52 protein-coding genes, 1 tRNA gene and 1 pseudogene are annotated in these 56,274 nt (G+C 65.8%); 19 read left to right on the top strand and 35 right to left on the bottom strand.

Translation table 11 applies throughout. The features are described from left to right. Window positions 1-41: 41 nt before the first annotated feature. Entirely contained in the window at window positions 42-728 is a 687-nt protein-coding gene (locus tag HH800_RS06185) for a hypothetical protein (protein WP_169860519.1), read from the top strand. A 91-nt stretch (window positions 729-819) separates the two neighbouring features. Here the strand turns inward: HH800_RS06185 and HH800_RS29460 are convergent, their stop codons facing one another. The 3 genes from HH800_RS29460 to HH800_RS06170 all read right to left on the bottom strand — a co-directional run bounded on the left by HH800_RS29460 (window position 820) and on the right by HH800_RS06170 (window position 3,482). After that, a complete protein-coding gene (locus tag HH800_RS29460) occupies window positions 820-1,437 on the bottom strand; it encodes a methyl-accepting chemotaxis protein (protein ID WP_169860518.1) in 618 nt (205 codons plus the stop codon). 156 nt (window positions 1,438-1,593) lie between these two features. Next, window positions 1,594-2,301, bottom strand: coding sequence for a response regulator transcription factor CtrA (gene ctrA / locus HH800_RS06175; RefSeq protein WP_004212203.1), 708 nt, complete (start codon window positions 2,299-2,301; stop codon window positions 1,594-1,596). 287 nt (window positions 2,302-2,588) lie between these two features. Further along, window positions 2,589-3,482, bottom strand: coding sequence for a LysR family transcriptional regulator (locus HH800_RS06170; protein ID WP_169860517.1), 894 nt, complete (start codon window positions 3,480-3,482; stop codon window positions 2,589-2,591). Between the two features lie 108 nt (window positions 3,483-3,590). Between HH800_RS06170 and HH800_RS06165 the strand changes: the two genes are divergently transcribed. Continuing rightward, the gene (locus HH800_RS06165; RefSeq protein ID WP_037507968.1) at window positions 3,591-4,310 is read left to right on the top strand and encodes a pirin family protein; all 720 of its coding nucleotides are present in this window, start codon (window positions 3,591-3,593) and stop codon (window positions 4,308-4,310) included. 138 nt (window positions 4,311-4,448) lie between these two features. Next, entirely contained in the window at window positions 4,449-5,048 is a 600-nt protein-coding gene (gene wrbA, locus HH800_RS06160) for an NAD(P)H:quinone oxidoreductase (RefSeq protein WP_004212197.1), read from the top strand. A gap of 119 nt (window positions 5,049-5,167) precedes the next feature. Here wrbA and HH800_RS06155 read toward each other — a convergent pair whose 3' ends face one another. Then, a complete protein-coding gene (locus HH800_RS06155; RefSeq protein WP_004212193.1) occupies window positions 5,168-5,353 on the bottom strand; it encodes a hypothetical protein in 186 nt (61 codons plus the stop codon). A gap of 171 nt (window positions 5,354-5,524) precedes the next feature. Between HH800_RS06155 and HH800_RS06150 the strand changes: the two are divergent. The 3 genes and pseudogenes from HH800_RS06150 (at window position 5,525) to HH800_RS06140 (ending at window position 7,483) form a co-directional block, all read left to right on the top strand. Then, window positions 5,525-5,979 (top strand): annotated as a pseudogene (locus tag HH800_RS06150) (carboxymuconolactone decarboxylase family protein). Continuing rightward, a complete protein-coding gene (locus tag HH800_RS06145; protein WP_037520882.1) occupies window positions 5,979-6,839 on the top strand; it encodes a sigma-70 family RNA polymerase sigma factor in 861 nt (286 codons plus the stop codon). Before HH800_RS06150 ends, HH800_RS06145 begins: the two are co-directional and overlap by 1 nt. A gap of 89 nt (window positions 6,840-6,928) precedes the next feature. Further along, window positions 6,929-7,483 carry a hypothetical protein gene (locus HH800_RS06140; protein WP_169860516.1) on the top strand — a complete coding sequence of 185 codons (555 nt, stop codon included), beginning with the start codon at window positions 6,929-6,931 and terminating at the stop codon, window positions 7,481-7,483. Between the two features lie 12 nt (window positions 7,484-7,495). Here HH800_RS06140 and HH800_RS06135 read toward each other — a convergent pair whose 3' ends face one another. Then, window positions 7,496-8,242, bottom strand: coding sequence for an SDR family NAD(P)-dependent oxidoreductase (locus HH800_RS06135; protein ID WP_125987192.1), 747 nt, complete (start codon window positions 8,240-8,242; stop codon window positions 7,496-7,498). Window positions 8,243-8,361: 119 nt separating this feature from the next. On the opposite strand from HH800_RS06135, the gene HH800_RS06130 reads away from it, so the two are divergent. Next, complete coding sequence (locus HH800_RS06130; protein ID WP_169860515.1) at window positions 8,362-9,048, top strand: TetR/AcrR family transcriptional regulator; 687 nt, start codon at window positions 8,362-8,364, stop codon at window positions 9,046-9,048. Here HH800_RS06130 and HH800_RS06125 read toward each other — a convergent pair. Continuing rightward, entirely contained in the window at window positions 9,045-10,004 is a 960-nt protein-coding gene (locus HH800_RS06125) for an acyltransferase family protein (RefSeq protein ID WP_169860514.1), read from the bottom strand. The genes HH800_RS06130 and HH800_RS06125 overlap by 4 nt on opposite strands. Before the next feature lie 86 nt (window positions 10,005-10,090). On the opposite strand from HH800_RS06125, the gene HH800_RS06120 reads away from it, so the two are divergent. The 6 genes from HH800_RS06120 to HH800_RS06095 all read left to right on the top strand — a co-directional run bounded on the left by HH800_RS06120 (window position 10,091) and on the right by HH800_RS06095 (window position 14,485). Next, window positions 10,091-10,771, top strand: coding sequence for an RluA family pseudouridine synthase (locus HH800_RS06120; protein WP_010339964.1), 681 nt, complete (start codon window positions 10,091-10,093; stop codon window positions 10,769-10,771). 16 nt (window positions 10,772-10,787) lie between these two features. After that, window positions 10,788-11,213 (top strand): alternative ribosome rescue aminoacyl-tRNA hydrolase ArfB, encoded by a 426-nt coding sequence (gene arfB, locus HH800_RS06115; protein ID WP_169860513.1) that lies wholly within the window; start codon window positions 10,788-10,790, stop codon window positions 11,211-11,213. Between the two features lie 87 nt (window positions 11,214-11,300). Beyond that, window positions 11,301-12,518, top strand: a complete 1,218-nt coding sequence (locus HH800_RS06110; protein ID WP_169860512.1) for a glycosyltransferase family 87 protein — start codon at window positions 11,301-11,303, stop codon at window positions 12,516-12,518. Window positions 12,519-12,558: 40 nt separating this feature from the next. After that, complete coding sequence (locus HH800_RS06105; RefSeq protein ID WP_125987183.1) at window positions 12,559-13,044, top strand: GAF domain-containing protein; 486 nt, start codon at window positions 12,559-12,561, stop codon at window positions 13,042-13,044. A gap of 130 nt (window positions 13,045-13,174) precedes the next feature. After that, window positions 13,175-14,041, top strand: a complete 867-nt coding sequence (locus tag HH800_RS06100) for an RcnB family protein (RefSeq protein ID WP_169860511.1) — start codon at window positions 13,175-13,177, stop codon at window positions 14,039-14,041. Window positions 14,042-14,107: 66 nt separating this feature from the next. Then, window positions 14,108-14,485 carry a VOC family protein gene (locus HH800_RS06095; protein ID WP_169860510.1) on the top strand — a complete coding sequence of 126 codons (378 nt, stop codon included), beginning with the start codon at window positions 14,108-14,110 and terminating at the stop codon, window positions 14,483-14,485. Here the strand turns inward: HH800_RS06095 and HH800_RS06090 are convergent. From HH800_RS06090 to HH800_RS06080, 3 genes are all read right to left on the bottom strand, one after another. Further along, a complete protein-coding gene (locus HH800_RS06090) occupies window positions 14,466-17,012 on the bottom strand; it encodes an EAL and GGDEF domain-containing protein (RefSeq protein ID WP_169860509.1) in 2,547 nt (848 codons plus the stop codon). The two genes, HH800_RS06095 and HH800_RS06090, sit on opposite strands and share 20 nt — an antisense overlap. 121 nt (window positions 17,013-17,133) lie before the next feature. After that, the gene (locus tag HH800_RS06085) at window positions 17,134-17,952 is read right to left on the bottom strand and encodes an arginyltransferase (RefSeq protein ID WP_004212177.1); all 819 of its coding nucleotides are present in this window, start codon (window positions 17,950-17,952) and stop codon (window positions 17,134-17,136) included. 123 nt (window positions 17,953-18,075) lie between these two features. Next, the gene (locus tag HH800_RS06080) at window positions 18,076-19,323 is read right to left on the bottom strand and encodes a threonine ammonia-lyase (protein ID WP_169860508.1); all 1,248 of its coding nucleotides are present in this window, start codon (window positions 19,321-19,323) and stop codon (window positions 18,076-18,078) included. Window positions 19,324-19,420: 97 nt separating this feature from the next. On the opposite strand from HH800_RS06080, the gene HH800_RS06075 reads away from it, so the two are divergent. Further along, window positions 19,421-20,290, top strand: coding sequence for an NAD(P)-dependent oxidoreductase (locus HH800_RS06075; protein WP_010339958.1), 870 nt, complete (start codon window positions 19,421-19,423; stop codon window positions 20,288-20,290). A gap of 8 nt (window positions 20,291-20,298) precedes the next feature. Then, the gene (locus HH800_RS06070) at window positions 20,299-21,987 is read left to right on the top strand and encodes an amidohydrolase (protein WP_169863256.1); all 1,689 of its coding nucleotides are present in this window, start codon (window positions 20,299-20,301) and stop codon (window positions 21,985-21,987) included. A gap of 19 nt (window positions 21,988-22,006) precedes the next feature. On the opposite strand, the gene HH800_RS06065 is transcribed toward HH800_RS06070, so the two are convergent. The 20 genes from HH800_RS06065 to HH800_RS05970 all read right to left on the bottom strand — a co-directional run bounded on the left by HH800_RS06065 (window position 22,007) and on the right by HH800_RS05970 (window position 47,254). Further along, on the bottom strand, window positions 22,007-23,749 hold the full coding sequence (locus tag HH800_RS06065) for a hypothetical protein (RefSeq protein WP_029548053.1): 1,743 nt from the start codon (window positions 23,747-23,749) through the stop codon (window positions 22,007-22,009). Continuing rightward, window positions 23,749-24,495 carry an FkbM family methyltransferase gene (locus HH800_RS06060; protein ID WP_169860507.1) on the bottom strand — a complete coding sequence of 249 codons (747 nt, stop codon included), beginning with the start codon at window positions 24,493-24,495 and terminating at the stop codon, window positions 23,749-23,751. Before HH800_RS06060 ends, HH800_RS06065 begins: the two co-directional genes overlap by 1 nt. Beyond that, a complete protein-coding gene (locus HH800_RS06055) occupies window positions 24,492-25,631 on the bottom strand; it encodes a glycosyltransferase family 4 protein (protein ID WP_169860506.1) in 1,140 nt (379 codons plus the stop codon). The genes HH800_RS06060 and HH800_RS06055 overlap by 4 nt, the downstream gene beginning before the upstream one ends. Next, complete coding sequence (locus HH800_RS06050; RefSeq protein WP_169863255.1) at window positions 25,628-26,911, bottom strand: hypothetical protein; 1,284 nt, start codon at window positions 26,909-26,911, stop codon at window positions 25,628-25,630. The genes HH800_RS06055 and HH800_RS06050 overlap by 4 nt, the downstream gene beginning before the upstream one ends. A gap of 14 nt (window positions 26,912-26,925) precedes the next feature. Beyond that, a complete protein-coding gene (locus HH800_RS06045; protein WP_069337216.1) occupies window positions 26,926-27,678 on the bottom strand; it encodes a class I SAM-dependent methyltransferase in 753 nt (250 codons plus the stop codon). A 77-nt stretch (window positions 27,679-27,755) separates the two neighbouring features. After that, window positions 27,756-28,883: a glycosyltransferase gene (locus tag HH800_RS06040; RefSeq protein ID WP_069337237.1), complete on the bottom strand. Its 1,128-nt coding sequence runs from the start codon at window positions 28,881-28,883 to the stop codon at window positions 27,756-27,758. Between the two features lie 2 nt (window positions 28,884-28,885). Next, entirely contained in the window at window positions 28,886-30,256 is a 1,371-nt protein-coding gene (locus HH800_RS06035; protein ID WP_069337215.1) for a sugar transferase, read from the bottom strand. A 344-nt stretch (window positions 30,257-30,600) separates the two neighbouring features. Next, a complete protein-coding gene (locus tag HH800_RS06030; RefSeq protein WP_169860505.1) occupies window positions 30,601-32,496 on the bottom strand; it encodes an XrtA/PEP-CTERM system amidotransferase in 1,896 nt (631 codons plus the stop codon). A 10-nt stretch (window positions 32,497-32,506) separates the two neighbouring features. Beyond that, on the bottom strand, window positions 32,507-34,042 hold the full coding sequence (gene xrtA, locus HH800_RS06025; protein ID WP_169860504.1) for an exosortase A: 1,536 nt from the start codon (window positions 34,040-34,042) through the stop codon (window positions 32,507-32,509). Continuing rightward, window positions 34,039-35,268, bottom strand: coding sequence for a TIGR03087 family PEP-CTERM/XrtA system glycosyltransferase (locus HH800_RS06020; protein WP_169860503.1), 1,230 nt, complete (start codon window positions 35,266-35,268; stop codon window positions 34,039-34,041). The genes xrtA and HH800_RS06020 overlap by 4 nt, the downstream gene beginning before the upstream one ends. Further along, window positions 35,265-36,338 (bottom strand): FemAB family XrtA/PEP-CTERM system-associated protein, encoded by a 1,074-nt coding sequence (locus tag HH800_RS06015; protein ID WP_169860502.1) that lies wholly within the window; start codon window positions 36,336-36,338, stop codon window positions 35,265-35,267. Before HH800_RS06015 ends, HH800_RS06020 begins: the two co-directional genes overlap by 4 nt. A 60-nt stretch (window positions 36,339-36,398) precedes the next feature. Then, a complete protein-coding gene (locus HH800_RS06010; RefSeq protein ID WP_169860501.1) occupies window positions 36,399-37,469 on the bottom strand; it encodes a FemAB family XrtA/PEP-CTERM system-associated protein in 1,071 nt (356 codons plus the stop codon). Next, entirely contained in the window at window positions 37,466-38,314 is an 849-nt protein-coding gene (locus tag HH800_RS06005) for an XrtA system polysaccharide deacetylase (protein ID WP_169860500.1), read from the bottom strand. The genes HH800_RS06010 and HH800_RS06005 overlap by 4 nt, the downstream gene beginning before the upstream one ends. A gap of 32 nt (window positions 38,315-38,346) precedes the next feature. Further along, window positions 38,347-39,567: an XrtA/PEP-CTERM system-associated ATPase gene (locus tag HH800_RS06000; protein ID WP_069337209.1), complete on the bottom strand. Its 1,221-nt coding sequence runs from the start codon at window positions 39,565-39,567 to the stop codon at window positions 38,347-38,349. Window positions 39,568-39,625: 58 nt separating this feature from the next. Next, complete coding sequence (locus HH800_RS05995) at window positions 39,626-41,230, bottom strand: hypothetical protein (RefSeq protein WP_169860499.1); 1,605 nt, start codon at window positions 41,228-41,230, stop codon at window positions 39,626-39,628. After that, window positions 41,227-42,165 (bottom strand): AAA family ATPase, encoded by a 939-nt coding sequence (locus HH800_RS05990; RefSeq protein ID WP_169860498.1) that lies wholly within the window; start codon window positions 42,163-42,165, stop codon window positions 41,227-41,229. Before HH800_RS05990 ends, HH800_RS05995 begins: the two co-directional genes overlap by 4 nt. A gap of 14 nt (window positions 42,166-42,179) precedes the next feature. Beyond that, window positions 42,180-43,700: an XrtA system polysaccharide chain length determinant gene (locus tag HH800_RS05985; RefSeq protein ID WP_169860497.1), complete on the bottom strand. Its 1,521-nt coding sequence runs from the start codon at window positions 43,698-43,700 to the stop codon at window positions 42,180-42,182. Window positions 43,701-43,702: 2 nt separating this feature from the next. Continuing rightward, the gene (locus HH800_RS05980; protein WP_010339939.1) at window positions 43,703-44,347 is read right to left on the bottom strand and encodes an XrtA/PEP-CTERM system exopolysaccharide export protein; all 645 of its coding nucleotides are present in this window, start codon (window positions 44,345-44,347) and stop codon (window positions 43,703-43,705) included. A gap of 130 nt (window positions 44,348-44,477) precedes the next feature. Next, on the bottom strand, window positions 44,478-45,710 hold the full coding sequence (locus HH800_RS05975) for a pyridoxal-dependent decarboxylase, exosortase A system-associated (protein ID WP_169860496.1): 1,233 nt from the start codon (window positions 45,708-45,710) through the stop codon (window positions 44,478-44,480). Beyond that, window positions 45,707-47,254: an acyl-CoA ligase (AMP-forming), exosortase A system-associated gene (locus HH800_RS05970; protein ID WP_169860495.1), complete on the bottom strand. Its 1,548-nt coding sequence runs from the start codon at window positions 47,252-47,254 to the stop codon at window positions 45,707-45,709. Before HH800_RS05970 ends, HH800_RS05975 begins: the two co-directional genes overlap by 4 nt. 48 nt (window positions 47,255-47,302) lie before the next feature. On the opposite strand from HH800_RS05970, the gene HH800_RS05965 reads away from it, so the two are divergent. Both HH800_RS05965 and HH800_RS05960 read left to right on the top strand, forming a co-directional pair. Further along, window positions 47,303-48,307, top strand: coding sequence for a GNAT family N-acetyltransferase (locus tag HH800_RS05965; RefSeq protein ID WP_169860494.1), 1,005 nt, complete (start codon window positions 47,303-47,305; stop codon window positions 48,305-48,307). 27 nt (window positions 48,308-48,334) lie between these two features. Further along, window positions 48,335-48,622, top strand: coding sequence for an acyl carrier protein (locus HH800_RS05960; RefSeq protein ID WP_169860493.1), 288 nt, complete (start codon window positions 48,335-48,337; stop codon window positions 48,620-48,622). Between the two features lie 190 nt (window positions 48,623-48,812). Here HH800_RS05960 and trxB read toward each other — a convergent pair whose 3' ends face one another. Further along, complete coding sequence (gene trxB, locus HH800_RS05955) at window positions 48,813-49,775, bottom strand: thioredoxin-disulfide reductase (RefSeq protein ID WP_004212146.1); 963 nt, start codon at window positions 49,773-49,775, stop codon at window positions 48,813-48,815. 201 nt (window positions 49,776-49,976) lie between these two features. On the opposite strand from trxB, the gene HH800_RS05950 reads away from it, so the two are divergent. Continuing rightward, entirely contained in the window at window positions 49,977-50,693 is a 717-nt protein-coding gene (locus tag HH800_RS05950) for an alpha/beta hydrolase (RefSeq protein ID WP_169860492.1), read from the top strand. Between the two features lie 12 nt (window positions 50,694-50,705). On the opposite strand, the gene HH800_RS05945 is transcribed toward HH800_RS05950, so the two are convergent. The 4 genes from HH800_RS05945 to HH800_RS05930 form a co-directional block, all read right to left on the bottom strand. Further along, the gene (locus HH800_RS05945) at window positions 50,706-51,443 is read right to left on the bottom strand and encodes a hypothetical protein (RefSeq protein WP_004212142.1); all 738 of its coding nucleotides are present in this window, start codon (window positions 51,441-51,443) and stop codon (window positions 50,706-50,708) included. 27 nt (window positions 51,444-51,470) lie between these two features. Then, on the bottom strand, window positions 51,471-52,337 hold the full coding sequence (locus HH800_RS05940) for a transglutaminase family protein (RefSeq protein WP_169860491.1): 867 nt from the start codon (window positions 52,335-52,337) through the stop codon (window positions 51,471-51,473). Between the two features lie 20 nt (window positions 52,338-52,357). Next, complete coding sequence (locus HH800_RS05935) at window positions 52,358-53,290, bottom strand: alpha-E domain-containing protein (protein WP_004212140.1); 933 nt, start codon at window positions 53,288-53,290, stop codon at window positions 52,358-52,360. A 91-nt stretch (window positions 53,291-53,381) separates the two neighbouring features. Further along, window positions 53,382-54,791: a circularly permuted type 2 ATP-grasp protein gene (locus HH800_RS05930; RefSeq protein ID WP_169860490.1), complete on the bottom strand. Its 1,410-nt coding sequence runs from the start codon at window positions 54,789-54,791 to the stop codon at window positions 53,382-53,384. Window positions 54,792-55,087: 296 nt separating this feature from the next. On the opposite strand from HH800_RS05930, the gene HH800_RS05925 reads away from it, so the two are divergent. Next, window positions 55,088-55,164, top strand: a tRNA-Met gene (locus HH800_RS05925). A gap of 334 nt (window positions 55,165-55,498) precedes the next feature. On the opposite strand, the gene HH800_RS05920 is transcribed toward HH800_RS05925, so the two are convergent. Next, complete coding sequence (locus HH800_RS05920; RefSeq protein ID WP_169860489.1) at window positions 55,499-56,194, bottom strand: tyrosine-type recombinase/integrase; 696 nt, start codon at window positions 56,192-56,194, stop codon at window positions 55,499-55,501. Between the last annotated feature and the right edge of the window lie 80 nt (window positions 56,195-56,274).

Raw genomic sequence — 56,274 nt, 5'->3', positions numbered from 1 at the left:
GTTGTCCTGTCATCGGATCAAGATGACCAAGGAGACGGTCCATGAAGACGCAGATTATCATCGCAACCGCCTGCCTCGCGGCGCTCACCACGGCTCCCGCATCGGCCCAGTTGCTGGGCGGTGGCGGCGCCTTGGGTGGCGGCGGACTGGGCGGCATGACCGGCGGCCTGGGCGGCACGCTGGGCGGTTCGTTCGGCGGATCGGGCAGCCTCGATCGCAGCATCGACCTCGACAATGGCCGGGTCGGCGCCAGCGGCAACGGCAGTGGCCGCGCCGAAGGATCGGCAAGCCGTCGTGGCAAGAGCCGCTCGGCCAGCGGATCGGGATCGGCCAGCGGCAATCTGGCGGTCGATACGCTGGGCACCAGCGATGTGACCGGCGCGGCCGATACGGCGCGCAGCCGGGCGAGCGACACGGTCGGCGCCGCAAGGGATCGGGCGCAAAGCGGCGTCGCGACGGCGCGCGATCGGGCCAGCAGCACCGTGGCATCGACCCGTGACCGGGCAGGCAGCACGGTTGCCTCCGCACGGGATCGGGCCGGTTCGACGGCCAGCGGCGCACGGTCGACGGCGGGCAATGTCGCGGGCAGCGCGACCCATGCCGTCGGCAGCGCCGCCTCGATCGACGCGAGCGGGCAGGTTTCGGGCAGCGGCGAGACCCATGGCAGCACCAGCCAGCCGCAGAGCGAGGCCGCTACCCCTTCCTCTTCCGATCAGGCCACGGACTGACCCCATAACCCCGTAACCGTCGCCTGACGGAAGCGGCCGGCGATCCCCATCGGATCGCCGGCCGCATCATGTCCGCAGTCGGGTGGCGATGTCAGCTGGACGCAACCACCATGGCGCGGGCGCGATCGGTCGCCGCACGCGTGTCCCCCGCCAGTTTCTTCACTTCGGCCGCGACCACCGCGAAGCCGCGCCCCGCCTCGCCCGCCCGTGCTGCCTCGATCGTGGCATTGAGGGCGAGGAGATTGGTCTGGTTGGCGATGCCGCTGATCGTGTCGACAATGTCGACCAGCCCGTCGACCGTGCTCTTGAGTTCCGCGCGCAATATCTTGGACGGGGTGGTGTCGGTCGCGATCTTGAGGATTCGCTCCACCCGGCCTTCGGCATTGAAGACCGGATTATAGGTGGCCTGCAGCCAGATGTCGCGGCCATGCTTGTCGAGGCGCCGATATTCGCCGGCATCGAAATCGCCCTGCGCCAGCTTGTCCCACAGGGCTGCATAGGCGGTCGAGCGCGCCTGACCTTCGTCGCAGAAGATGCGGTGATGGCGGCCGACAATTTCCCCCAGCGCATAACCCATGGTCGCCAGGAACAGGTCATTGGCCCAGAGGATCGTGCCGTCCGGCGCAAATTCGATCACCGCCTGCGAACGGCAGATGGCGTCCCAGACGGCATCGCGGCTGTGGGGGTGAATGGCCTGGCCCATGAACATAAAACTCCTTCACCCCCGGCCTAGGCATCGATGGTAAATGGCAGCTTAATTCTATGGAAATTACATAATTTGTAACAATATGGCGGATACGGAAAAGGCCGGCGATCCCATCGGACCGCCGGCCTTTCCACCCCCTGACATGCAATCAGCGGTCGATCAGGCAACCCGCGCTTCGAGCGCCTCGACCTCATCGGGATCGCGCAGCACATAGCCGCGGCCCCAGACGGTCTCGATATAATTGTCGCCACCGCAGGCCAGCGCCAGCTTCTTGCGCAGCTTGCAGATGAACACGTCGATGATCTTGAGTTCGGGCTCGTCCATGCCGCCATAGAGATGATTGAGGAACATCTCCTTGGTGAGGGTCGTGCCCTTGCGGAGCGAGAGCAGCTCCAGCATCGCATATTCCTTGCCGGTCAGATGGACGCGGTTGCCGTCCACTTCCACGGTCTTCGCGTCGAGGTTCACCGCCAGCTTGCCGGTGCGGATGACCGACTGCGAATGGCCCTTCGAGCGGCGGACCACGGCGTGGATGCGCGCGATCAGTTCCTCGCGATGGAACGGCTTGGTGACATAATCGTCGGCGCCGAAGCCGAAGGACCGGACCTTGCTGTCCATTTCGGCGACGCCCGACAGAATCAGCACCGGCGTCTGCACCCGTGCCGCCCGCAGCTTTTTCAGCACGTCATAGCCGTGCATGTCGGGCAGGTTCAGGTCGAGACAGATGATGTCATAGTCGTACAGCTTGCCGAGATCGAGGCCCTCTTCCCCGAGATCGGTGGTGTAGACATTGAAGCCCTCGGTCGTGAGCATAAGCTCGATCGCCTTGGCGGTGGTCGGTTCGTCCTCAATCAGCAGCACGCGCATTGGAAGCCCCTTCGTGTCGCAGGTCCGTTCACCCCACCAGAACGGTTTCTGCTCGCAATCATTAACCAAAAAACTTCTGAAGGACAAAGGTTAATTTTTCGCTAACCCGCAGGAATCCGCGAGTCGTATAAAAACGAATCTATTTACAAAGCGTTGACCCGTAACGAAGCCCGCCGAGTCAAGCTGGATTACGGGATGAAACGAGCAAAGTCCTGCCCTGGTTCCGCCTTTCGCACGGGCGATCCGTGGCGATCACGAGGCGGAAATTTGCACTTCGTAAACCAGCCTCAGCAACCATGGTGGCGGGTCAGGAAGTCGAGCAGCGCCTCCACCCGCGCCGGCCGCAGGCGCGAGGGCGGCGTCACCAGATGCAGGCCGAAGGGCGGTGGCCGCCAGTCGAGCAAAATCTCCTCCAGTTCGCCCGAACGGATCGCATCGCCGACGATGAAATCGGGCAGACGGGCGATGCCGACGCCAAGCCGCAGCGCGGGCATCATCGCCTCGCCGCTGTTGACGGTGATGCGCGCGCGGACCTGCACCGTCACATTCTGCTGCCCCGGCCCGGTGAAGCGCCAGACATCGGGCGCGGTGACGTTGGAATAGCAGAGGCAGTCATGGCTGCCGAGGTCGGACGGATGGGTCGGACGGCCGCGATCGGCCAGATAGGCGGGCGAGGCGACGACATGCATATGGACATCCGCCAGCCGGCGCGCGCGCAGCGAACTGTCGGGCATGTCGGCGATGCGGATGGTGGCGTCGAGGCCGAGTTCGACAATGTCGATCTTGGCATCGGACAGATGCAGGTCGACATCGACCAGCGGATTTTCCCTGGTGAACTGCGCGATCAGCGGCGCGATCCGCAGCAGGCCGAAATTCATCGGCGCACCCAGCCGCACCGTGCCGGAGAGTTCAGCAGTCTCGTCGCGCGCAGCCTCCTCCGCCGCCTGTCCTTCGGCCAGGATGCGCTGGGCATGATCGGCAAGGCGGCGGCCGCTCTCGGTCAGCGCCAGGCGGCGGCTGGTGCGGCTGAACAGGCTGGTGTCGAGATGCTGCTCCAGGCGGGTCACCGCCTTGGACACGGTGGCCTTGGAGACGCTGAGCGCCTTGGCCGCGTCGGTAAAGCTGCGATGTTCAACCACGGCGGCAAACATCGCCCAGGCCTCGAAATCCGGTAGGCGCATAGGGAAACAATCCGTTTCAACACTGCTTATTCAAGAAACGAACCTGATCGCTAGATTGTCGGAAAGCAAGCCGGAAGCATCCGGCATCGCAATCGAAAGGCAGACCCCATGAGCACGACAACCGCGAGCCGCATCGAGCGCCGCCCGTTCGCGTCGCTCGGCCATGCCGACCATGGCTGGCTGAACGCACGGCATCATTTTTCCTTCGCCAATTACTATGATCCCGCCCGCATGGGCTGGGGCGCGATCCGGGTATGGAATGACGACGAGATCGGCCCGCGCTCGGGCTTTCCGCCCCACCCGCACAGCGACATGGAGATCATCACCTATGTCCGCACCGGCGCGATCACCCATCAGGACAGCCTGGGCAACAAGGGCCGCACCGAGGCGGGCGACGTCCAGGTGATGTCGGCCGGCACCGGTATCCGCCATGCCGAATATAATCTGGAGGACGAGACCACCACCCTGTTCCAGATCTGGGTCATTCCCCGGTCGGTCGGCGGATCGCCGAGTTGGGGCGCCAAGCCCTTCCCGAAGGGCGATCGCTCCGGCAAGCTGGTCGTGCTGGCCAGCGGCCATGACGAGGACAAGGAAGCGCTGCGCATCCGGGCCGACGCCCGGTTGCTGGGCGGCACGATCAAGGCCGGCGACAGCGTGACCTATGAGGCCGGCGAAGGCCGCCATCTCTATCTGGTCCCGGCGACGGGGCGGATCGAGATCGATGGTCAGGTCTTCGAGGCACGGGACGGCGCGGCCATCATCGGCGGTGCGCCCATCACCATCACCGCGGTCGAGGACAGCGAAATCGTCCTGGTCGACAGCGAATAGACATGACGCTTACGCACCGGTCCGTCATCCCCTCCCCCCGACGGACCGGTCCGGGTCGCCCGCATGCTCCCTCCCTTGTGCGGGCGACCACCCTTTCAACTTTTTCAACTTTTCGGTTTCAGATGAGGAGACGTGACAATGGCTAAGGTTCTGGTTCTCTATTATTCGTCCTACGGGCATATCGAAACGATGGCCAAGGCCATGGCCGAAGGCGCAGCCGCCGCCGGCGCGCAGGTCGATATCAAGCGCGTGCCCGAAACCGCGCCGCTGGAAGTCGCCAAGGCCGCCCATTTCAAGCTGGACCAGGACGCGCCGGTCGCGACCGTCGCCGAACTGGCGGATTATGACGCGATCATCATCGGCACCGGCACCCGCTTTGGCCGCATGTCGAGCCAGATGGCGGCCTTCCTGGATCAGGCCGGCGGCCTGTGGGCGCGCGGCGCGCTCAACGGCAAGGTCGGTGGCGCCTTCACCTCGACCGCGTCGCAGCATGGCGGCCAGGAAGTCACCCTCTTCTCGATCATCACCAACCTGCTGCATTTCGGCATGACGATCGTCGGCCTAGACTATGGCTTTGCCGGCCAGATGGGCGTCGACAAGGTGCGCGGCGGTTCGCCCTATGGTGCGACCACCCTGGCCGATGGCGACGGCAGCCGCCAGCCGAGCGAGGAAGAACTGGACGGCGCCCGCTATCAGGGCCGCCGGATCGCCGAAACCGCGATCAAATTGCACGGTTAATCGCAACCCGCGCCGTCTGGGGAACGCGGCCTGGCTGCGTTCTTCGGTCGCATGGGTGCGCCACCAGGTTGTAGGGAGCTGGCACGCCGGGACTGCGCGCCAGCTCCTTTTGCGTTATATTATCCCAGCGTCTTCGGCGTGACCCAGACTTCGACCGGGGTGATGAACTTGCCCGGTGCGGGCTTGCCGACGACGACGCGGTCGGCAGTGACCAGTTCGCCATTTTCGAGGTTCAGCGACACCCAGGGCTTGGGCATGCGCTCGAACTTCATCTTCTGGATGGGCTGGCCGGTGGCCGTGTTCATGATGGTGGCAATGATAGACATAGGGCGCGGCCGCTAGCGCCTGCCCCCGCCCCCTGTCCAGAGCCGGAATCGGCAAAATATTTTCGACCCTTGCGAAAAAAGTTGCGGCCCATGTCACATCGGGCGCGGCCGTCTCGTCATGTCAGCAATAGCAAGCAAAGGAGCTGTATCATGACCGACAAGATCAATCCCTATGCCGCCGCGCCGCAGCTGATGAAGAGCTGGACCGCCCTCTCCACCGCCATCGCCGACAGCCTGGAGCCGAGCCTGATCGAACTGGTAAAATCCGTTCGTCGCAGATCAACGGCTGCGCCAACTGCATCAACATGCATACGTACGAAGCGCGCGAGAAGGGCGAGACCGAGCAGCGCATCTACCTGCTGAGCGCCTGGCGCGAGGCGCCCTGCTACACCGACCGCGAGCGCGCCGCGCTGGCCTGGACCGAGGCGCTGACCGAGATTGCCAAGGGCCATGCCCATGAGGCTGCCAAGGAGGCGCTGAACTGGGAGTTCACCGAGGAGGAACAGGTGAAGCTGACCCTGATGATCAACATCATCAATGGCTGGAACCGCATCGCCGTCGGCTTCAACCTCTGGTATGACATGCCGATGAAGGCAGCAGCCTGATGGCGCGGGGGACGCAGATGGACGCGGCGGCGCGCTTCGACCCGCTGCGTCCCCGCCTGATCCGGGTCGCCTATCGCATGCTCGGATCGGTCGCCGATGCCGAAGATGTGGTGCAGGACGCCTTCATCCGCTGGATGGGCACCGACCGCAGCGATGTGCGCGAACCGGAAGCCTTTTTGCGCCGCATCGTCACCCGCCTCTGCCTCGACCAGATGAAGTCGGCGCGGGCGCAGCGCGAAACCTATGTCGGCCCCTGGCTGCCCGAGCCGCTGGTCGAAGAGGCTGATGAGGAAGAGGATGTCACTCTGCCGCTGATGCTGGCATTGGAGCGACTGTCGCCGCTGGAGCGGGCCGCCTTCCTGCTGCACGATGTGTTTGGGCTGGCCTTTGACGAGGTAGCGAGGACCATCCAGCGCGATGCCGCCGCCTGCCGCCAGCTCGCCGCCCGCGCGCGCGACCATGTGCGCGACACGCGCCCCCGTTTCCAGATCGAGAAACAGCGCGGGCTGGAGATTGCCGGCGCCTTCTTCGCCGCGTCGCGCAGCGGCGACATGAGCGCATTGGGCGCGCTGCTGGCGCAGGATGTCAGCTTCCACAGCGATGGCGGCGGCAAGCGCCCGGCCGCGATCCGCCCGGCAATCGGCCATGGCCAGGTGATGCAGGTCCACAAGGCGCTGGCGGTGCTGTTCGGCAAATATGGGTCAACCCTGCTGCGCACCTGCATGGTCAACGGCCTGCCCGGCTTCGTCACGCGCGAGGCCGATGGCGAGTTGCAGACCACCGCGCTCGATATCGAGGACGGGCATGTCACCGCCATCTACATCATGCGCAACCCCGACAAGCTGCGCCATCTGCATTGAATGCTTAATCGCCGGATAAGCCCGTTCCTTGGGAAAATCGCAGCCCCTGCCGCGCCATGGCAGGATCGGGGACCGGGAGCGAAACAGAGATGGTTGGTGCGATCGGCGGCTCAGGCAATGGCTGGGGCCAGTTCAAGAAGGCGATGGAAGAATTTGCCGAAAAGGTTCGGCAGGCGAACCAGAATGGCGGCAGCACGACAGCGAAAGTGACAGAGGCGAGCACACCGGCGGCCACCACGCCGGTTGCGGCGAGCGAGCCGGTCGCCAGCGTCCAGCCGGCGGTCGAAACGACACCAACTGCCGCAGCGACCGCGCCGGCGCCGGTGATCGCAAGCGAAACAGCCGTCGTCGTCAGCGACGGCGTTTCCCTGTCACCTTCGCTGTCGCCCCTCACCTATAGCGCCCCCACGCCAGCGCCGCGATCGCAGGCCGTCGCGGCGCCGGAAACCACGCTGGACACGCAATTGTCCGACGCGGGCTATTATGCGTCGCCAGCGGCATCGGCCGTCGCCGACCCGGTCGCCCCCGCCCAGCAGGAGGATGCCGCCGCGCTGAGCCAGGCGCAGGTCATCGCCCAGGCCGCCTATGCCCTGGTCGCCCGCGCCGGCGAGGATCATCGGCTGTCGCTGATCCAGCAGGGCTGACGCCCCGCGCCGTCAGCGCGCCAGATAGCCGCCATCGACCGGATAATAGGTTCCGGTCATGAAGGAGGCGCGGTCGGACAGGAGGAAGCTGGTCATGGCAGCGATCTCCTCCGGGCGCGCCAGCCTGTCGAACGCATGCAGGCCGGCGAGGACCGCCCGTTCCGCATCGGTCATGGTCTTGCCGAGTGCCGGGGTTTCGACAAAGGCCGGCCCGACCGCATTCACCCTGATACCCTGGCCGGCATAGTCCAGCGCGGCGGTCTTGGTCATGCCGACGACCGCATGCTTGGACGTCACATAGGCGGCGGAACCGGCCCAGCCGACCGCGCCCAGGATCGAGGCCATGTTGACGATCGCGCCGCCACCGGATTTCAGCATCGCCGGGATCTGATATTTCATGCCGTAGAAGACGCTGTGCAGATCGACGCCGACAACCCGGTGCCAGTCATCGATGGCGATGTCGGCCAGCGGCGTGGACGGCGCGCCGATCCCGGCATTGTTGACCGCCAGATGCAATCCGCCGAAGGTTTCGACGGCGAAGTCGACGCTGGCGCTGACCGCCTGTGCATCGCTGACATCGACCTTGAAGGCGCGCGCCCGATCCTCGCCACAGGATTGCGCGAGACGCTGCGCCCCCGCTTCGTCGAAATCGGCGATGACAACCTTCGCCCCTTCCGCCAGCAAATCCTTCACCACCGCTTCGCCGATGCCCGATGCACCGCCGGTGACGATCGCGACCCGATCCTGAAACAACGCCATTCCAACTGCTCCTTGATTATCGCCGCCGGGCGACGGCATGACTTATGGGAATTAAACTCGACTCAAAGTATCCGGTTCCGTATCCTTTTATGCCGGAGCCGAATGGATGGAAAGCAGGGATGGCCGCCGACACCAGCCAGCGGGCTGACGGATCAGGGAGCGACGGATCGGCGCGGCCGACCGGCCGGCCATCGCGCGAGGCGGCCGAACAGATTGAAACGACCATGCTGGATGCGGCATTGGCGACCTTCATCGAGGCCGGTTTCCAGGGGGCCAGCATGGAGGCCATCGCCCGCCGCGCCGGGGTGACCAAGCGCACCCTCTATCGCCGCGCCCGGACCAAGTCGGACCTGTTCGTAGAGGTGGTCGAGCGCCTGGCCCGCCAGTCGGGCATGCCCAATCTGGCGCGGGTCGAGGCCGGTCCGCTGGAACAGCGCTTGCAGGCGGCGGGCGAGATATTGCTCGGCTGGCTGCTCAATCCCCATGCGATCGCGCTGTATCGCATGATCGTGGCCGAGGCTGCGCGTCAGCCGGGGCTGGCGCTCAGCGTCGATGGCCCGTTCCAGCGGGCGAGCACGGCGATCGCGGCCATCCTGGCCGAGGATGGCGGCCGGCCGGCAGAGACCGTCAGGCTGGGCGCGGACATGTTCGTGCGGCTGGTTGCCGGCGAGGCGCTGGACCGGGCGGCGCAGGGGATCGAGCCGGCCGGCGTTTCAGACCGGACGCATGCGCGCGCCATGGCGGCCATCGCCTTTTTCCTGGCAGGCTGGCGATCCTGGCCAGCGTCGGCGCCGTCCTTGTCCTAGAGCATCCAGCGACTGAGGCGCGGGGACAGGCGGATGAGGTGCCACAGGGCGAAGGGCGCCAGCAGCGCAAGCGCGAGCAGCCAAGGCCTGGCCAGATAGGGCGTGCCATAATGGATGATCGCGACGTGCAGATACATGATGACCAGTGACGCCCGGCCGATCGCGGCGAGCGGGGCGGCGACTGGCGCGAGCCGCGCCGAGAGGCGGAACAGCAGCAGCGACGTCGCGATGCCGGACGCGATAGAGAACAGCGGCCAGCCATAGTCTGCCGCCTTCATGTTGAGCGTCGGTAGCCAGCCGCAAAGGCCCGCCAGCGCGAGCAGGCCGAGCGGCGCTATCCAGAAATTGCGCCAGTGCAGTCGGGGCCAGAGCGCGCCGACCCAGAGCAGGATCATCGCCATCGGCACGCTCAGCAGGCCCAGCGGCGAGGCCGGTGTCACATGACCAATGGCATAGGCGAGCAGCAGCATCGGGATCAGCAGCAATGCCCATCGCCGGTCGCGCGGATCGGGCCAGCGGTTGAGCGCGAGGTTGAACAGGATGCGCGCCAGCATCAGGCAGGGCACGAACCAGAAGATGGTATAGGGGCCACGCAGCCAATAGCCGCCGAGCAGGATCGGCAGCAGATCGCGCGGCCATTGGTGGAAGATCGGCAGATTGCCCTTGGCCGGTTCGATGATCTGATCGGCCAGGATCAGCAGCGCGAGGAAGATCGCATAGGGGCGCATCTGGCTGACCAGTTGCCGCCGGGTGAAGGCGCCGACGGGATGCGGCCGCGAGAGCATGCCCGACAGCAGGAAGAAGAGCGGCATGTGGAAGCTGTACATGGCGTCGCGCAAGGGCCCACGCGTCCAGACATGGCCGACCACCACGGCGATGATGCCGATGCCGCGCGCGACATCGACCCAGTCTAGCCGCTGCGGCGCATGTTGACAGGCAAGGCCCCTATTCTCCATCGGCTCCACGCCCTATAGGATGCGGCGTGGGCGTCAATCGCCCAGCCAGATTACCCGGATGCCAGATTTCCCGATCGGATTGATATTTGACCCTGCTTAGCGACAAAGTGCTGTTCATCGATGGCGAGGCCATCATCCTCGACAAGCCGGCCGGCCTGCCGGTCGATGCGCCGCGCGACGGATCGATCAGCCTTGAAAACCACCTCGCCTCGCTGACCTTCGGCTTCCAGCGCTGGCCGCTGGCGGTCCACCGGCTGGACCGCGACACCAGCGGCTGCCTGCTGCTGGCGCGCAATCCCAAGGCGCACAAGCGCTTTGCCGCCGCGTTCGAGGCCGGCACGGTCGAGAAGCGCTATGTCGCGGTACTGGAGGGCGTGCCCGAGGCGGATGAAGGCACGATCGCCCTGTCGCTCAAGAAGGTGAGCACGCCGAGCCAGGGCTGGCGCATGATCGCGGCGAAGGCCGGCAAGCCCGCCGTCACCCACTGGCGCAAGCTGGCGGTTAAGGACGGCCGTGCGCTGATCGCCTTCACGCCCGAAACCGGCCGTACCCACCAGATCCGCGTCCATGCCCAGCATGGGCTGGGCTTCGGCATCGTCGGCGATCCGGTCTATGGCGACGGACAGGGCGCGATGCTGCTGCACAGCCGGTTCCTGAGCGTGCCGCGCGGCGACAACAAGCCGCCGGCGCAGGCGACCGCACCGCTGCCGCAGAGCTTCGTCGATGCCGGCTTCGGCCCCGAGATATTGGAGGAAGCCGGGCTGTAAGCCCCGGCCCTGCGCCATGGTCGCCATCCCCGTCACCCGCTCCATCGCGATCGACAGCGACGAGATTGTCGAGAGCTTCGCGCGCGCGTCGGGGCCGGGCGGCCAGCATGTGAACACCACCGACAGCGCGGTGATGCTGCGCTTCGACGTCGCCGCCTCGCCCGGCCTGCCCGATGCGGTGAAGCAGCGGCTGGCGGACCTGGCCGGATCGCGCATGACCCGCGACGGCGTGCTGATCCTGCGCAGCGAGGGCGCGCGATCGCAGCTGCTCAACCGGCAGGAGGTGCGCGAGCGGCTGTTCGCGCTGATCCGCGAGGCAACGATCGTGCCCAAGAAGCGGCGCCCGACCAAGCCGACCAAGGCCTCGCAGAAGCGCCGCGTCGACGGCAAGGTCAAGCGCGCCAGCGTGAAGGCCGGACGCGGCCGGGTCAGGATGGACTGAATCTAGCGGCCATTTACGAATTAACCATCATTGCTTTGCTAGGAAGGGCTGAGCGCAGGACTGCGTTCCCAGCTTCCCGAGGATGCCATGCCGGCCGAACGCCCTATTCTTCTGCCACCGCGCCCCTGGAACTGGTTCATGTGGGTTGCCGCCACCTTCTTGGGCGTCTTCCTGATCCTCTCGGATTTGCGCCAACTTGACGGCCTGCACCTGCCCGAAGCCCGACTTCTGATCGGCCGCGATTTCCTCAATGTCTGGTCCGGCGGAACGCTCGCACTGACCGACCAGCTTGAGCGTCTCTATGATTTTCAGTCCTATATGGACTGGCAGGCCGGGCTTTTCGGCCCGCTGGAGATGCTGAACTACTCCTATCCTCCGCATAGCCTGTTCCTGGCGATACCCTTTGCGCTGTTTCCCTATCCGGTTGCGCTCGCCCTGTGGACGGGCCTTGGCGCCATCTTCTTTGCCTGGGCGGCCCGTCCCTACATACCGGCCGGCCTGTCCCCCTGGCTTGCGCTGCTGACGCCGGCGGCGATCGTCAATATCTGGGTCGGCCATTATGGGTTCGTCATTGGCGGCCTGTGGCTGCTGTTCTTCGCCCAGTTGCGCCATGCGCCGGTCCGCGCCGGCCTTGTCGCCGGGCTGCTGACGCTCAAGCCCCATCTGGGCCTGCTGATTGCTCTGACGCTGGTCCATCGCAGGGCCTTCCGGGCGATAGGCGCGGCACTCGCCGTCACCCTGGGGCTGATCGGGCTGAGCGGCTTGGCGTTCGGCTTCGATCTCTGGCCCACCTGGCTGACGGATACCTCTGCCCTCCAAACCCGGATCATGACCGCCGAAGGCGAGAAATTCTATTTCTTCATGATGACATCGGCCTATGTCGCGCTGCGCGCGGGGCCTTATTGGCTGCCGCTGCTGGCCCAGACCCTGTTTGCGGGCAGCGCGCTCTACATGGTCTGGCGCGCGCGTCACTGCACCGTCCATCAACTGGCCTTCATCACGGCCACCGCGACGGCCCTGATCACCCCCTATATCTTCAACTATGACCTGACGGTTTGCTGCCTTGGCTTCGCGATCCTGCTTTATGGCCAATGGCACGCGCTTCATCGCAAAGAGCGGATCATCCTGTGGATGGCCTTTGCCGCGCCCTTGCTGGTGATGGCGTGGAACCTCATTGCACCGATCGCCCTGCTTGCCGGCCTTGTCGTCCAGATACGCTGCTACACGGGCATATCCTATGCAGATCTGCTGTTGCCGGCCCCTCTCAAGCGGCGATGGATCGATAATCCCGTCCCCACATCCTAGCCTCTGGCCGAGCGGTGCGGGCCATCCTATATGCGTGCCCATGTATGATTTCGCCCCCGCTGCCGACGCCGACAAGGCGACGCTGTACGCCGATCTTCTGTCCGCTGCCGACGCGCTAACCCGTGACGAGCCCGATGCGGTCGCCAATATGGCGAACCTGTCGGCGCTGATCTGGCAGTTCCTGCCCGACCTCAACTGGGCCGGCTTCTATCGCATGGTCGAGGATGAGCTGGTGCTGGGGCCTTTTCAGGGCAAGGCGGCCTGCATCCGCATCCCGCTGGGCCGCGGCGTGTGCGGCACCGCCGCGCAGACGCGCGAGACGCAGCTGGTGGCCGATGTCCATGCCTTCCCCGGCCATATCGCCTGCGACGCGGCAAGTGCGTCCGAGATCGTCGTGCCGGTGGTGCATGACGGCCGGCTGATCGGCGTGCTGGACCTGGACAGCCCCCGCCCCGCCCGGTTCGACAGTGCCGACCAGCAGGGGCTGGAAGAACTGGTCGCGCGGATCGCCGGCCGCATCGGCTGATCGCCGCCCTGCCCCGTTCCGGGACAGGATTTCATAAGCCGAACATGGCGTTGCACGGATCGTCATGCTAATTTCCGCGTTAGCATGATGACCGTGCGGGCGGCCTGACGCCCCTGCAGGAACAGGGAGCATGATGATGGCCGCGCGCTTTTTCTTCGCCAGCAGCGCCATGGCGCTGATCGCCAGCCTTGCGGGGCCGGTTGCCGCGCAGGCGCCAGCGACGTCCGGCACCAGCGTGGTCCGCACCACCGCCACGGCGACGACCGCCACCGCCCATCGCTGGGGGCCGCGCTATGACGGGCGCTGGTATGCCGGCTGGGCCGCGCCGGGCGGCTGGCAAAGCTATCAGCGGCCACGCGTAGGCTTTGCCCTGCCCGCCTACTGGGTCCATCCGCGCTTCTTCATCGCCAATTATGGCGTCTATGGCCTGCCGGCGCCGACCACCGGCTATGGCTGGTCGCGCTATTATGACGATGCGGTGATGACCGACCAATATGGCCGGGTGCGCGACGTGCGCAGCGGCATCGACTGGTCGCGCTATGAGGGCGGCTATGAAGAGGGGGCGCCGCAGCCGGCCGTCATCGCCAGTTCCGGCGGCCAGGCCGGATATAGTGCGCCCGACGACATGGTGACCTATAGCCCCGCGCCGCAGTCCGCACCACAGCCCGCCCCGTCCAGCCGCCCCGGCGTGGATTATGATGCGCCCGCTTATGCCAGCAGCGCCGTCAGCCCGAGCGCGCCGACGGTGACAACTGTTGCGGCGGCTCCGTCGGCTCCGCCAGCATCGGTGGCGGCGACGAGCGGCACGCACTGGTCGAACCAGCCGGCGACCACGACCGTCGTGTCGGCCGCTCCGCCGGTGCCCGGCCTGCCGCCCGGCGGCTATATTTCGGGCGGCTTCTATTATCCGCCGCCGCTGGTAACGACCATCATCATCAATCCCGACGGCACAACCCAGGCGACCACCCGCTACGCGACCGAGGCCGCGCCGCGCTGAACCGTCTGGAACCGCGACCATGGGTTGGTGCGTTGACGGTTTGGATCAGGCGACGGGAGTGGCGTTATGCTGCATCATGTATCGGTGGGCACCAATGATGTGGCGCGGGCACGGGCCTTCTACGACCCGCTGATGGCGCTGCTGGGCTATCGCAGCCTGCGCGATAACCCCCATTCGCTCGACTATGGCGTGACCGACGTGGTGTTCAGCGTCGAGACGCCGGTCGATGGCGCGCCCGCGAGCGCGGGCAACGGCATCCATATCTGCTTCGTCGCGGCCGATCGCGGCGCGGTCGACGGATTTCATCGACTGGCGCTGGAGTTGGGCGGCAGCGATGCCGGGCCGCCGGGCGTGCGGGCGCAATATGACGAGCATTATTATGGCGCCTTCGTGCGCGATCCCGACGGCAACAAGATAGAGGCGGTCACTTTTTCGGCGCGATAGGCGCGACGCCGCGGGCGGCGAGGACCGATGCGGCGGGCTGTGGCCGGCCATAATGATAGCCCTGCGCGATATGGCAGCCATGCTGGAGCAGTAAAGCGGCCTGTTCGGCGGTCTCCACGCCTTCGGCCACCACCTCCATGCGGAAGCTGCTGCCCAGCTTGATGACGGCGTCGACGATGGCGGCGTCGCCGGCATCGCTGTCGACATGGCTGACGAAGCTGCGGTCGATCTTCAGCACATTGACCGGATATTGCTTGAGATGGCTGAGCGAGGCGAAGCCGGTGCCGAAATCGTCGAGGGCGATACGCACCCCGCCCCGCGCGAACCGGTCAAGCGCGCGCGCGACCTGATCGGCGCCGCGACCAAGGAAGACCGACTCGGTCACTTCGATCTCGAAATTCTGTGCCGGCACGCCATGCTGATCCAGCCGGGCGAGGACATGATCGGCAAAATCGGCCTGAAGCAGATCCGCCGCCGAGGCGTTGACCGCCACCCGGCCGGGATCGAAGCCCATCCGGAGCCAGGCCGCCATGTCGTGCAGCACCGCGTCGAGCATGAGGTCGGTCAGACGGATGGCCAGTTCGCCATGCTCGAAGGCGGCAGCAATGGTGGCGGGCGCCTGGACACCGAGCCGGGGATGCTGCCAGCGCAGCAACGCCTCATAGCCCAGCACCTGTCCGCTACGCATGTCGACCTTGGGCTGATAATAGGGCTCGACCAGCCGCTCGGCGATCACCTGGCGGGCCATGTGGATCATCGAACTGCGCTGCTGCGCATCGGCCCGCAACTGGGAATGGAACATGGTGAGCCGGCTGCGACCGCTCGCCTTGGAGGCATAGAGCGCCAGATCGGCCGCCTTGAACAGTTCATGCGCATCGTCGCCATGCTCGCCGAACACGGCGCCGCCGACGCTGACCCCGGCTTCGAGCAATTGCCCCTGATAGGCGAAGGGCACCCGCATCTTGTCCAATATCGCCTGGCTGCAGGCCTGCACGGTCGCACTATCCACCAGCGAGGCGGCGATCAGGCCGAACTCGTCCCCACCCAGGCGACCGACCACCGCATCGGCCGGCGCCGCCGCCGCCAGACGCTCGGCAAAGCCGCAGAGCAGCGCGTCGCCCGCGTCATGGCCAAGCGAGTCGTTGATCCGCTTGAGGTCATCGATGTCGAACAGCATCAGGCCGAAGCCCGCGCCGGTCGGGCGCGCCTGATCCGCCAGTTCCTCCAGCACACCCTGCCACAATGTCCGGTTCGGCAGCCGCGTCATCGGATCGTGGGTGGCGGCCCAGCGGATGCGTTCTTCCGCATCGCGCTGTTCGGTGACGTCGAGGAAGGTGACGATGATCCGGCGCAACTGGCCGACTTCCGTGCGCGTTGCCCAGCCGGTGCTGCGGATCCAGCGCAGCGCGCCATTGTCGGCGCGATGGACGCGCAGGGTCGCCTCGAAATGGGGCGGCAGGACATTGGCGGCGACGCCGTCCATCATCGCCTTGAGCTTGTGGCGATCATCGGGATGCACGAGCGACAGGGCCAGTTCGGTGGTCGCCGGCGCATCCGCCGTCAGGCCCAGCATCGCCCGGAATTCCGCCGACCAGCTGCGCTGGCCCGAGCGGGCGTCATAGTCCCAGATGCCGAGCCGCGCCGACTGCACCGCGAGGCGGAAATGCTCCTCGCTCTCTGCCACCGCCTGCTGCGCCAGCTTCTGATTATGGATATCCTCCAGCGTGCCGTACCAGCGGATGATCGCGCCCTTGCCATCGCGCCGGGCGGCCGCGCGGGCGCGCATCCAGCGATAGCTGCCGTCGCGCAGGCGCAGGCGATAATCGACATCGACCGGGTCGCCCGACTGGAGCCGTTCGCGCCACAACGTCAGGGTCCGGTCCATGTCGTCGGGATGCAGCGCGTTGATCCAGCCGGCGCCCATCGCCTGTTCGGGCGAGCTGCCGGTCAGATCGCGCCAGCGCGGCCCCACCTCCTCGATCGCGCCATCGGGCGTGGCGGTCCAGGGAACCTGGGGGCTGAGTTCTACCGACCAGCGATGATGTTCGCGACTTTCCGCCAGCGCGGTTTCCAGCAATTCAGCCTGTTTGTCGCGACGATCATGCATATCCTCGACCGTTCCATACCAGCGCCATGCCCCTGCGGGCATTGCCTGCCGCGTCATGCGGAGCAGGCACCAGCGGCTTGCGCCATCTGCGCAACGCAGGCGAACGACCAGCGGTTCCGGCTGCGACGACGCGGCAGCGGCCCGTATGATGATCCCGATATCGACCGAATCAAAGCCCTTGCGCCAGCCATGGCGCATCAGCCCCATGCGAAGCCCCCCGCCCCGCACCTCGCCCTCGACCCAGTAGGTCAGCAGGCGACCGCGATAATCCGCGAACCAGTGAATGACGGGTGGACGTACATGCTTGATTTTCGCGGATAATGCCCTGTGCGCAACATGGGCGCCGGACGGCATATGAGCCGCAGGCCCGCCAAGTTCGCGGGCGCCATCGGCAAAGCGCCGATCAGCGAAGCGATCCATCGCCCATCCCCGATTGCCGTGCCGCCCTGTTCCTCATGCCGGCGATGATGCAGGAAAAGCTTAAACAAGCCTGCACGTAACCGGAATGATCGGGAATTTGTAAATTACAGAAACTGCGCCGTCAGCGGCGCAAGATGGCGGCCAGTTCGACCGGCAGCGGCGGCTCGTCCCGCGGCATGACGACCCGGATCGCCTGCGCCTGCTCCTCCGGATCGAAGCGGACCCAGCCGGCACGGCTGAGCTTTTCGAGCGGACGATAGCGGATCTTGTACTGCATCCGCTGCGAGCCATCGACCCAATAGCCCAGATACACATAGGCCAGGCCCGCGCGAGCAGCGCGCTGGATATGATCCATGATGATGAAGTTGCCGAGGCCGGGGCGATCTTCCAGTTCGGTGTCGAAGAAGCTGTAGATCATCGACAGGCCGTCACCCTGGCGATCGGTCAGGCAGGCGCCGACCAGCTTGCCGGGGCGGCCATCCTCGCCGGGCAGGCGATATTCGACAACATGGCTTTCGACCGGGGTCTGTTCGACCATGTCGGCAAAGTCCATCTCGTCCATTTCGGTCATGCCGCCGCCGGGATGCCGTGCGCGCAGATAGCGCTGGAGCAGTTCGAACTGCTCCTCGGTCGACCAAGGCTTGCAGGCGGTGACGACGAGGTCGCTGTTGCGGCGGATCAGCTTGCGCTGGGTCGCGTTGGGCTTGAACTCCTGCGCGACGACGCGGACCGACACGCAGGCCGAGCAATCGGCGCAGCTGGGGCGATAGGCGACATTCTGGCTGCGGCGGAAGCCGATGCGGCCGAGCGCATCATTGAGTTCCGAGGCATTGTCGCCGTTGAGTTCGGTGAAGACCTTCCGCTCGCTCTTGCCCGGCAGATAGGGGCAAGGGCTGGGGTTCGTCACGAAGAAACGCGGAAAGCGGAATGGTGCGCTCATGCCTCTCCCCCCGATTCAGTCATGCGAATTTGCCTTTTCATGGTCGGACTATGCCGTCCCGGCCCAACCATGAAAAGGTCATTTACCACGAAATTTTTACCGATGGTTAAGCATGTCCCAAAATCAGGCAACCTCGATCGGCGCGACCTCATAACCCGCCGCGCCGAGCGCCGTGATCAGCCGCTGGAGATGGGCGCCATCGCGGGTCTCGCACTCGACGTCGAGGCTGAGCCCCTTGGCCGGCAGATTGGTGAAGATGCGCTGGTGCGACAGTTCCAGAATGTTGACCGCTTCCTGGTCGAAGATGCGGGCGACATGAAACAGCGCGCCGGGCCGATCCTGCAGGATGATGCGCAGGCGGGCGAGACGGCCCGAACGGGCAAGATCGCGCAGCAGCACATTGGCGAGCAGGCGGGTGTCGATATTGCCGCCGGTCAGGATCAGGCCGACATTGCGACCGGCAAACTGCTCGCGATAGCTGAGCAGAGCGGCCAGGCCGGCGGCACCGGCGCCCTCCACCACCGTCTTCTCGATCTGGAGCAACAGGCTGACCGCCTCCTCCAGCCGGCGTTCGGTGACCAGCAGCACATCGTCGACCAGACGCTCGACGAAGCGGCGGGTGAGTTCGCCCGGCTGCTTCACCGCAATACCCTCGGCCAGCGTGTCGCCGTCGCAGGCGAGGTCTGCGCCCTTTATGAAGTCATACATCGACGGATAGAGTTCCGCCTGCACGCCGATCAGGCGGATGTCCGGCTTCATCGCGCGCGCCGCGGTGGCGATGCCCGAGAAGAGGCCGCCGCCGCCGATCGGTATGATCAGCGTGTCGATTTGCGGCGCATCCTCCAGCATTTCCAGACCGACCGTGCCCTGGCCGGCGATGATGTCGGGCTCGTCGAACGGATGGATGAAGGTCAGCCCCTGCTCCACCTCCAGCTTGCGGGCATGGGCATAGGCGTCGTCGAACTTCTCGCCATATTGGACGACGGTGGCGCCATGGCCCTGGGTCTGGGTGACCTTCACGATCGGCGTGGTGGTCGGCATGACGATGGTGACGGGCACGCCAAGGCGCTTGCCATGATAGGCAAGGCCCTGCGCATGGTTGCCAGCCGAGGCGCCGATCACGCCCTTGGCCTTGGCCGCTTCATCGAGTTGCAGCAGACGATTGAGCGCGCCGCGTTCCTTGTAGGCGGCGGTGAACTGGAGATTTTCGAACTTCAGATAGACGTTGCAGCCAAGCATTTGCGAGAAGGTCTGGCTAATGAGCGTCGGCGTCTTGACGATCGACCCGGAAATGCGTGTCCGGGCCGCAAGGATGTCATCGACGGTGACGGGCAGCGGCAGGGCGCCCTCTATCTTGCTCAGCGTGTTCATGGCGCAGCGCCCTAACGCAAAATTGCCGGTGAAGAAACTGGCACTTGCCGAAAACTGGCCCTATGGCTTGGTTGCACGCACGAAATGTACGAGGCTTATGGCTAATATCGCGTTTATCGGCCTGGGGGTCATGGGCGGCCCGATCGCGGGGCATCTGGCCAAGGCGGGGCATCATCTGACCGTCTACAATCGATCGATCGGCAAGGCCAAGAGCTGGGCCGAGGCCTATGGCGGCGAAGTCGCGATCAGTCCGGCCAAGGCCGCCGAGGAGGCCGACATCGTCATCAGCTGCGTCGGCACCGACGATGACCTGAGCCAGATCACGCTGGGGCGCGAAGGCGCGTTCCGCACGATGAAGCCGGGCGGCCTGTTCATCGACCATACGACCGTGTCGGCGCGGATCGCGCGGCAATTGTCCGTCGAGGGCGAGAGCCTGGGCCTGCACTGCGTCGATGCGCCGGTGTCGGGCGGACAGGCGGGCGCCGAAAATGGCCGGCTGTCGATCATGTGCGGCGGATCCGCCCCGGCGGTGGCGGCCGCGACGATCGTGATGCAGGCCTATGCCGCGCGCATCGTCCATGTCGGCAAGGCCGGCGCGGGCCAGACGACGAAGATGGTGAACCAGATCTGCATCGGCGGCGTTCTGCAGGGCCTGGCCGAAGCGATGCGCTTTGCCCAGGCGGCGGAACTGGACCTGGACAAGGTGTTCGAGGCGATTTCGGGGGGCGCAGCGCAAAGCTGGCAGATGGACAATAGATGGAAGACGATGGCGCAGGACAGTTTCGATTTCGGGTTTGCGGTGGACTGGATGCGCAAGGATCTGGGGCTGGCGCTGGAGGAAGCGCGGGCCAATGGCGCGACCCTGCCGGTGACGGCGATGGTCGATCAATATTACGCCGACGTGCAGGCGATGGGCGGCCACCGGCAGGACACCAGCGCGCTGGTGCGGCGGATCACCCGCGCATGAGGAAGATGATGCTGGCGGCGATCGCCGCGCTTGCTCTGCCGATGCCCGCTTATGCGTCGGGCGTGATCGACAATGTGAACGGCATCGCCATCGGACCGGATGGCAAGATCGTCCATTTCGGCGCGCTGATGATCGACGATGAGGGCAAGGTCGAGAAGCTGATCCAGGGCCGCTATCAGGAGCCCGAGTACAAGCCCAAGAAGCCCAAGCGCGGCCAGCCCTGGCCCGAGCGGCCGAAAGGCCCGAGCTTCAAGCTGGACGCGGGCGGCAAGACGCTGATCCCCGGCCTGATCGATGCGCATGGCCATGTCATGGGGCTTGGCCTGTCGCTGATCACGCTGGACCTGTCCGACACGAAATCGCTGGCCGAGGCGCAGGCGAAGATCCGCGCCTATGCGCAGGAGAATACCGGCCGCAAATGGATCATCGGCACCGGCTGGAACCAGGAGACATGGGGGCTGGGCCGGTTCCCGACCGCCGCCGAACTGGACGCGGCCGTGGGCGACATCCCGGTCTGGCTGGAGCGGATCGACGGCCATGCGGGCTGGGCCAACAGCGCGGCGATCCGCGCGGCCGGCGTCAGCGCCACGACCAAGGCGCCGGCCGGTGGCCGGATCGAGATGGCGGCGGGCAAGCCGGCAGGCGTATTCGTCGACAAGGCGATGGACCTGATCCAGAAGGTCGTGCCCGCCCCTGCCCCCAAGGATCGCGACAATGCGCTGGAAAAAGCGCAGCGCGCACTGCTGGCGGTGGGTATCACCGGCATTGCCGACATGGGCACCAGCATTGAGGATTGGCAGGCCTTCCGCCGGTCGGCCGACCGCGGCGCGCTGCGCGTGCGGATCATGTCCTATGCCTATGGCCTCGACAATATGGTGCTGATCGCCGGGCCGGAACCCACGCCCTGGCTGTATGACGATCATCTGCGCATGGGCGGGATCAAGCTGCTGCTGGACGGCGCGCTGGGGTCGCGCGGCGCCTGGCTGAAGGCGGACTATAGCGATGCGCCGGGCCAACGCGGCCTGCCGATGATCCCCTCGACCCAGTTGCGCAACATCATGAGCCGGGCGGCGATGGACAATTTCCAGGTTGCTGTCCACGCGATCGGCGACGCTGCCAATGGCGAGATACTCGACGCGATCCAGGAAATGTCGGACACCTATAGCGGCGACCGGCGCTGGCGCGTCGAACATGCCCAGATCATCGATCCGGCCGACCTGCCGCGCTTTGCCCGCTATGGCACGATCGCGTCGATGCAGCCGGTGCATGAGACGTCGGACTGGCGCATGGCGACGGCGCGGCTGGGCGAGGCCCGGCTGAAGGGCGCCTATGCCTGGAAGGCGATGCTCGACAATCATGTGCCGCTGGCGTTCGGCTCCGACGTGCCGGTCGAAAGCCCCAATCCCTTCCCCGGCATTGCCGCCGCCATGTCGCGACAGGACGCCAGGGGCGAGCCGGCCGGCGGCTGGATGCCCGAGCAGAAGGTGAGCTTCGAGGCAGCGCTGGACGGCTTTACCCGGCAGGCGGCCTTTGCTGGCTTTGCCGAGAAGAAATTCGGCAGCCTGGTGCCGGGGCAGCGGGCGGACTTCCTGCTGATCGACCGCAATATCGAGACGGCCAGCCCGACCGACATTCGCGGCACGCAGGTGCTGGAAACCTGGATCAACGGCAAGCGGGTCTATGTGAAGGGGCAGTGATGCCCCTTCAACCACCAACTTAGAAGGCGTTGTCGGCGGCGTTCATGGCGTCGTCGATCGTCTCGGGCAGCGGTGGCTGGACCGGGCGATCGCAACCGGCCAGCTTCATATGGGCGCGCAGCGTGTCCATGCGCCCGAGATTCCAGCGCGCCAGCGGCACGCCGAGCGGGCGGAATTCGGCGCGGTCGAACAGCTCGACCACATAGGTCTTGCACAGCTCGTCCACCTGATCGAGCGTCAGCATGCCGAGGTTCATGACCATCGGCTTGCCCGGCACGCCATTACGACCACGCACCAGATCGGTGACGTAGAGGCCGCCGCGCGGATCGACCAGCACGACGTCCGCGCGCGAGGCGTCGATCATGCGGTGGCTGGCGGCATAGGGTTCGACGAAGACATGGGTGCGCCAGACCAGGAAGCCGGCGGTAAGCAGCGTCACCACGAAGCCGATGAAGATCGGCCGCATCGCGCCCTGTGGCCGGAAGCGCGCCCAGCCAAGACCGCCCAGCAGGCAGAAGGGGCCGATGAAGCCGTGGGCATAGCGGAAGCCCCAGCCATAGCCCTGCGCCAGCGCCAGCGCACAGCCCGCCAGGCAGCCCAGCGCCAGCGGCAGGGCGATCTCGCGCCCGCGGATCGCATCGCGCCAGCGCATCGCCAGCACGCCCAGGCCCGCGAGCGGGACCATCAATATGTTGTTCCAGGCGGCATAGCGGCTGAGATTGACCAGCGGCTGCCAGCGGTCGCCCAGGCGCTGGAACAGGCTGCCCACCTTGTCGGCGACGCCGGCGGAGGGGCGCACATCGGTCGGCGCACCGAGCGCATGGAGCAGGAAACCGGGCCAGATCTTGGCCCAGACGATGACGATGGCAACCAGGGTCAGCGCGTGGAAGGCGGCCACGGTCCAGCGCCGCGCCAGCAGCATCCAGAGGATGAAGGGGGCGATGAAGATGGGCGGGAAATGCCATTGATGCAGGCCCGCCGCGATCAGCGCGACCACGCCGGCCGACAGATGGCCGGCAATGCCGCCGCGCAGCACCAGCGCCAGCCAGACCATGTTCAATGCGAAATGGCCGGTCATGGCATAGGGGGTCATCGCCGTGACCCAGAGCTGGGCCGAGGAGAGGCCGAGCAGCATCGTTACCCAGACGGCATCGGGCCGGTCGGGGAAGAGATGGAGCGCCACCCGCCATAGCGAGAAGAGGCCGAGCACCAGCAAGACCGGGCCGGCCAGATTGGGGTCGCCCATCTGCCAGAAGAGCGCCTGGATCGCGCTGTTCACCGGCAGATAGGCGGCGGTCCAGTAATCGGCGGCGCCGAAGGGCGAGAAAAATTCGGGCATGATCGCCCGGCGATAGGGTTCCCATTCGACCGGGATCGGACGGGCGAACAGGCCTTCGCGCATATAGGCGGCGGCAAAGCGCGCAACCTCTTCATCGCGGGAGACCGAATAATCCTGGAACAGCGCATAATGGCCGGCCCAGGCGGCAAGCCCCAGCAGGACGATGATCGGCACGATGATGCGCGCGCGCGGTTGCGGCAGGCGAAAGCCCATCCCCTCCGCAAAGGGCGCGGCCAGCGCCAGCAGGAACAGGCCGATCATCAGCGCCGGAAAATCCTGATCCAGGAACAGGATGACGGCGAGGCTGACACCCTGACGCCAGGTCACGTGCCACAGGAAGGTCGCGCCCAGCCACAGGGCGAGGCCGATCGCCCCGGCGAGGAACAGGCGCCGCGCGCTGACGAAGGGCATTCCCCCCGGCATCAGCTGTCCAGCAGCGCCTTGTTGACGAAGATGCCATCCATTTCGACCAGCAGGGGGAAATGGCCCTTGTTGTTGGCGAAGAAGGCGGAGGGGACGAAGGCGCGCGCCTCCAGCCAGTCGATCATCGCGCGATAGCCGGTGCCGCCTTCATAGATGGGACGCACGCCCAGTTCCGTCTGGATGCCAGCCATGTCGGCGATGACGCGCCCCGCGCCTTCGCAGACTGACAGGTCATGGCCCTGCGTATCCATCTTGAGGAAGGGCCGGGCAAAGCCGTGCGCGGCGCGCAGTTCGGGCAGCAGGCTGTCGAGCCGGCGGCACTGCATCTCGACCGTCTTCGTCACCTTGTTGCGGTCGGCGAAGATCGCGTCCTGTGCGCCCGACGGGGCCTTCAGGGAACTGAACTGGTCGGCAGCCATGATGTTGAAGCTGGCGGTGCCGTCGAAATCGGACAGGGCCATGTTGAAGACATGCCAGTTGCGGTCGGACGCGGCCGCCTTGCTGAGTTCGGCGAAAACGTCCGGGTTCGGCTCGAAGGAGAGGATGGTGCCGGCAAAGCCCGCATCCTTGCGCGCCATGGTCGCATATTGGCCGCGATTGGCGCCGACGTCGAACAGGCAATCGATGGCGAAGGCGGACAGGAAGCGCTTGAGCGCCTGAATCTCGGGATATTGGTGGACGCGGCCGGCCAGCGCCAGGCGCAGGGCCAATGCACGGTCGGACAATTCGCGGACATAGCGGCTCATGCGCGCAGCACCTGGCGGTAAATATCCATCGTCGCCAAGGCCATGTCCTTCCAATTGCCCATAATATCTCCATAGGCGCGCGCCCGCGCACCCGCTGCCTGCCTGATGGCCGCGCTTTCGATCAGCGGCAAGAGGGCTTGGCCAAGCGCCACCGCATTTCCGGCCGGAACCCGCGTGGTGACACCGTCCGGCAGGGTGCCGAACATGCCCGCGTCGGAGGTGACCATCGCCTTGCCATGGTGCAGCGCCGACAGGAAGGCGCCGCTCGAATCGATATGGCGATAGGGAAAGACCATCAGGTCGGCGTTCGCCATGTGCGCGTCGAGCCGGGGTTCGGTGAGGAAGCCGAAATCGGTGATGAGACGGTCGCCGAAGCCGGCGGCATGGACCGGATCGAGGATCGGCGCGACATCCATGAAGGGCTTGCCGGCCAGCACCAGCTCAAAATCATGGCCCGCGCGCCAGAGCGACAGGCAGGCCTCCACCAGCAGGTCGACGCCCTTGTATGGGCGGATCGTGCCGAAGAAGAGGATGCGGGGCGCGGCGGGATCGGGAATGGCGGCGAGGTCCGCAGGGGTGGCGGGCGCAAGCTGCATCGGTGGGTGCGGCGTCACATGGATGCGGGCGGGTTCGACGCCCTGTCCGACCAGCGCCGCGCGCGTCGTGTCGCCATGGACGATCAGCGCGTCGAACCGATCGAGCAGCGCGCGATAGCCGCGCCCCTGCAGGCCGCTGTCGGCATGATAGGCATCGGCATTATGGACGGTGTGGACGAGCGCGGTGCGCCCCCTGAGCCGATCGAGCATCAGCCGGTCGGCCGGCGCCAGCGGCAACCACTGGACATGGGTCACGTCCGCGCCGGTCATCGCATCAAGATTGCCGAGCGCGCAGGTCAGGCCATATTCGGCCGCCTTGGCAAGGCGGAAGGCCCGCCCCTCCCCCAGCCGATCGCGCAGCGCCTCGCTGCGGCGGAAGAAGCGCGGGGCGTAGCTATAGCCCTGCGGCACGATCGCATCGGTGGCGCGCATCGGCCGGCCGAGCAGGGTCACGTTAGCGCCCGCCTGCGCCAGGCCGGCGCACAGCCCGTCATCATAGCGCCCGGTGAAGAGCGACGGATCGAGCATGGCGATCTTCATGCGCGCACCAGCCGGCGCAGCGAGACGAGATGCAGGCCAGCCGCCAGCATCAGGGTCAAGGCATAGAGACCGAGGAAGCCGAGATCGAAGCGATCGGGCCAGAGCGCGCCGGCGAGCGGCACGCTGAGCAGCGAACCGGCAAGGAAAGGCAGCGAGCGCTGGAGCAGATGGGCAAAGCGGCCGAGCGCGGCCTGGACATAGACCGAGACGCAGATGACCGACAGCGCGACCAGTGCCAGCGCGGTGAGGCCAAGGTCGGCCTGGTCGATCGCGGCTCGGCCGTCGAACAGCTTGTCGAACAGCCAGCCGCCGATCAGCATCAGCAGCGCCGAACCGGCCAGCGCGAAGAAGAGCGCAGCGCCGAGCGCGCGGGTCAGGAGCTGGCGCACCCGCGCGCTTTCGCCGGCATGATAGGCGCGGGTGATGCGCGGCAGGGCCGCCTCCACCATGGCGCGCACCAGCATCGAGAGCGAGCGCGACATCTTGAAGAAAAAGTCGAACAGCAGCATCGGCCGGGCATCGCTGGTGGCCATGGCGATGGTGAAATAGGGCGCGTTATAGGCGACGATATCCGACACGGTGAAGGCCGCCGACGCACCGATATCGCGCAGATAATGGCGGCGCACATGGCCGCCACCGACGCGGAAGGCGAACCAGTGGCTGCGGCGCATGTTAAGGCGGCGATGGACATGGACGATGGCATAGCCGATCACCAGAACGCTGATCGCCAGTTGCAGCGCGACCGACAGGCGCGGATCGAGCCCAAACAGGATCGCCGCCAGCAAGCCGATCGTCACCAGGCGGCGGGCGCAATCCAGCCCTTCCCACAGGAAATTGCCGTCGATCGCCGCCAGCGCCCGCTTGGCAAGCAAAGCCGGCAGGTTGAGGCAGGCGGTGAGGAAGAAGAGCAGGAACAGCACTGGCATCGCCGTATGCAGCCCTTCCAGCGCCAGCGCGCCGAGCAGGAGGACGACCGCGCCGGCGATCAGCAGCCCGAGGAAGAGGAAGAGGACACCCATTTCCTCCAGCCGGAAGCCGCCATCGGCCGCCTCCTCATCGCTGCCCAGCCAGAAGCGGCGCAGGCGCGCATAGATGATGCTGGTGAGGCCGAATTCCGCCGAGATGGTGAAATTGCCGAAGGCGACGAGCAGCAGGAAGGCCTGGAACTCCGCCAGCGGCAGCACCCGCACGAAGACGAAGGTGACGGCGAAGCCCCAGATCATCACCAGCCCGACATTGGCGAGCTTGACCAGCGCGAGCATGCGGGCGGATGCCTCCATCCGCGCGAGCATGCTCACTGCGTCGCTGTTCCCAGCGGCTTGCGCGCCCGGAACAGCCGATCATCGAGCGCATAGAAATGGCGCGTGTCGGCGTCGATGTCGCGCGCGTCGATTTCCTCCAGCGCGAAGCCGGCGGCGCGGATGCGATCGGCAAAGTCGAGGCCATATTGGCGGACATGGTCCCACTGGCCAAAGCGCCGTTCGCGCTCGCGCGGGGGGATGTCGAAGCTGCCATCCTCGGTCGGCTTGTCCCACAGCGGCACGATCAGCCAGGCTTCGCCGCCGGGCTTGAGCGCGCGCAGGATATTGCGCAGCACGGCCATGTCATCGGGCACATGCTCCATCACATGGCTGGCATAGAAGAGGTCGTATCGATCGGTGTCGGACAGCGCCATCAGGTCGACCTTGTGCATGCCGGGCACGGTATAGCGCGCGGGATCAAGATCGGCCGGGACATAGTCGGCCGCCGCAGAGAAGCGCTTGACCAGGCTCCCTTCATTGGGGGCCATGTGCAGGATCGCGCCGTCGGTCGGCACGGTCAGCACGCCCTTCATGAGGAGATAGTTCATCAGCCGCTCGCGCGGTGAAGCGCTGCAATTGGGGCAGCCCCATTCGCCATTGTCGCCATAGCGGAAGAAGCCGACGACCGTCATGCCGCAGGCCGGGCAGCCGCGATTGGCGGAGGCACCCAGTGCCTTGCGCAGGTCGAGACCCAATTTGGTCAGATGCTTGCCGGCGGCCTTGGCCACCCGCTGGACAGTAATCACGCCATTCTCCGCTCGGTATCAGCTTCCGGCCTATACAATATGGCGCGGCTTTGGCGAGAGGGGATCAACGCGAAAGACTATCGCGACTGGGCAGGATTCCAGATTGTGACGGTGCGGCCGCTCATCGCCTTGAGCACGCCCTGCAAGGTGGCGGCATAGGCGATCATGATGTCGACCAGCGCGGCAAGCGGCCCGCCGCGCGAGCGCAGGCCGATCCAGGCGAGCAGCGCAAGGCCGATCGCGCCGAGCATGTAGAGCATGGGCGACAGGCGCAGTGCCAGCGCGCCTGCGGCGATCGCGCCGGTCAGGATGAAGGCGCCGCCAAACCAGCGCACGATCTTGCGCGAGGCATATTTGAACCGGTCGATCGCGGCCATGCGGCGCAGTTGCGGGCGCAAATGGCTGTGCGTGTGCCAGGCGCGCGCGGCGATCCGCACCTTGCGCCGATATTCGTCCTTGCGCCCCGTCACCAGCCGCTCGCGCGCAATCACATCCTTCGCCTTCACCAGCCGCTTGCCGGCGAAGACCACCGCCATGGAGACGGTGAGGTCGTCCAGCACGCTATCGGGAAATTCCGGATAGAGAGAGCGACGGATAGAGAAGATCGAGCCGTCGGCGCCCAGCACATTGCCGGTGCGCGACTCCTCGTCCTTCAGTCGCTCCTCGATCCGCCAGTAGAGCGAGCCGACGGCGGCGGTCGCGCTGTCGCCCTCGCCCAGATAATGGAGCGAGCCGAGCACGCCGCCGATATCGGGATCGGCATAGCGGGCGAGCAGATTATCGATCGCGTCGGCATCCAGCAGCACATTGGCGTCGGTGAAGATCAGTATGTCGCCTCGCGCACGGGCGGCCAGCAATTTCATGCCATGCGCCTTGCCGCTGCGACCCGGCCCGCGCAGCAAAGTGACGAGATCGCCCTGCGCCGCGATCAGCGCGGCGGTCTCGTCGGACGATCCATCGTCAAAGGCGAGGATTTCGAGCGTGGGATGCCGGCCTTTCAGCATCGCCAGATTGGCGAGCTTTTCCGGCATCGCACCCGCCTCATTATAGGCGCAGAAAAGCAGCGACGCGCTGGGCACCGGGCAGGCGACCGGCGTTTCCGCGCGGGTTGGCAGCATCCGCAGGATCAGCGGATAAAAGAGGAAGGGCCAGGCGACGGCGACCAACGAGGCCAGCAGGACGAGGGCGAGCAGCAGGTTGGTCACGGTCAATAGGCCTTGTGATGGACCAGCACGCCCAGCGTCGCGACGATGATGCGCAGGTCGCGCCAGATCGACCAGTCGCTGACATATTCCAAGTCCGACTGGAGCCGGTCGATCAGATCCTGATGATGATCGGTTGCGCCGCGATGGCCGCGCACCTGGGCCAGGCCGGTCATGCCCGGCTTGATGCAATGCCGTTCCCAATAGCGGGCATCGACCTCCCAATAGAGGCTGTCGCCTGCCTTGGCGGCGGCGGCATGGGGGCGCGGACCGACGACGCTCATGTCGCCGTTCAGCACATTGAAGAGCTGGGGCAGTTCATCGATGCTGGTCTTGCGCAGGAACGCGCCGACGCGGGTCACACGATCATCGTCGCGCCTGGTCAGCGTTGCGGCCTTGTGGTCGCTCGCCTCGGTCCGCATCGAGCGGAACTTGTAGATGGAAAAGGGCCGCCCATCCTTGCCGATGCGCGGCTGGCGGAAGAGGATCGGGCCGGGGCTGGTCAGCTTCACCGCCAGAGCGGCGCCGAACAGGACGGGCGACAGCGCGATGGTGGCAATGGTGGCGACGATGATGTCGAACAGCCGCTTGATCAGGCGGTCGCGGAATTGCAGCGGGCCGCCGGCGACGATGATCGTCGGCTGGCCGTCAAACTCGTCCACCCGCGCGGGGGCGAAGCGCAGCAGTTCGGGGACGACGATCTCGCCCCGTGCCGAGAGCGACTTGAGTGCCGCCGACCAGTCATCCATCCGTTCGAGCGGACAGGCGACGATCACCCTCTCCGCCATGCCGACCGCAGCGGCCAGGCGTGCGGCCATGTCGGCATCATGGCGTTCGGGATGGAGATTGGCGGCGTCCGCCTGGATCACCTCCATATGGGCGCCGGTCTCGATCGCGACCCCGTCCATGATGACGGCGGTGAGATGCGGAACATCGCCCAGCAGCCGGACGGCGAGGCGCGCGACGGCCAGACGCACCAGCGCCAGCGTTGCGGCGCCCAGCAGCAGGCCGGTGAGGAAGGTCAGACGGGATAGCTGTTCGGCGATCTTGCCCAGATAGACGATCAGCAACATCAACAGCGCCGCCTGCGCCAGCGCCAGCAGCGCGCGGAAGATGCCGCGGCGCACGCGATCCAGCGTGTTGATGCCATAGGCACCGCCCTGCACCGCGAGGATCGCATAGAGCGGCGCGACCATCGAGAACATCACCAGGCCATGGGGCTTGCCCGGTTCGCCCAGAAAGGCGCCGACGACCAGGAAATTGGCGAGGAGGAAGGCGATGAACAGCCCCGCCATGTCGCCGGCCAGGCACAGCGCATAGAGGCGCAGCCGCACAATTTCCTTCGAGACAGTCAATGAGGCGCCCTGCATGATCATTATGCTGTCCCGTTGGCACCGGGCGGGGCCGGTTGCAAGGCCCGCACCCTAAATGCAGTCACCTGTCGTGCAAATCGACACGAGACCGATAATCGGCTGCGCAATTACGATCCCGACGGCATAGATTATAAAAAGGGTCAGTTGCCATACCGATTTACCGTTCGGCCGAGGTGGAAGGCATAGCCATAGACCATATAGCCCCACGAAGATCGACAGTGTCGCAGCGGCGATGGCGGCCAAGCTCCCATACCAATGAGGCCGAACGAAATGCGCAAAGCCTAGCCAGATCAGCCACGGCCCTATCAACGCCAAAAAACTGCCAAAAGGCGCGCGCAATACGCCGGTCACGCGCCGAACAGCCGGCCGAGCGCCTTGTCGAGCATCACCATTTGCCAGAGCAGCCGGCCATGATCGGCCATGCCAGCCTTGTGATCGGCCGCGACCTTGGCGAGCATCTTCGTGTCGAACCAGCCGGTGCGGGCCAGCGCCGAGCCGCCGGCGACCGCCGTCGCCTCACCCGCCAGCGCGCCGCGGAACCAGGCGCTGATCGGCGTCACGAAGCCCATTTTCGGGCGGTAGAGAATATCCTGCGGCAGGAAGGGCTCCATCGCCTTCTTCATGAGATATTTGCCGCTATTGCCGCGAATGCGCTGGGCCACCGGCAGGCGGGCGGCAAATTCGACCAGCCGATGGTCGAGCAGCGGCTCGCGCGCCTCCAGGCTGACGGCCATGCTCATCCGGTCGCTCTTGGTCAGGATGTCGCCGGGCAGCCAGATGCGGATATCGGCATATTGGGCGCGGTCGAGCGGATCGCGCGCCGGGGCATTGGCCATCGCCTTGATATAGCGATCCTCGGCGCGATAGGCGCCCAGCCGGCTCTTCATGTCCTGGCTGAAGAGACGCTGGCGCAGCGCATGGGGCGTGACCCCGACCGAGGCGGCATAGGCTTCGCCGCCGTCGCCGGCCAGCTCCAGGAAAGTCGATTTGGCGCGCAGCGGGCGCGGCGCCCAGTCAGCCTTGGGATAATAGCGGCCAAGCGTACCGAACAAGGGTTCGCGCACCGAAGCGGGGATCAGGCCACGCAGCCTCTCCCCCTGCATCTGGAAGCGATGGCGGCGATAACCGGCAAACGCCTCGTCCGCGCCGTCGCCGGACAGGGCCACCGTCACCTGTTCGCGCGCCAGTTCGCACACCCGGTAGGTGGGCAGCGCGGAGGCATCGGCAAAGGGTTCGTCGAAATGAAAGGCCAGCGTGTCGGCCAATCCATAATCATCGGGTGATACGATGCGCGTGCGGTGATCGGTTGCGAAGCGCCGGGCAATCCGGTCGGCATAGGCGGTCTCGTCCAGGCTGGCGACGTCGAAGCCGATGGTGCAGGTCTTGACCGCCTGGTTCGATGCCTCCGCCATCAAGGCAACGACGCTGCTGCTGTCGACGCCGCCGGACAGGAAGGCGCCGAGCGGCACGTCGGACACCATGCGCGAGCGCACCGCCTGACGCATCAGCGCGACCAGTTCCTCCTCCAGCGCCTCCGGCCTGGCCTTGCTGCGATCGGCAAAGCTGATGTCCCAATAGCGTTGCGGATGGGGCAGCGAACGGCCGCGCACGAGGCGCAGCGTCTCGCCCGCACCCAGCTTGCGCACGCCCGCGACCATGCAGGCATCGTCGGGGACATAGCCATAGGCGAGATAATCCTCGACCGCGCTCAGGTCCGGCGCGCGGCGAAGCAAGGGGTGCGCGAGCAGGCTTTTCAGTTCCGACCCGAAGATCAGGCTGCCATCCGACAACAGGGCATAATGGAGCGGCTTCACTCCCAGCCGGTCGCGCACCAGCCAGAGCGACTGCGCGCGCGCATCGAACAGGGCGAAGGCGAACATGCCGTTGAAGCGTTGCACGCACTCCTCGCCCCATTGGCGATAGCCATGCAGGATGACTTCGGTATCGCTGTCGGTGCGGAAGACATGGCCCTTCGCCTCCAGTTCGGCACGAACCTCGGCGAAATTGTAGATTTCGCCGTTGAAGGTGACGACCAGGCTTTCATCCTCGGTCAGCATCGGCTGGGCGCCACCGCCAAGGTCGATGATCGACAGGCGCAGATGGCCCAGGCCCACGCCCGGCGCGGTCCATATGCCGCTGCCGTCCGGCCCCCGATGCGGCATCACGTCCAGCATGGCGCGCACCCGCGCAGGATCGACCGGCTTGGCCGTTTCGAGATGGAAGATGCCCGCAATTCCGCACATTGTTACGGTCCTAGCCTATGCCCGCGCTGCGGTCAGCCAATTCCTTCACATTGCCCAGATCGCGCAGGAAGACAGAGATCGCCGCGTCGGAGGGATGGCCGGGATGTTCTTCGGCGGAAACGAGGATCGCGACCGAGCGCGGATCGCGGCCCAGCAGGCGAGCGAGCATGGTCTGGATCTTCACTTCCGGCTTGCTGCCGGTCGGCGCGCCCTGCCCCACCACATAGAAGCTGACGACATGGCGGACGAGCGGGCCGGGACCGGTGATCTGCTCGCCGCGCGCTTCGGCGGGCGCCGGTGCGGGCGAGGACCAAGTCCATTCCTTGTCGGGATCGACCGCGCCCTGGCCGAAACCGACCAGTTCGCGCTTGTCCTCCTGCCGGTCAAAGGCGGCGACGACGAGGTCCACGACCTGTCCCTGCGCGTTGGCATAGCGGCCAGAGATGAAATGATCGGCGCCATCGAAGCGCGGTTTCCAGGGATAGGTCTGGGCGGCACTGGTGCGGGTCCAGCCCGGCACCGCCGGCAGATCGATGCGCGATGGCAGCGGACGGGCGGTGGCCGCAGTGGCCGCCAGCCAGAGCGGCGCGGCGACGATGATGCCGAGTGCGATGGCCGCCATCATGCCGGCCGGCGCCTGCCGCCGGACAGGGCGCTGCAGCGGCACGGGATCGAACCAGGGGTCGCCGGGCTTGCGATCGAAAAATGGCCAAGCGGTCGCCATCACGATGATCATGATGATCGCGAAGAACACCCAGCCATAGACGACATGGTCGAAACCGACAGCGGCATCCACCGTGGTCAGATGGGCGACCAATATGGTGGCGAAGGCGCGCACGCCATTGGCCAGCACCGACAAGGTAAGCGCTCCGGTCATGAACAGGATGCGGCGCGGCCAGCTCTGGAAGCATACATTACAGACCAGCGCGCCATAGGCGGTCATGGCGATCAGGAATTTGGCGCCCGAACAGGCCTCCGCCACCTCGAAATAGCCGGTCGGGGTGGTGATGAAGATGCCCTCCATATGGGCGGGCACGCCGGCCAGCGTCAGGAACATCATCGAGAGATGCGCCGTCACCAGCTGAAGATGCGGCACGATCTCTTCACCGAAGGGGACCATGAAGAAGGCGTAAAAGAGCGGGAAGAGCAAGGCGCGCGCCACCATCGGCCCGAGCAGCGCGATCACCGCGCCCTGGAGCATCAGGACCAGCGCGCCATGGCGGACCATCGCGACGCCCGCCGCCGCGCCGAGCAGCCAGGCAAAGGCGCCAAGGCCCAGCCAGATCAGACCCGGCGGCCAGGCGACCGGCTCCAACTGGCGCAGGCCGGGCAGACGCTGCTGCACCAGCCAGGCGATGAGGATCGGAATGAAGAGGCAATGGCCGAAGGTGGAGGCGTTCCACCAGATCGAGACCATCGAATAGAGATCGTCGAAGAAGAGCGTCAGGATGGCAGCCGCGACCACGCCGAGCGCGGTCAGATGACCACGCCAGCCGGCAAGGCCGATGCGCGGCATGTCGGCAAGGGAACGGGCGCGATCGGTCATGCGGCCTGCGGATCGGCCTTGCTCGGCGCGCCGAGCAGTAGGTCGGGCAGACCACCTAGCGTCGCCGACCAGCGATAACGCGCCTCGACACGGCGACGGGCGGCGAGGCCAAGCTGAGCCCCTTGCGCCGGATCGGCGAACAGCGACAGGACCGCCTGGGCTTCGGCCGCCGGGTCATCCACGACCAGGAAATCGCGGCCATCGACCGCATCAATGCCTTCGGCGGCCTGGGGCGAAGCAACGACCGGACGGGCCATCGCCATCGCTTCGAGCACCTTGTTCTGGATGCCGCGCGCGATACGCAGCGGCGCGACCACCAGATCGGCGGCGGCCAGCCAGCCGCGCACATCGGGCACCCCGCCGGTGACGATAACGCCCGGCAGATCGGCAAGGGCCTGCACCGGCTTCGACGGGTTGCGACCGACTATGGCGAAGCGCGCGTCGGGGCGTGCGGCCTGGATAGCGGGCAGCGTCTGGCGCGCGAAACTCTCGACCGCCTCGACATTGGGGCGATAGTCCATCTGGCCGGTGAAGACGATCAGCGGCCCTGCCCCCTTATCGACCGCCGGGAAATCGGCGGCGGGGTCGAAATAGTCGAGCGCCACGCCATTTTCGAGCGCGACGATCCGGTCCGGGCCAAGGCCGCAGGCATCGCGAAACAAGGCCGCTTCGGCCTCGCTGACGAAGCTGCAGATATCGGCGCGGGTCGCGACCTGCCGCTCGAAATCGAGCAGCACGCGGCCCTCGCGCCGGTTGATCCAGCCCATCGGGCCGGAACCCTGCGCGCCATAGGCGGCATATTTGGCCGAATCGAAATCGACGAAATCCATCAGGAACCGCACCCCCGCCGGCAGCATGGGCACGAAATGCGCCATCTGCGCCGAATAGGCAATGACGGCGCGGATCGGCCGTTCGGCCATGACCTGCGCGACCCAGCGATGGAGGTCCGGATGATCGAACAGCGACACCAGCAGCGACTGGCCGCGCGCCAGGCCGGTCAGGCCGGCGACCATGCGCGACCGGTCGCGCTTCAGCACGCACTGGCTGGCCGTCAGTTGCGCCATATCCGGAGCAAAGCCCATGTCGCGATCATCATCGGCAAAGCAGCCGACATGGACCGGCGCCATCTGCGCCAGCCGCTGAAGCAGATGATAGGACCGGATCTTGTCGCCCCGGTCGGGCGGGAACGGGATACGATGGCAGAGGAAAAGAAGCTCGCCCGTCATCCAAGGCCCCGCGCGATATGCGGACCGATGAGGTTGGCGACGGGCAGCGGCAGCTTCTTCCACAATTCCACCTTGCGCCGATATTGGGGCGAGAGCGGATTGACGTCGCGCGTCTCCTTGCCCGGCGCGGTGCGTAGATGATAGCCGAGCGGATCGCCCTCGAAACCCCAGGTCTTCTTCCAGGCGGCGGGGCCGGTGCCGACCTTCGACCGGCCGAAGTCGAAATGGGTGAGGCCGCGCTCGCGGGCCTGACGCATCAGGGTGAAATAGAGGACTTCGTTGGAGCGCATCGCCCGCGCCTCCAGCCCGGCGCCATGCCAATAAGGCATGCAGGCACCGCCATGATAGAGGCTGATGACCGCCGACAGGGGCTTGCCGTCCTTAGATACCATAGCGATGTCCGCATCCGCCCCGAACCGGTCGAGGATGGCATCGAACAGCGCGCGCGGGAAGACCGGCGTGCCGAGATTATGGACGCTCTGGCAGTAAAGGCGATAATGAATGTCGCGCAGCCGCTGGTCGCGGCCGGTCTCGAACTGGAGGTCGTTGCCGAGGCCCTTGCGGATTTCCGCGCGGTGGCGTTTGGGGATCGCCTTCAGTTCCGCCTCGTCATCGGCGGCAAGCGCGCGGGAGAAACCGAGATAGGCGTCGGCCTTGTTCTGCCATGAGGCGCCGCCGGGCGCTTCGCCGCCGCGCAGTTCCAGCGTGTCGCAGCCGAGCCTTTCCGCCTGATACCAAGCGGCATCGGCCAGCTTGGCGATCGCCTTGCGATGGGACGCGAGGATGCCGCCATCGACCGCGAAGCCGCTGCCGACCAGCGCCTTGCCGAACAGGGCCGAACGGATATGGGTGAGCGGCAGCACGCCGTTGATCTCGCCCGCGGGCGTGCGGGCGACCAGCATGATCGCCTTCTGGCCGGTGCCGGCCTCCACACCCATGATCCAGGCCGGTCGATGAAAGGGCGTCGAGCCCGGCTGGGCGCAGACCCAGGCATCGATTTCCGTCACGACAGCCGGATCGGAGAGGCGCGCCTCTCCGACGATGACGCTCAGATCGACAATCGCATTCATCTGGTCATTCCCTCAGTACCCTGGCACCGGCATAGGCCCAAAGGGCTGAATATATGGTAATCAGCCGAGGCCCCGACTGATCATCGGCCCCAGCAGATTGGCGACCGGCAGCGGCAATTTCTTCCACAGTTCGATCCGCCGCTGATATTTTGCGCTGGTCGGGCTGACGTCGCGCAACTGGCCGGTGGGCGACCAGTCATAATAGACGAGCGGCTGCGGATCGAAGCCGAAGCTCTTCTTCCAGGCGGCCTGGCCGCTGCCGACCTTGGACCGGCCAAAGTCGAACCGGCCCGCACCGCGCACGCGGCCATGGCCCATCAGCCGGTAATACATGAGTTCGTTGGACCGCAGCCGGCGGGCATCGGCGCCGCCACCACCCCAGAAGGGCATCACCCGGTCGCCATGATAGAGGGTCAGCACCGCCGAGACCGGGCGATCGCCATCGCGCACGATGCTGATGTCGGCATCCGCGCCAAAGGCGGCGATCACCTCGCGGAAGAGACGCGCGGGGAAGACCGGGGTGCCGAGGTTACGAACGCATTCGGCATAGATGCGATAATGGTCGCGCAGATGCGCCGAGGAGCGGCCATGATCGATGGTCAGCGCCGGATTGGCGAGCGCCTTGCGCAGTTCGGCGCGGTGCTTGCGCGGGATGGCGAACAGTTCGGCCTCGTCATCGGCGGCGAGCGGGCGGACGAAGGCGACATGCTCGCCCGCGCAGACGCGCCACCCCTCCCCCGGTGCGACACCGCCGCGCAGTTCGACCGGCGCATCGCCGCGTGCCCGCGCCTCATTCTGGGCAGCAGCAGCCAGGGCGGCGATCACGGCCGGATCATCGGCCAATATGCCACCATCGACGGCGAAGGCGGCGGACACCAGCGCCTGGCCGAACAAGCGGCTACGCACATGCTGGAGCGGCAGCAGGCCGCAAATCTGGCCCGAGGGCGCGACCGCCGCGAGCATCAGCGCCCGGTTCGCGGTCGCCCGCTCGATCGCGATCAGCCAGGCCGGGCGATGGAAGGGCGTGCTGGCGCCATGGGCCAGCACATAGGCATCTGCCGCCTGCGCCTGCGCCGGATCATTGAGGTCCAGCGTGGTGATCGCCAGATCGGCCCGATTGCCCGCGATCATGCGGCGCGCGCCGCTTCCTGCGCGACCAGTGCATCGACGCGGGTCCAGGCGAAATCCTGGGTCAGGCGGCGCAGCTTGGCGGCCATGACGGTCAGATTGGTATAGTGGCGCACCCGCGAGCGCAGCGGCGCACCGGCGACGCGCGGCTGATCCGGGTCGATTTCCCAGGGGTGGAAATAGATGATGGCGGGCCGCTGCGCCTGCCCGTTCACCTGCCGAATCGCCCAGCGCGAAAAGCCATAGGGCAGCAGGCGGAAAAAGCCCCCGCCCCCGGCCGCCAGCGTCCGCTGGCCCAGCTTTGCCGTGGTGACCGGCAGTTCGAGCAGATCCGATCCCGCCACCGGTTTCCAGGCGAAGCGCGGCGAATCGGGCCAGCCATAATGGTCATGCCGGATCGGCGCGACGCTGCTGGAATAGGCATAGCCTTCCTCCGCCAGGATCGGATGCGCCCAAGGCGTGCGCGGATCGATCGAGAAGCTGGGCGCGCGATAGCCCGACACCTTCTGCCCACTGGCATCCTCCAGGATCGCGCGGGACTTGCGCAGGTCGGCGCGAAACTGTTCGGGCGTGAAGGTGAAGACGCGAGCATGGTCATAGCCATGGCTGGCCACTTCATGCCCGGCTTCGGCGATGCGACGCATCAGCGCGGGATAGCGTTCGGCGACCCAGCCCAGCGTGAAGAAGGTCGCGGTGACGCCAGCCTGCGCGAACAGGTCCAGCACCGCATCGGTGTTACGCTCGACGCGATGCGTCAGCCCCTCCCAATCGGAACGGTCGATCGTCCGCTCGAAGGCGCCGACCTGGAACCAGTCCTCGACATCGACGGACAGGGCATTGTGCATCATGATCTTGTCCCGGTGTTGCCGCGCGGGCGCGATCAGGCGGCGTTACGCTCCGGATCGGCGGCGCGTTCGTCGCGCTCGACCCAGTCGACCAGCAGGGTCAGCACGCGGCGCAGCGCCGCATCCTGTTCCTCGACGCGGAATTCGAGGCCCGACAGGCGCTCCTCGATCAGGGCAAAACAGCCCTTCAAGGCTTCGGGATCGACCGTCGGCGCGGCATAGGAGGCATGGTTCTGCATCGCGCGCAGGGCGGCGATTTCGGCACGCAGCGCCTCGATCTCCTCATGCACGGCGGGCGACACGAGATCGGGCTGCGCCGGCGCCTGCCAAGCGACCGCCTGCGGTGCGGGGGCAGCGGCGACCGGTTCGGCCGGTGCGATCGGTTCCGGCGCGGTTTCGCCAGCGGTATCCAGCACGGACGGCGCGATCGGTTCGGCGCTGACATCCTCGTCCACGCCCATATCCTCGATCACTGCCTGGACCGCCTGACCGTCAATCTCGGTCAGTTGCTCCAGCGCGCCCAGCAGCAGCACGCGGCTGACCAGCGCGTTGATGCGGCGCGGCACGCCGCCGGTGGCGGCATAGATGGCGTCAAGCGCATCGTCGGTGAAATAGGGATTGCCGGTCCAGCCGACGAGCGTCAGGCGATGGCTGATATAGGGTTCGACTTCCTGCGGCAGCATCGGGTCGAGATGATGGGTCGCGATCACGCGCTGGCGCAGCTGCTCCAGCTCGGGCGAGCGGACGAGATCGCGAAATTCGGGCTGGCCGAGCAGGAAGATCTGCAGCAGCGACTGACCGCCCAACTGGAAGTTGGACAGCATGCGCAGTTCCTCGATCGCCGAAACCGGCAGGTTCTGCGCTTCGTCCACGATCAGCAGCGAGCGGCGGCCGGCGCGGGCCTGCGCCTGCAAATAGGCCTCGATCTGGCGCAATATCTGCGCCTTGGCGACGCCGTCGGTGGCCAGGCCGAAGCTCTGCGCGGCAAGGCGCAGCATGTCATCGCCCTCGACCTGGGTCGACACGATCTTCGTCGCGGTCAGGCGCGCCGGATCGATCGTGCTCATCAGATGGCCGACCAGCGTCGTCTTGCCGGCGCCGATGTCGCCGGTGATGACGATGAAGCCTTCCCCTTGGGCCAGGCCATAGCCCAGATAGGACAGTGCCTTGCGATGCGTCGTGCTCTCGAAATAGAAATGCGGGTCCGGCGTCAGTTGGAACGGGCGCCCCTGCAATCCATAGAACTGATCGTACATCTGTCGTCTCCATCCGGCATGCCGGCGTCGCATAGACGCCCTTATAACCGGAATTCCCTTAAAAGCTGTAACGCAGGCCGACCTGGCCCATCGCGTTGATCAGCGTGTCAAAATCATCCGCCTTCGCCGCATCGACGCCGAGCGAGGCAGATGCTGTGAGCTTCCTGGTCAAGCCCCTGAAATAGCTTGTGAAGGCACCATAGTTCAAGACGTCGGCGCGGGCGCCGCTGGCATCGAAATAATTGATGTAGACCGCCGTATCCAACGAATCGCGATCGTTGAACGCATAGGTGACGGTGCCATTGCCATACCAATTCTGGTCGTGGGTGCCGCTGATCAGCACGCTCTGGGTCGTCGGCGTGATGAACTTGCGGTTGGAATAGCCGCCGCCCAGGCCAAAGCCCCAGGGGCCGCGCCGGGTGGAATATTGCCCGGCGACGCCACGATAGCGGAAATTGGCGCCGGTGATGCCGGCCAGCGCATCGTTGAAGCATTCGCCCCCGCCGGTCGGCGAGAAGGCGCAGCCGGTGAGATCGCCGGTGAAGGGATTGCGCGGCACGATCAGGTTGGTGCCGGTGAAGGCGGCCGCATCCGCCGTGATCATCCGGCCAAAGCTTTCAATGCCATCGAACACGGCGATGCCGATGCTGCTGTTGCGGCCCTGCCAAGTGAACTGGCCCTGATAGGACATGCCGCCATAGCGTTCGCCCACCGTCGCCTTGAGCGAGGTACGGCGATTGGGCCGCCACAGCACGCCGACATCCCAGATCAGGTCGCCGAAATCATAATAAAGTTCGCGCGGCGAGCTCTTGTCGGTGACATAGCGGCCGTTGCGGATGATCGGCACGCCATCCTCGTCCAGCAAGGGCGCGCGCTGGCTGATCTCGATATCCTCATAGCCGATGCCGCCGAGCAGCGCGACCGTGGGCGAGACCGGCATGATCGCATCGACCCGGCCCCAGACATCCTCGAACCGCTGGTCGAGCTGGCTGGCATCCTCGCGGCTATAACCGGCACTGGCGGTCAGGCCGACCGGCAATATCGTGCCCGGCGCAAAGCCGACGGAGCCATTCAGGTCATGGGACCAGCTTTGTGCGAAGGAGCCATTGGCGATCGCGGCGCCAGGGACATTCACATCGACATCATCATCGACGCGGGCATAGCCCAGCCGATAGGAAGCCTTGATGTCGAGATCGCCGACCTTCGTGGCGTAACTGGGCCCGATATAGCCGCCCCAGATCTGGCTGGTAAAACGGTTGTCGATCGTCGCAGCGCCCGAATAGCCGTCGGTCCGCACGCGCGAGGCGATGCCACCGGCCTGCAGGGTGAGTTCGGGGGTCAGCTTGTAGCCGGCATTGGCGATACCGCTCAGCACGTCGGAATCGGTCGCGTGGCCCCAGCCGAAACTGTGCATATACTGGACGTCCGCTGCGGCGTTGAGCCGGCGGGTCTGGACCTCCACCGTCACGCCGGCGGTGAGATTGGTATAGGTCACGACATCGCCGTCGCCCTTGAGCGGCACCATCACCACCTGGTCGATGCCCAGATAAGGCGTCACGTCGACCTTCCTGGTGGACGCAGGCGTGCCTTGCGCCAGCGCCGGGGCGCTGACACTGGCAAGCACCAGCAGCGATGTGCCGGCGATCAGGGCGCGCGCGATCATCCCGCCTCCCCCTTGCCATAATAGGAACCGAAGCGTCGGGCGCCGCCGGTGTAGCGAACGGCGTTGAGCAGCAACTGGACCTGCGCCCCGCCCTTCAGCAGCGCGGCCGCCTCCCGCAGCGCGCTTTCCGACGTCTTGTCGGCGCGCACGACCAGCAGCGCGACCGCGACATGGCTGGCCAGCACGGCGGCGGGCGAGGCCGCGAGCAAGGGCGGGGAATCGAACACGATGATGCGGTCGGGCCGCCCCTCGGTCAGCCGTTGCAGCAGCATCTCGGTGCGCGCCGAGGCGAGATATTCGGTGTCGGCATGGCTGCGCTGCCCCGCCGGCAGGACCGACAGCGAGGGAATGTCGGTGCGCAGCACGCAATCCTCGATCGCGACCAGCGGATCGGCGAGCGCGTCCATCAGCCCCGGCCCGGCCTGCAGGCCCAGCGTTTCGGGGATCCCCGGATTGCCGAAATCGGCATCGACCAGCAAAATCTCGCGATCCTGCTCGGCCGCCAGGCTGAGCGCCAGATTGATCGCGCAGAAGGTCTTCCCCTCGCCGCTATGGGGCGAACAGAGGAGGATGCGGTTGCCGCGCGGATTGTCCTGAAGATGGGTCAGCAGCCCGCGCTTGAGCAGGCGGAACTCCTCGCTCATCGCAGTGACCGGCGCGCCGGGCACCAGGAAACCGGCTTCGGTCAGTCGGTCGCGATCAACCGGCTGGGCCGGGTTGGTCCAGGCTTGCGCGCGGAAGATAGGCGCTTCGTCGGACGCGACCGGGGCCGGCGCCTGCGGCGCGGGATCGAACATCGGCGGCGGCGGCGGCGCATCGGCCGGCACATCGACGGCCGGTGCTGCGCGTCCACGCAGGGCCGCCTGAAAATCGAAAATCTCGGTGGCGCGTTCGATCAGCGAGCCGCGGCCCTTGATGGGGCTATGCTGGTTCATGGGATCAGGCTCCTTCACGCCGTACCGCGCTGGATGAATTCGACGACGATCAACAACAGACACAGGGCCGCCAGGCCGCCGCTGGCGCCCGCAAACCATTTCATCCGCTGCTTGTCGAGAGCGACCTGGGCCGTGCTGGCGACCTGGGTGATCGACCCGGCGACCGGAATGCCCACGGCCCGTTCCAGACGGGCGGCCGTCGGGAAGGTGCCCTTGAGCTGGCCGATCGCGAAAGCGACGCCAATGCCGGCCCCGATGCCGAGGATCAGCACGCCCAGCAGCAGCAGCGGCCGGTTGGGTGCGGCCGGCGCCGTCGGCAGGCTGGCGGGCTGAAGCACGCTGAACTGCACCGCGCCGGTTTCGGTCTTCACGTCACCACGCAGGCGGATTTCCTCGCGGTCGGCGAGCAGCTTGTCATATTGAGTCTGGAGCGCGGCATAGTCGCGATCCAGCTTTTCCTGTTCGGACGCCACGCCCGGCTCATCGATCTGATGCGCGGTCATGGTGTTGAGATCGGCCTGAAGCTGCGCCTTGCGGGTCGACAGCGCCTGCACGGTGGCGGCCCGTTCCGCCTGCATCGACTTGATCGACAGATAGGCGGGATTGGGCGTGCCGGCAGCGGCCGCGCCACTGGCGCCGCCCTGACGACGCAGATTGTCGACCTGCCGCTGGGCGGCGATCACGTCGGGATGGCTGGCGGTCCAGCCACGCGCGCGCATGGCGGCGAGTTCGGCCTGGGCCTGGGCCAGTGGGGATGCACCGCCACCGACCGCCACGCCCGGCAGGGTCGCCGGGGTGCCGGCCAATTGGCCGTTCATTGCGCTGAGCGCGCTCTGCGCCTGCACCAGCTGGGCATCGATATTGTTGATTTCCAGACGGGCCGCATCCATGCGCTGGCTGATCGTGCCGGCGCCCGGCAGCACGCCGGCATAGCGCTGGGCAAATTCGACGCGCCGCTTGTCGGCTGCTTCGAGCTGCTTGCCGCGACCGGCGATCTGCTGGTCGAGGAAGGCCAGGCTCTGGCGGGTTTCGGTGCGACCGCCGGTCAGATTTTCTTCCTGGAAGATGTCGATCAGCTTCTGCACCACCTGCTGGGCGATGCGGGCATTGGCGCCATCCGACAGGCCACTGTCGGCCGAGGTCGCGCTGATGTCGATCATGCTGGGGTCCGCCTGGGCCAGCACGGTGATATGCTCACGCAGGGTGGTGATCTTGCCCGCCACGTCGCGCGGCCCGGAAATGGTCTGGGCAAGGTCGGTGCCGCGCACGACCTTTTCCAGATTTTCCGCGCTCAGCAGCGTCTGGCGCACCCGGTCGAGATCCTGCTGGGACTGGACCTGGGTGATGCCGATCTTGTCCTCCAGCAGCGACTGGGTGTTCACATAGACCCGCGCCTTGGATTCATAGCCATTGGGGATGAGCGATACGCCCAGCCAGCCCAGCATGCACACGCCCCAGGCCACGGCCAGCGCAATCCAGCGCCGGCTCCATATGCCGTGGAGGAGGACCAGCAGTTCGTCGTACAGACCCGCCATGATCAGAACATGCTTTCGGGAATGATGATGACGTCGCCGGGCGCCAGCATGACATTGGCCTTGGTGTCGCCCTTCTTGAGCAGGTCGCCGATGCGGACCTGATATTCCTTCTGCTTGCCGCTGGCCTTGTCGAAGCGGACCAGCCGGGCGCGATTGCCGGACGCATATTCGCTGAGGCCACCGACCGAGATCATGGCGTCAAGCAGCGTCATGTTCGCGCGATAGGGGATGGAGGCCGGCTTTTCGGTCGCGCCGACGATCCGCACCTGCTGGCTGTAGGTGCCGGAGAAATTGTCGACGATCACCGACACCAGCGGATTTTCGATATATTGGGTCAGCGCCAGCTTGATGTCGTCCGACAGCATCTTGGGCGTCTTGCCGACGGCCGGCATGTCGGTGATCAGCGGCGTGGTGATGCGGCCATCGGGACGCACCTGCACCTTGGCGCCCAGTTCCGGGTTGCGCCAGACAAAGATGGTCAGGTTATCGAGCGGGCCGATGATATATTCCTCGCCCGGCCCTTCCTGGGTCGCGACGAAGGATGCGGGGGGAAGCTGCGGCGCGGAGCTGGTCGAAGCGCAGCCCGACAGGGCCACCGCAGGCAGCGATGCACCGATCAGGAGCCTGGAAATCCGCTGGAAACGCATAAAATTCACCCCTTCATACCATCATAGCCGACGCGCGATCGGAAAAAATGATCGCGTGCAGGCCCATGGCTTCATCCTCGTCATGCCGGAAAAGGGTAAAGATAGGGTTAGGCCTGCTGTCGGACATGGATTAGCCAAGTAATAGTTCACGAGGACTTGGGTGGCCAAGAAAGGCCGCGGGACTTGCCGACGCGCCATAGGCACCGGCAAGGAAGATCGCGATGAAATCGCCGACGTCGACTGGCGGCAGCGCCACCTTTTCGCCCAGCCGGTCGATCGGCGTGCAAAGGCAACCCACGACATTGACCGGCTGGGTAGTCGGTTCGCGCCCGAACCGGTTGGCCACCGCGATCGGATAGTTGCGCCGCACGACGGTGCCGAAATTGCCGCTGGCGGCCAGTTGATGATGCAGGCCGCCATCCACGACGACAAAGGTTTCACCCTGGCTCTGCTTCACGTCGACGACACGGGTCAGATAAATGCCCGCCTCGCCGACCAGCCAGCGGCCCAGTTCGATCGCGAATTCGCTGTCGGTCAGGATATCGGGCAGCGCGTTGAGCGCAGTGTCCAGCGCGACGCCGATCGGCCGGATGTCCAGCCGCTCGTCGCCGGGAAAATAAGGAATACCGAAACCGCCCCCCAGATTGACCAGAGGCGGCGCGGCGCCGACGGCATCGGACAGGCGCGCCGCCAGATCGATGGTTGCCGCCTGGGTCTCGATGATCGCCATCGGGTCGAGCGCCTGGCTGCCGGCGAAGATATGCCAGCCGCGCCAGTCCGCGCCGGCATCGATCATCGCGCGCGCCAGCGCGGCCGCGCGATCGGCATCGACGCCGAAGGGCTTGGCGCCGCCGCCCATGCGCATGCCGGACCCTTTGAGGTCGAAATCCGGGTTCACCCGCACGGCGAGGCGCGGCACCTTGCCCAGACGCTCCGCCACGGTCAGGGCGCGCGCGCCCTCCCCCTCGGACTCCAGGTTGATGGTGATGCCGGCATGGATGGCGGCTTCCAGTTCGTCATTGCGCTTGCCCGGCCCGGCAAAACTGATCCGTGCCGGGTCCATGCCGGCCTGCAGCGCCATCGCCAGTTCGCCGCCCGATGCGATGTCGAACCCGTCGACCAGCCCCGCCATGCGCGCCAGCAGCGGCGAGTAGGGATTGGCCTTGATCGCATAATGAAGATCGATCTTCTTGGGGATCGCCTCGCGGAAGCGGCGGACCTGCGCCTCGATGATCCCCATGTCATAGACGAACAGCGGCGTGTCGCCCGCTTCGTCGACCAGGCTCGCCGCGCCACAGCCGCCGATCAGCAGCATGCCTTCTTCCTCGGCGAACCAGGCGGGAATGGGGCCCATGGGCTTCATGACGCATACTCCTTGGCCAGCGCGACTCGATCGATCTTGCCATTGGGGTTACGCGGGAACTGTGCAAGCACTAGCGTCTCGCGCGGCTGCATGAAATTGGGCAGTTCGGCCTTCAGATGGGCGGCAACCGCCGCGGATATATCGGGATCGGCGGCGCGCAGCAGCAGCAGCACCGCCTGCCCCAGCCGCTCATCCCTGACGCCAAGAGCGACAGCCTCCGCCACGCCGGGAACGGCGACTGCCGCCTCCTCGACCTCGGTCGGGCTGATGCGATTGCCGGCCGACTTGATCATCGCATCGTCGCGGCCGACGAAATAGAGCAGCCCATCCGCGTCGCGGCGGACGGTGTCGCCGGACCATACGGCCGTGCCGCCATGGCGAGAGGCGGATGGCGCCGGCTTGAAGCGCTCGGCGGTGCGCGCCGCATCCTGCCAATAGCCCTGCGCCACCAGCGGGCCGGCATGGACCAGTTCACCCGGCTCGTCATCCTCGGCCAGCGTGCCGTCGGGGCGGACCACCAATATCTCGGCAAAGGGAATGGCCGAGCCCATCGAATCCGGGTGACTGTCGACCAGCGCCGGCAACAGATAGGTGGAGCGGAAGGCTTCGGTCAGGCCATACATGGGATAGAGATCGGCCTGCGGGAACAGCGCACGCAGCCGCGCGACCAGCGGCCGGGTCAGTGCCCCGCCGCTATTGGTCAGGCGACGGAGCTTGGCCGCGATCTCCGCCGGCCAGTCAAGTTCGGTGAGTTGCACCCAGAGCGGCGGCACCCCGGCCAGGGTGGTGATGTCCCAGCGATCGACCGCCTTCACCACGTCGCGCGGGGTCAGATAGTCGAGCGGATAGGCGCAGCCGCCCGCATACCAGGTGGAAAGCAGCTGGTTCTGGCCATAGTCGAAGCTGAAGGGCAGCACACACAGCGTCCGGTCCTCCGGTGCCAGCCCCAGATAACGGGCCACCGACACCGCGCCGAGCCAGAGATTGGCGTGGCTGAGCATCACCCCCTTGGGCCGGCCGGTCGATCCGCTGGTGTAGAGGATGGCGGCCAGAGCATCGGGCGCGGCATCGGACGGCGGCAACGCCGCGCCGCCGCTCATCCCCGCCGCCGCATCATCCTCGCGATGGAGATGGCAGCCAGCCGGGACATCGCCAGGTGCCAGCGTCGACAGGCGGCTGGCCGTGCCGATCAGCAGCGCCGCGCCGCTATCGGCCAGGATATGGGCGACCTGCGCATGTTTGAGCAGCGGATTGATGGGGACATGGACAAGCCCCGCGCGCGGCGCGGCGAGCGGCATCAGCGCCGCGACCGGCCCCTTGGCGACCCAGCTCGCCACCCGCGCGCCGGGCGCGAGGCCAAAGCCCGCCAGCCATCCGGCGAGGCGACCAAGCGCCTGTTCCAGTTCGGCATAGTCCTGCGCGCCCGATCGCCCTGCGAGCGCCGGCCGTTCCGGATCGCCACGCAGCAGCAGATGGTCTATCGGCTGCACATCGGCATCGTCGATTGGCGCCTTGGAAGCCAACAGGGGGTCGCTTAACGTCATGTCCAGAATTAGGTCCTAAGGGCAGCTAAGGTGCCGGGAGATAATAGGTTGCTGGTCCCAAGGGAATATCGGACGCTGTCGGAAGTGCGGTCGGCGATCGGCGGCCGGATGGACCGCGCCCATATCGACAGCCTGTTCGACCGGCTGGACTGGTTTGAAACATTGCACCCCCTTTGCCTTGGCGACACCCCGCTCAGGGTGTTCCAACAGACAGAGGACGCCTGCGAGGCCTGGTTGTTCCTTCTCGCGCCCTCGGCTCGTCGCCTAACTGCCCTTGCCAATTGGTATAGTTTCGCCTGGAGCCCGATTTTCCTGGGGGCGCCGGACGCGCGGCAACAGGCCCGGCTGCTGGAAAATATCGCCCGCCATCTGCTGCGCGAACAGGCGCAGATCAACCTCTATCCGCTTGCCCTGCCCGGCCCGCTGATCGGTGCCTTTCGCCGCGCCGGCTGGTTCGCGGTGCAGCGGCCGATGGGCGGCCGATATCTGCTGCATGTCGATGGCCGGGATTTCGCCAGCTATTGGGCGCAGCGCCCCGGCCGGCTGCGCAACCAGGTGCGGCGCAAGGCCCGGCAGGGCCGTTACGACCTCAGCATCCACGACACGCTGACCGATGCGCTGTGGCAGGATTATGTCGATGTGCAGGCGCATAGCTGGAAGGCACCCGAGCCTGGCCTCAACTTCCTGCGCGCCATGGCCCAGCGGGAAAGCGATGCCGGCACCTTGCGGCTGGGCTTTGCCCGGCTGGACGGCCGCGCCGTGGCGACCCAATTATGGACGGTGGAACATGGCACGGCGCTGATCCACAAGCTGGCCCATGACAGCGCCCAGGACGAAGGATCGCCCGGCACCTTGCTGAGCCATGCGATGTTCGCCCATGCCATCGACCAGGACCGGGTCGCGACGATCGATTATGGCACCGGTGACAATGACTATAAGCGCGAGTGGATGGACGAACGCATTCCACTCCATCAGATCGACCTGTTCAATCCGCGCCGCGCATCGAGCTGGATTCCCGCCGCGCGAACCTGCATTTCCGCGCTTGTCGGATAGGCGGCGAGCCATTAGATAGCCGCCATCATGCGGGCGCAAACCACTCAGCCGGTCGACCGGACAGACGATATCGAAACCCTGGTGCGGGCGCTGCTGCGCGACGTGCTGAGCCTGTCGCAGGAGCGGGCCGATGCGTTCGAGGCCGACACGCCGCTGTTCGGCGCCCTGCCCGAGCTGGACTCGATGGCCGTCGCCGGCCTGCTCACCGAAATGGAAGATAGCTTCGACATCCTGATCGAGGATGAGGATATCGACGGCGACACGTTCGAGACCTTCGGCACGCTGGTCGCGTTCCTGCGCGCCAAGCTGGGCTGAAAGCCGCCCTTTCCCAAAAAAGTTTGGGCTGAGCCGTTTCCGGCCCAGCCTTTTTTAGAGTCCGTTTAAAAAAGCCGGTTCCAGCCCGCTCCCCCGCCCAACCACCCGATCCAGTGTCATCCCATTGGGCGGGGGAGCGGGCTGGAACCGTACTGAAAAATCGCCCTTTCGCGATTTTTCAAACAGACTCTTACGCTTCGACCAACTGCTCGAAATCGGCTTCGGCCAGGAAGCGTTCGACGTCGAGGGCGGCCATGCAGCCCATGCCGGCTGCGGTTACCGCCTGGCGGTAGATCTTGTCGGTCACGTCGCCGGCCGCGAACACGCCGGGAATGGCGGTGTGGGTCGTGCCCTTCTCCACCACGATATAGCCTTCGTCGAGCGGCAGCTTGCCGTCGAACAATTCGGTCGCGGGGTGATGGCCGATCGCGACGAAGCCGCCATCGGTCGGCACGTGCGACTTCTCGCCGGTGACGGTGTCGATCAGATCGACGCCGACCAGGCCTTCGGGCGTGCCGCCACCGACGAACTTGTCGACCGCCTTGTTCCACAGCACCTTGATGTTGGGATGGGCATGCAAGCGCTGCTGCAGGATCTTTTCCGCGCGCAGCGAGTCGCGGCGGTGGATCAGGGTCACGTCATGGCTGTGGTTGGTAAGGTAGAGCGCCTCCTCGACCGCGGTGTTGCCGCCGCCGATGACCACGACCTTCTTGCCGCGATAGAAGAAGCCGTCGCAGGTGGCGCAGGCGCTGACGCCCTTGCCCTGCAGATGCTCCTCGCCCTCGACGCCCAGCCACTTGGCCTGAGCACCGGTGCAGATGACCAGCGTGTCGGCAACATAGAGGGTGCCGCTGTCCCCCTTCAGCTTGAAGGGACGTTCGCTGAGGTCGACGTCTACGATCTGGTCGTACATCATCTGCGCGCCGACATGTTCGGCCTGGGCCTGCATCTGCTCCATCAGCCAGGGGCCCTGGATCACATCCTTGAAGCCCGGATAATTTTCGACGTCGGTGGTGATGGTCAGCTGGCCGCCCGGCTGCATGCCCTGCACCACGATCGGCGCCAGCCCCGCGCGCGCACCATAGATGGCGGCGGACAGGCCGGCCGGGCCGGAACCGAGAATGAGCATGCGGGTGGAGTGGGTGGCGGTCATCGATAATTCCAGCTGCGATTCGTGTGGCCGCCAGAGATAGGCCCTGCCAGCCCCCGCGCAAGCAGGAGTTGGGCAGGAGATTTGCTTGGGATGGCCAAAGCTTGAGCCGCAGCATCGCCGAGGCGTTGCACAAGCCGCGTTGCCTTATGATCCACGATATATCACAAATGGCGGATCGATAGATAATGGGAGAGACGGAGCATGGCGACATTCTTGCTGGTGCATGGCGGGGGACATGGCGGCTGGTGCTATCAGAAGGTCGCGCGGCGGCTGCGCGCGGCGGGGCATGAGGTCCATTGCCCGACGCTGAGCGGCCTTGGCGAGCGCGCCCATCTGCTGAACCCCGACATCGATCTCGACACGCATATCCAGGATGTGGTGGCGCTGATGACGTTCGAGGGGCTGGAGGATGTCATCCTGGTCGGGCACAGCTATGGCGGGATGGTGATCACCGGCGTCGCCGATCGCGCGGCCGCGCGCATCCGCGAACTGGTCTATCTGGATGCCGCCCATCCCAGGGACGGGGAATCGCTGGAAATAGTGGCACCGGCGCAGATGGAGCCGACCCGTGCCATGGGCCGCACCGTCGACGGGATCGAACTGGTGATGTGGCCCTTCCCCGGCATGGCGGGCTTCTTCGGCATCACTGACCCGGCGGACGTCGCCTGGACTGAGGCGCGGCTGACGCCGCATCCGTGGAAATGCTTCGGCCAGCCGCTGCGGCTGGAAAATGGCGACGCCGCCTTTCGCCTGCCGCGCACCAATATCAATTGCACCCATGCGTTGCAGAACAGCCCGGACGCGACTCGCGCCCGCCAACTGGAAGGCCATCGCAATTTCGAGATCGATACCGGCCATGACCTGATGATCACCGAACCGGAAGCGGTCGCCAACATGCTGCTGGAGGTGGCGGGATAAAGCCCCCCTCGCTTAATCCAGGACGTTGGGCAGATCCTCGAACCCCTTGCGCAGGGCGGCGGACCAGCCCTGCGAGATCATGGCGAATTCCTCATTGTCCGCCTCGATCCGGGTGCGAACGCGGAAGTCGAACGTGTCGGTCTCGATCACGGTGAGGTCGAGCGGCATGCCGACCGACAGGTTGGAGCGCAGGGTCGAATCCATCGACACCAGCACTGCCTTGGTCGCGTCCTCCAGGCTCGTCTCGCGCTGGATGATGCGGTCGAGGATCGGCTTGCCATATTTATGCTCGCCTATCTGGAAGAAGGGCGTGTCCTCGGTCGCCTCGATGAAATTGCCGGCCGAATAGATGAGATAGAGGCGCGGCTTGCCGCCCTTGCGCTGGCCCGCGATCATGATCGAGGCGCTGGCGGCCGATCCGTCCATGGCGATGCTCTCGCGATAGCGGCCCTGCATGGTGCGCATCGCGTCACCCACCAGTTGCGCCGCGCGGTGCATCGTGTCGCAATTGAGGATGGTTTCGACCTCCGGGTCGCTCTCCGCCTCGCGGATCGCGCGCGACAGCATCGTCTTCACACCCTGGGTGATCGACAGATTGCCCGAACAGAGCAAGGTGATCGCCCGCTCACCCTCGACATGATAGGTGAAGCTTTTCCGGAAGCGGGCAATATTGTCCATGCCCGCATTGGTCCGGGTGTCCGACAGCATGACCAGCCCCTGGTCCACGCGTACCGCCACACAATAGGTCATCGCCCCGAAGTCCTGCTTATCTCTACCCTAGGAGCGGGGCGTGGGCGTGCTCTGCTGTTGCTGGCGTTGCAATTGCCGTTCCTCGACTCCGTCTTCCGCCTGCGCGATCCGGACATCGGCGTCAATGCTGATATCGCCCGCGACCGTAACGGAGCCCCGTATCGGAGCAGCTTCGTCGGCATCCAGGCCACTGGCCAGGCGCAGATAGCGTTCGGTGACGCAGACGCGATTGGACGGATCGAAGCCGACCCAGCCCAGCCCCGGCACCAGCCCTTCGGCCCAGCCATGGGTTTCGTGCAGCAGATCGCCCTCGGCCGCGAGCAGATAGCCCGAGACATAGCGGGCCGGCACCCCCAGCAGGCGCGCGCCGGCAAGGAATATCTGGGCATGATCCTGGCACACGCCAGCACCCAGCGCGAAGGCCTGCGCCGCGGTCGTGTCGGCACCGGTCACGCCCGATCGATACTGGACGGCATCGCTGATCGCGGCCGACAGGGCATGGAGTTGCGCGAGCGGGCCGTCGCCCTCGGGAAGAGCCGCGACCATGGCGCGGATCGCATCGGACGCTCTGGTCAGCGCCGTGTCGCGCAGGAAATAGCGGACATCGACCCGGCATTGCGGCAGGCCGCCAATGCCATGGGTCTCGCGCGTCTCGACCAGCCCCTCGGCAACGATCACCGCCTCGTTCAGGCTATCATGGCGGACCCACACCGCCTCCATCTCGCCATAGCTATTGGGACGGAAATTGGTCAGCGCCTCGCCATTGATGCTGACCTGCCAGTCATGGACCTTCTGGCCCGGCGTATCGACCGGCACCAGCTTCAGCCGCATCGCGACGCGGCCGGCGGAGGCGGGATATCCATAGACGGTCTGGTGACGGACGAGCAATTTCATGGCGCGCTTCCCCTCCCCCTTCAGCCGAAATGATAGGTTTCGGCGATTTCGACGCCGAGCCGGTTGCTCATCATCAGGCTGTACTGCACCGTTTCATGCAGGCCGCGACGGAAAATCTCGCCGGCGTCCAGTTCCTCCAATTCGCTCACCAGCTGCTTCACCGTGTCATGACAGGTGCCGCGCGCATTGTGCCAGCCGGCCAGCCGATTGAGCCGATAGGCGAGCTGATCGCAGCAATAGGCGACGCTGCGCGGAAACAGCCGGTTGAGCATCAGGAAGTCGGTGATCTGCCAGGGCGTATAGGTGCCGCCATAGACATGATGATAGGCGCGCGCGCCCGACAGCGCATAGAGCACCGATGTCCATTGATAATGGTCGCGATTGCCGCCGATCACCTCGGTTTCGGGCAGCAGCACATAATATTTCACATCGAGCAGCCGCAGCGTCATCTGCGCCCGTTCGAGCGCCGACCCGCAGCGCAGGAAGTCATGGCCTTCATTGCGCAGCTGGCCCGAATGGGCCGCGCCGCGGAAGGTCATGACACGGGTCTTCACCCAGTCGATCAGCGCGGGCAGCTGCGCCTTGGCCTCGGCCACGTCATAGCTGTCGAGCTTGCGCCAGCCGTCGTTGAGCGCCTCCCACATGTCCTGGGTCAGCATGGTGCGCGCCGACTTGGCATTGGCGCGGGCCTTGAGCAGGCAGGAACGGATCGAGCTGGGATTGTCGGCGTCCAGCATCAGGAAGGACACGACATCGCTTTCCGTCACCGGCACGCCGTCCGGGAACTGATGCCCGGCCCCGGTCGCACGCACGACCGATCGCCATTCGTCGCGATGATGCGCACCCGGCAGGATCGCCATGCGCTGCCCCATCGACAGCAGCCGTGCGGTGGCTTCGGCGCGCTCCATATAGCGCGCCATCCAGAAGAGATTTTCGGCGGTCCGGCTCAGCATGTCTTGGCTCTTTTCACCGTGAGGGCCGGCGTCGTTGCGCCCGGCCCGGCATCATCAGGGGCAATCGGAAGAAAGGAGGCGGTCGCGCCCATCAATCCTGCAACACCCAGGTATCCTTGACCCCGCCGCCCTGGCTGGAATTGACCACCAGCGACCCTTCGGTCAGCGCCACGCGGGTCAGGCCACCGGGGACCAGCCGCAACTGCTTGCCGACCAGGCAATAAGGGCGGAAATCGGCATGGCGGCCGACCACGCTCGCCGGCCCCAGGGTCGGCACGGTCGACAGGTCGAGCGTCGGCTGGGCGATGAACTCGCCGGGATTGGCCTTGATCCGCTCGGCATAGGCCTCGACCTCCGCCTTGCTCGCCTTGGGGCCGATCAGCATGCCATAGCCGCCAGATCCATGGACTTCCTTGGCCACCAGTTCGTGCAGATGCTCCAGCACATAGGCCATTTCGTCGGGCTTGGAGCATTGCCAGGTCTGGATATTGTCGAGGATCGGCTCCTCACCCAGATAGAAGCGGATCATCTCGGGCACATAGATATAGACCGCCTTGTCGTCGGCGATGCCCGATCCGGGCGCTGACGCCAGCGTCACGCCGCCATTGCGATAGACGCTGAAGATGCCGGGGACGCCGAGCAGGCTGTCGGGCCGGAAGACCAGCGGGTCGATATATTCGTCGTCGATGCGGCGATAGATGACATCGACCGCCCTGGGGCCGAGCGTCGTCTTCATCCAGACCCGGTCATTGTCGACGAACAGATCGGCCGGCTCGACCAGTTCCACGCCCATCAGGTCGGCAAGGAAGCTATGCTCATAATAGGCGCTGTTGAGCGAACCGGGCGTCAGCACCACCACCACCGGATCGCCCTTGCAGGCAGGCGGCGCGACTTCCTTCAGGCTCTTGAGCAGTTCGGCGGGATAATCGTCGACCGGCGCGACCATGCCCTGCGCGAACAGCTCGGGGAACATGCGCGTCATGATCTCGCGATTTTCGAGCATGTAGGACACGCCCGAGGGGGTGCGGCAATTATCCTCCAGCACCTCGAAACTGCCCGGCCCGGTGCGCACGATATCGATGCCGACGATATGGCTGTAGACCTTACCCGGCGGGGTGAAGTCCGCCATTTCGGCCAGATAGGCGCTGTTGCGATAGATGATGTCGGCCGGCATGATGCCCGCCTTCACAATCTCGCCGCGATGATAGACATCATGCAGGAAGGCGTTGAGGGCGCGGGCGCGCTGGCGGATGCCCTTGTCGAGGATGCGCCATTCGTTCGCGGTGAAGATGCGGGGCAGCAGGTCGAAGGGTATCAGTCGTTCCGGGTCGCCGCCCTCGCCATAGACGGCGAAGGTGATGCCGATGCGCCGGAAGATCGCTTCCGCCTCATCCATGCGACGATTGAGCCCGGCTATGCCTGTCCGCTCCACCCATTTCTGCACTTCGTCGTAACAGGGGCGCAGCGAACCATCAGGCTCAAACATTTCATGGAAGGGCAAGTTGTCGTTCCTCCCTCGGCCCTCGGCCGGTTGTGCATTGCAACAATAGTGCGCCGCATCGTTGCGATTGCAAGACAAAAATCGCGGAGCGGAAAAAGCGTTCCGTCGGCCATGTCGGGATTGCGGAAATAGGTCGCGCCGATCGTTTCTACGCGCGCAAACCGGCGCGCGACGGGGCCTCTGGCGGAGCGTTCAAAAAAGAATGCAGATTTTTGCAATCGCCCCGTTGACCACCGTCCATCCCCTGCGTATAGCGCCGCCTCACCGCAGGGAAACACCCCCTGCGAGGCCCATGGGGCGGAGTAGCTCAGCTGGTTAGAGCAGCGGAATCATAATCCGCGTGTCGGGGGTTCAAGTCCCTCCTCCGCTACCATTTTTCAAGCACTTAGCGGCAACTGTCCCGGCTAGTTTACAGCCGGTTTACAACCTAGCTGCCCTCTTGCCACGATAAAGCATATGCGATATCGATAAGGCATATGCTTTATCAGGTCAATATCCCATATGCGAAATAGTCAGCCCTTGGCAGAAAAAGCCATATGCTTTACTGGCCCGCGCGTGGGCAGGAAGATGCGATATCCAGAAAAGCGAGAGGCTGCGTTTGAGGCCGGAACTCTTGCGCGAATTGAGCGAGCACTCAGGAATGGCGAGGATCGCACTGATTTCATTCGCGAAGCCGTGGAGAACGAACTGGCGAAGCGCGGGCGTCGCTAAGGCGTCCTGGCGTTCAGCCGCTCGACCAACGAAGCCACGACATGCTCCTCGTCCACATAGCGCCGCCTGATCTCGGCAACCTGCTGCTCTGACCACGCAACGATGCGGCCGATCTCCTGATCGGTCAGGCCGCGCCTCGCCAGCCACGTCGCATAGGTGCCGCGCAGATCGTGGATGCGCAGCGAAATATCGAAGCCCGGCGCCTTGTTCTTGGCCTTCTGGAAGACGCCGCCGAATCCACTTTCGGTCCACGGCTTGCCGCGGCTGTTCTGCAGGATGGTGCCTGCTTCCCGCCCGATCTCTTTCAGCAGCGCGCGCAGCTCATCGAATATCGGGACGACCACGCGGCGTTTGCGCTTGGACGTGATGAATACGATAGCACTCGGCCCGACATGCTCGACTGACACCTTGACCAGATCGCCAAGCCGCATCCCGGTCAGCGCGGCGAAGCGAAGGCCCTGCCAAAGTTCCTTGGAGCAATGCGGCTCGATCGCCTGCCAATCGGCCTCGGTCCAGATGATTGCGGCGCGGTCGGACTTGTAGAGCATGGGGATGCCGGCCGCGACATTGCGCTCTATCAGGCCTTCGGTGACTGCCCAGCCCAGCAGTGTGGCAAGCATAACGATCGCCTTGTCGGCGGTGCGTGGCTTGTCTGCCATTTCGGATCGCCAGGCCATGACATCGGCGCGCATCCGCTGATCATTCCAGACTGGATATGGAACCTTGCCGAATCGCGGGCCGATCTTCTTCAACTCGATCCGGTAATCCTTCT

The organism is Sphingobium yanoikuyae (genome assembly GCF_013001025.1).
Taxonomy (GTDB): Bacteria; Pseudomonadota; Alphaproteobacteria; order Sphingomonadales; family Sphingomonadaceae; genus Sphingobium; species Sphingobium yanoikuyae_A.
The sequence above is the reverse complement of the archived record's forward strand: the minus strand, read 5'-3'. Positions and strand labels throughout refer to the sequence as shown.

What these genes read in the sequence shown, in the direction of transcription:
- HH800_RS06075 (WP_010339958.1), top strand. Translation starts at nt 19,421, where the DNA reads ATGGCTAATATCGCGTTTATCGGCCTGGGGGTCATGGGCGGCCCGATC.
- HH800_RS06170 (WP_169860517.1), bottom strand. Translation starts at nt 3,482, where the DNA reads ATGCGCCTACCGGATTTCGAGGCCTGGGCGATGTTTGCCGCCGTGGTT.
- HH800_RS05960 (WP_169860493.1), top strand. Translation starts at nt 48,335, where the DNA reads ATGCGGGCGCAAACCACTCAGCCGGTCGACCGGACAGACGATATCGAA.
- HH800_RS06110 (WP_169860512.1), top strand. Translation starts at nt 11,301, where the DNA reads ATGCCGGCCGAACGCCCTATTCTTCTGCCACCGCGCCCCTGGAACTGG.
- HH800_RS06125 (WP_169860514.1), bottom strand. Translation starts at nt 10,004, where the DNA reads ATGGAGAATAGGGGCCTTGCCTGTCAACATGCGCCGCAGCGGCTAGAC.
- HH800_RS06060 (WP_169860507.1), bottom strand. Translation starts at nt 24,495, where the DNA reads ATGAGCCGCTATGTCCGCGAATTGTCCGACCGTGCATTGGCCCTGCGC.
- wrbA (WP_004212197.1), top strand. Translation starts at nt 4,449, where the DNA reads ATGGCTAAGGTTCTGGTTCTCTATTATTCGTCCTACGGGCATATCGAA.
- HH800_RS06035 (WP_069337215.1), bottom strand. Translation starts at nt 30,256, where the DNA reads ATGATCATGCAGGGCGCCTCATTGACTGTCTCGAAGGAAATTGTGCGG.
- HH800_RS06080 (WP_169860508.1), bottom strand. Translation starts at nt 19,323, where the DNA reads ATGAACACGCTGAGCAAGATAGAGGGCGCCCTGCCGCTGCCCGTCACC.
- HH800_RS06020 (WP_169860503.1), bottom strand. Translation starts at nt 35,268, where the DNA reads ATGACGGGCGAGCTTCTTTTCCTCTGCCATCGTATCCCGTTCCCGCCC.
- HH800_RS05935 (WP_004212140.1), bottom strand. Translation starts at nt 53,290, where the DNA reads ATGCTGAGCCGGACCGCCGAAAATCTCTTCTGGATGGCGCGCTATATG.
- xrtA (WP_169860504.1), bottom strand. Translation starts at nt 34,042, where the DNA reads ATGACCGATCGCGCCCGTTCCCTTGCCGACATGCCGCGCATCGGCCTT.
- HH800_RS06155 (WP_004212193.1), bottom strand. Translation starts at nt 5,353, where the DNA reads ATGAACACGGCCACCGGCCAGCCCATCCAGAAGATGAAGTTCGAGCGC.
- HH800_RS05940 (WP_169860491.1), bottom strand. Translation starts at nt 52,337, where the DNA reads ATGAAATTGCTCGTCCGTCACCAGACCGTCTATGGATATCCCGCCTCC.
- HH800_RS05995 (WP_169860499.1), bottom strand. Translation starts at nt 41,230, where the DNA reads ATGATCGCGCGCGCCCTGATCGCCGGCACATCGCTGCTGGTGCTTGCC.
- HH800_RS06065 (WP_029548053.1), bottom strand. Translation starts at nt 23,749, where the DNA reads ATGCCGGGGGGAATGCCCTTCGTCAGCGCGCGGCGCCTGTTCCTCGCC.
- HH800_RS06085 (WP_004212177.1), bottom strand. Translation starts at nt 17,952, where the DNA reads ATGAGCGCACCATTCCGCTTTCCGCGTTTCTTCGTGACGAACCCCAGC.
- HH800_RS06055 (WP_169860506.1), bottom strand. Translation starts at nt 25,631, where the DNA reads ATGAAGATCGCCATGCTCGATCCGTCGCTCTTCACCGGGCGCTATGAT.
- HH800_RS06140 (WP_169860516.1), top strand. Translation starts at nt 6,929, where the DNA reads ATGGTTGGTGCGATCGGCGGCTCAGGCAATGGCTGGGGCCAGTTCAAG.
- HH800_RS05920 (WP_169860489.1), bottom strand. Translation starts at nt 56,194, where the DNA reads ATGCGCGCCGATGTCATGGCCTGGCGATCCGAAATGGCAGACAAGCCA.
- HH800_RS06135 (WP_125987192.1), bottom strand. Translation starts at nt 8,242, where the DNA reads ATGGCGTTGTTTCAGGATCGGGTCGCGATCGTCACCGGCGGTGCATCG.
- HH800_RS06010 (WP_169860501.1), bottom strand. Translation starts at nt 37,469, where the DNA reads ATGATCGCGGGCAATCGGGCCGATCTGGCGATCACCACGCTGGACCTC.
- trxB (WP_004212146.1), bottom strand. Translation starts at nt 49,775, where the DNA reads ATGACCGCCACCCACTCCACCCGCATGCTCATTCTCGGTTCCGGCCCG.
- HH800_RS06005 (WP_169860500.1), bottom strand. Translation starts at nt 38,314, where the DNA reads ATGATGCACAATGCCCTGTCCGTCGATGTCGAGGACTGGTTCCAGGTC.
- HH800_RS06050 (WP_169863255.1), bottom strand. Translation starts at nt 26,911, where the DNA reads ATGGAGGCATCCGCCCGCATGCTCGCGCTGGTCAAGCTCGCCAATGTC.
- HH800_RS06100 (WP_169860511.1), top strand. Translation starts at nt 13,175, where the DNA reads ATGATGATGGCCGCGCGCTTTTTCTTCGCCAGCAGCGCCATGGCGCTG.
- HH800_RS06095 (WP_169860510.1), top strand. Translation starts at nt 14,108, where the DNA reads ATGCTGCATCATGTATCGGTGGGCACCAATGATGTGGCGCGGGCACGG.
- HH800_RS06130 (WP_169860515.1), top strand. Translation starts at nt 8,362, where the DNA reads ATGGCCGCCGACACCAGCCAGCGGGCTGACGGATCAGGGAGCGACGGA.
- HH800_RS06030 (WP_169860505.1), bottom strand. Translation starts at nt 32,496, where the DNA reads ATGTGCGGAATTGCGGGCATCTTCCATCTCGAAACGGCCAAGCCGGTC.
- HH800_RS05945 (WP_004212142.1), bottom strand. Translation starts at nt 51,443, where the DNA reads ATGACCTATTGTGTGGCGGTACGCGTGGACCAGGGGCTGGTCATGCTG.
- HH800_RS05975 (WP_169860496.1), bottom strand. Translation starts at nt 45,710, where the DNA reads ATGAAGCCCATGGGCCCCATTCCCGCCTGGTTCGCCGAGGAAGAAGGC.
- HH800_RS05980 (WP_010339939.1), bottom strand. Translation starts at nt 44,347, where the DNA reads ATGCGTTTCCAGCGGATTTCCAGGCTCCTGATCGGTGCATCGCTGCCT.
- arfB (WP_169860513.1), top strand. Translation starts at nt 10,788, where the DNA reads ATGGTCGCCATCCCCGTCACCCGCTCCATCGCGATCGACAGCGACGAG.
- HH800_RS06105 (WP_125987183.1), top strand. Translation starts at nt 12,559, where the DNA reads ATGTATGATTTCGCCCCCGCTGCCGACGCCGACAAGGCGACGCTGTAC.
- HH800_RS06000 (WP_069337209.1), bottom strand. Translation starts at nt 39,567, where the DNA reads ATGTACGATCAGTTCTATGGATTGCAGGGGCGCCCGTTCCAACTGACG.
- HH800_RS06070 (WP_169863256.1), top strand. Translation starts at nt 20,299, where the DNA reads ATGCTGGCGGCGATCGCCGCGCTTGCTCTGCCGATGCCCGCTTATGCG.
- HH800_RS06145 (WP_037520882.1), top strand. Translation starts at nt 5,979, where the DNA reads ATGGCGCGGGGGACGCAGATGGACGCGGCGGCGCGCTTCGACCCGCTG.
- HH800_RS05970 (WP_169860495.1), bottom strand. Translation starts at nt 47,254, where the DNA reads ATGACGTTAAGCGACCCCCTGTTGGCTTCCAAGGCGCCAATCGACGAT.
- HH800_RS05985 (WP_169860497.1), bottom strand. Translation starts at nt 43,700, where the DNA reads ATGGCGGGTCTGTACGACGAACTGCTGGTCCTCCTCCACGGCATATGG.
- HH800_RS06090 (WP_169860509.1), bottom strand. Translation starts at nt 17,012, where the DNA reads ATGGATCGCTTCGCTGATCGGCGCTTTGCCGATGGCGCCCGCGAACTT.
- HH800_RS06165 (WP_037507968.1), top strand. Translation starts at nt 3,591, where the DNA reads ATGAGCACGACAACCGCGAGCCGCATCGAGCGCCGCCCGTTCGCGTCG.
- HH800_RS29460 (WP_169860518.1), bottom strand. Translation starts at nt 1,437, where the DNA reads ATGTTCATGGGCCAGGCCATTCACCCCCACAGCCGCGATGCCGTCTGG.
- ctrA (WP_004212203.1), bottom strand. Translation starts at nt 2,301, where the DNA reads ATGCGCGTGCTGCTGATTGAGGACGAACCGACCACCGCCAAGGCGATC.
- HH800_RS06185 (WP_169860519.1), top strand. Translation starts at nt 42, where the DNA reads ATGAAGACGCAGATTATCATCGCAACCGCCTGCCTCGCGGCGCTCACC.
- HH800_RS05990 (WP_169860498.1), bottom strand. Translation starts at nt 42,165, where the DNA reads ATGAACCAGCATAGCCCCATCAAGGGCCGCGGCTCGCTGATCGAACGC.
- HH800_RS06015 (WP_169860502.1), bottom strand. Translation starts at nt 36,338, where the DNA reads ATGAATGCGATTGTCGATCTGAGCGTCATCGTCGGAGAGGCGCGCCTC.
- HH800_RS05950 (WP_169860492.1), top strand. Translation starts at nt 49,977, where the DNA reads ATGGCGACATTCTTGCTGGTGCATGGCGGGGGACATGGCGGCTGGTGC.